General features: G+C 62.5%; 40 protein-coding genes (2 of these 40 cut by a window edge). 13 read left to right on the top strand and 27 right to left on the bottom strand.

Features of this window, described 5'->3' with window-relative positions; translation table 11 throughout:
• A protein-coding gene (locus tag GE027_RS06210; RefSeq protein WP_153556320.1) for a hypothetical protein crosses the window boundary here: on the bottom strand, positions 1–1057 show its 5' portion. Its footprint begins 143 nt before the window's first position; 1057 of the gene's 1200 nt are visible here — the first part of the coding sequence; its start codon is at positions 1055–1057; its stop codon lies beyond the left edge, outside the window.
• Between the two features lie 128 nt (positions 1058–1185).
• Entirely contained in the window at positions 1186–2784 is a 1599-nt protein-coding gene (locus GE027_RS06205; RefSeq protein WP_153556319.1) for an outer membrane protein assembly factor BamB family protein, read from the bottom strand.
• A 407-nt stretch (positions 2785–3191) separates the two neighbouring features.
• Here GE027_RS06205 and GE027_RS06200 point away from each other — a divergent pair, with 407 nt between their 5' ends.
• Positions 3192–4088 (top strand): AAA family ATPase, encoded by an 897-nt coding sequence (locus GE027_RS06200; protein WP_153556359.1) that lies wholly within the window; start codon positions 3192–3194, stop codon positions 4086–4088.
• A gap of 30 nt (positions 4089–4118) precedes the next feature.
• Here GE027_RS06200 and GE027_RS06195 read toward each other — a convergent pair whose 3' ends face one another.
• Positions 4119–6170, bottom strand: coding sequence for a YjhG/YagF family D-xylonate dehydratase (locus tag GE027_RS06195; RefSeq protein WP_153556318.1), 2052 nt, complete (start codon positions 6168–6170; stop codon positions 4119–4121).
• Positions 6170–7672: a S41 family peptidase gene (locus tag GE027_RS06190; protein ID WP_153556317.1), complete on the bottom strand. Its 1503-nt coding sequence runs from the start codon at positions 7670–7672 to the stop codon at positions 6170–6172. The genes GE027_RS06195 and GE027_RS06190 overlap by 1 nt, the downstream gene beginning before the upstream one ends.
• A gap of 143 nt (positions 7673–7815) precedes the next feature.
• Between GE027_RS06190 and GE027_RS06185 the strand changes: the two genes are divergently transcribed.
• The 4 genes from GE027_RS06185 (at position 7816) to GE027_RS06170 (ending at position 11902) form a co-directional block, all read left to right on the top strand.
• Entirely contained in the window at positions 7816–8394 is a 579-nt protein-coding gene (locus tag GE027_RS06185) for a DJ-1/PfpI family protein (RefSeq protein ID WP_153556316.1), read from the top strand.
• A 41-nt stretch (positions 8395–8435) separates the two neighbouring features.
• Positions 8436–10190, top strand: coding sequence for a BCCT family transporter (locus tag GE027_RS06180; RefSeq protein WP_153556315.1), 1755 nt, complete (start codon positions 8436–8438; stop codon positions 10188–10190).
• A 185-nt stretch (positions 10191–10375) separates the two neighbouring features.
• Positions 10376–10957, top strand: a complete 582-nt coding sequence (locus GE027_RS06175; RefSeq protein ID WP_153556314.1) for a hypothetical protein — start codon at positions 10376–10378, stop codon at positions 10955–10957.
• Between the two features lie 129 nt (positions 10958–11086).
• Positions 11087–11902, top strand: a complete 816-nt coding sequence (locus GE027_RS06170; protein ID WP_153556313.1) for an MBL fold metallo-hydrolase — start codon at positions 11087–11089, stop codon at positions 11900–11902.
• Here the strand turns inward: GE027_RS06170 and GE027_RS06165 are convergent.
• The 18 genes from GE027_RS06165 to GE027_RS06080 form a co-directional block, all read right to left on the bottom strand.
• Positions 11869–12369 carry a nucleoside deaminase gene (locus GE027_RS06165; RefSeq protein ID WP_153556312.1) on the bottom strand — a complete coding sequence of 167 codons (501 nt, stop codon included), beginning with the start codon at positions 12367–12369 and terminating at the stop codon, positions 11869–11871. The two genes, GE027_RS06170 and GE027_RS06165, sit on opposite strands and share 34 nt — an antisense overlap.
• Positions 12370–12427: 58 nt before the next feature.
• A complete protein-coding gene (locus GE027_RS06160) occupies positions 12428–12802 on the bottom strand; it encodes an ATP synthase F0 subunit B (protein ID WP_153556311.1) in 375 nt (124 codons plus the stop codon).
• A gap of 39 nt (positions 12803–12841) precedes the next feature.
• Positions 12842–13795: an alpha/beta hydrolase gene (locus tag GE027_RS06155; RefSeq protein ID WP_153556310.1), complete on the bottom strand. Its 954-nt coding sequence runs from the start codon at positions 13793–13795 to the stop codon at positions 12842–12844.
• Positions 13796–14303: 508 nt separating this feature from the next.
• On the bottom strand, positions 14304–17498 hold the full coding sequence (locus tag GE027_RS06150; protein ID WP_153556309.1) for an efflux RND transporter permease subunit: 3195 nt from the start codon (positions 17496–17498) through the stop codon (positions 14304–14306).
• Between the two features lie 70 nt (positions 17499–17568).
• Positions 17569–19155, bottom strand: a complete 1587-nt coding sequence (locus GE027_RS06145; RefSeq protein WP_237607327.1) for an efflux RND transporter periplasmic adaptor subunit — start codon at positions 19153–19155, stop codon at positions 17569–17571.
• Positions 19156–20087: 932 nt separating this feature from the next.
• Positions 20088–21770, bottom strand: a complete 1683-nt coding sequence (locus tag GE027_RS06140) for a TolC family protein (RefSeq protein ID WP_153556308.1) — start codon at positions 21768–21770, stop codon at positions 20088–20090.
• 287 nt (positions 21771–22057) lie between these two features.
• Complete coding sequence (locus tag GE027_RS06135) at positions 22058–23191, bottom strand: ABC transporter permease (RefSeq protein WP_153556307.1); 1134 nt, start codon at positions 23189–23191, stop codon at positions 22058–22060.
• Between the two features lie 36 nt (positions 23192–23227).
• Positions 23228–23935 (bottom strand): ABC transporter ATP-binding protein, encoded by a 708-nt coding sequence (locus tag GE027_RS06130; protein ID WP_153556306.1) that lies wholly within the window; start codon positions 23933–23935, stop codon positions 23228–23230.
• A 2-nt stretch (positions 23936–23937) separates the two neighbouring features.
• Positions 23938–25497: an efflux RND transporter periplasmic adaptor subunit gene (locus GE027_RS06125; RefSeq protein WP_153556305.1), complete on the bottom strand. Its 1560-nt coding sequence runs from the start codon at positions 25495–25497 to the stop codon at positions 23938–23940.
• Positions 25498–25504: 7 nt separating this feature from the next.
• A complete protein-coding gene (locus GE027_RS06120; RefSeq protein ID WP_153556304.1) occupies positions 25505–26026 on the bottom strand; it encodes a hypothetical protein in 522 nt (173 codons plus the stop codon).
• Positions 26027–26036: 10 nt separating this feature from the next.
• Positions 26037–27191 (bottom strand): ABC transporter permease, encoded by a 1155-nt coding sequence (locus GE027_RS06115; protein WP_153556303.1) that lies wholly within the window; start codon positions 27189–27191, stop codon positions 26037–26039.
• A gap of 867 nt (positions 27192–28058) precedes the next feature.
• Positions 28059–32417, bottom strand: coding sequence for a PVC-type heme-binding CxxCH protein (locus GE027_RS06110; RefSeq protein WP_153556302.1), 4359 nt, complete (start codon positions 32415–32417; stop codon positions 28059–28061).
• Between the two features lie 73 nt (positions 32418–32490).
• Complete coding sequence (locus GE027_RS06105) at positions 32491–33765, bottom strand: GspE/PulE family protein (RefSeq protein ID WP_153556301.1); 1275 nt, start codon at positions 33763–33765, stop codon at positions 32491–32493.
• A gap of 365 nt (positions 33766–34130) precedes the next feature.
• Positions 34131–35150: an ABC transporter substrate-binding protein gene (locus GE027_RS06100; RefSeq protein ID WP_153556300.1), complete on the bottom strand. Its 1020-nt coding sequence runs from the start codon at positions 35148–35150 to the stop codon at positions 34131–34133.
• Complete coding sequence (locus GE027_RS06095; protein ID WP_153556299.1) at positions 35150–36154, bottom strand: acyl-CoA desaturase; 1005 nt, start codon at positions 36152–36154, stop codon at positions 35150–35152. Before GE027_RS06095 ends, GE027_RS06100 begins: the two co-directional genes overlap by 1 nt.
• A 372-nt stretch (positions 36155–36526) precedes the next feature.
• On the bottom strand, positions 36527–36736 hold the full coding sequence (locus GE027_RS06090) for a small basic protein (protein WP_153556298.1): 210 nt from the start codon (positions 36734–36736) through the stop codon (positions 36527–36529).
• Positions 36737–36987: 251 nt separating this feature from the next.
• On the bottom strand, positions 36988–38064 hold the full coding sequence (locus GE027_RS06085; RefSeq protein WP_153556297.1) for a mannose-1-phosphate guanylyltransferase: 1077 nt from the start codon (positions 38062–38064) through the stop codon (positions 36988–36990).
• A gap of 339 nt (positions 38065–38403) precedes the next feature.
• Positions 38404–39612: an alpha/beta hydrolase family protein gene (locus GE027_RS06080; RefSeq protein ID WP_162006596.1), complete on the bottom strand. Its 1209-nt coding sequence runs from the start codon at positions 39610–39612 to the stop codon at positions 38404–38406.
• Between the two features lie 243 nt (positions 39613–39855).
• On the opposite strand from GE027_RS06080, the gene GE027_RS06075 reads away from it, so the two are divergent.
• The 3 genes from GE027_RS06075 to GE027_RS06065 all read left to right on the top strand — a co-directional run bounded on the left by GE027_RS06075 (position 39856) and on the right by GE027_RS06065 (position 43557).
• Positions 39856–42213, top strand: a complete 2358-nt coding sequence (locus tag GE027_RS06075; RefSeq protein ID WP_162006595.1) for a S9 family peptidase — start codon at positions 39856–39858, stop codon at positions 42211–42213.
• A 108-nt stretch (positions 42214–42321) separates the two neighbouring features.
• Positions 42322–42669, top strand: a complete 348-nt coding sequence (gene arsC / locus GE027_RS06070; RefSeq protein ID WP_153556294.1) for an arsenate reductase (glutaredoxin) — start codon at positions 42322–42324, stop codon at positions 42667–42669.
• A 123-nt stretch (positions 42670–42792) separates the two neighbouring features.
• Positions 42793–43557: a class I SAM-dependent methyltransferase gene (locus GE027_RS06065; RefSeq protein ID WP_153556293.1), complete on the top strand. Its 765-nt coding sequence runs from the start codon at positions 42793–42795 to the stop codon at positions 43555–43557.
• Positions 43558–43563: 6 nt separating this feature from the next.
• On the opposite strand, the gene GE027_RS06060 is transcribed toward GE027_RS06065, so the two are convergent.
• Both GE027_RS06060 and GE027_RS06055 read right to left on the bottom strand, forming a co-directional pair.
• Positions 43564–45429: a potassium/proton antiporter gene (locus tag GE027_RS06060; protein ID WP_153556292.1), complete on the bottom strand. Its 1866-nt coding sequence runs from the start codon at positions 45427–45429 to the stop codon at positions 43564–43566.
• Between the two features lie 16 nt (positions 45430–45445).
• Complete coding sequence (locus GE027_RS06055) at positions 45446–45862, bottom strand: CoA-binding protein (protein WP_153556291.1); 417 nt, start codon at positions 45860–45862, stop codon at positions 45446–45448.
• Positions 45863–46043: 181 nt separating this feature from the next.
• Here GE027_RS06055 and GE027_RS06050 point away from each other — a divergent pair, with 181 nt between their 5' ends.
• From GE027_RS06050 to GE027_RS06040, 3 genes are all read left to right on the top strand, one after another.
• Complete coding sequence (locus tag GE027_RS06050; RefSeq protein WP_153556290.1) at positions 46044–47540, top strand: sulfatase; 1497 nt, start codon at positions 46044–46046, stop codon at positions 47538–47540.
• Between the two features lie 1028 nt (positions 47541–48568).
• Positions 48569–49666, top strand: coding sequence for a mechanosensitive ion channel family protein (locus tag GE027_RS06045; protein WP_153556289.1), 1098 nt, complete (start codon positions 48569–48571; stop codon positions 49664–49666).
• A gap of 449 nt (positions 49667–50115) precedes the next feature.
• Positions 50116–51177 carry a potassium channel family protein gene (locus GE027_RS06040; RefSeq protein WP_237607326.1) on the top strand — a complete coding sequence of 354 codons (1062 nt, stop codon included), beginning with the start codon at positions 50116–50118 and terminating at the stop codon, positions 51175–51177.
• Positions 51178–51373: 196 nt separating this feature from the next.
• Here the strand turns inward: GE027_RS06040 and GE027_RS06035 are convergent, their stop codons facing one another.
• Together GE027_RS06035 and GE027_RS06030 are read right to left on the bottom strand one after the other, a co-directional pair.
• Positions 51374–53041 (bottom strand): vitamin K epoxide reductase family protein, encoded by a 1668-nt coding sequence (locus tag GE027_RS06035; RefSeq protein ID WP_153556287.1) that lies wholly within the window; start codon positions 53039–53041, stop codon positions 51374–51376.
• A gap of 442 nt (positions 53042–53483) precedes the next feature.
• Positions 53484–54083, bottom strand: a complete 600-nt coding sequence (locus GE027_RS06030; protein ID WP_202617338.1) for a DUF421 domain-containing protein — start codon at positions 54081–54083, stop codon at positions 53484–53486.
• A 319-nt stretch (positions 54084–54402) separates the two neighbouring features.
• Between GE027_RS06030 and GE027_RS06025 the strand changes: the two genes are divergently transcribed.
• Both GE027_RS06025 and GE027_RS06020 read left to right on the top strand, forming a co-directional pair.
• Entirely contained in the window at positions 54403–54939 is a 537-nt protein-coding gene (locus tag GE027_RS06025; RefSeq protein ID WP_153556286.1) for a hypothetical protein, read from the top strand.
• Between the two features lie 43 nt (positions 54940–54982).
• On the top strand, positions 54983–56458 hold the full coding sequence (locus GE027_RS06020) for a TolC family protein (protein WP_153556285.1): 1476 nt from the start codon (positions 54983–54985) through the stop codon (positions 56456–56458).
• 225 nt (positions 56459–56683) lie between these two features.
• Here the strand turns inward: GE027_RS06020 and GE027_RS06015 are convergent, their stop codons facing one another.
• Positions 56684–57671, bottom strand: the 3' portion of a protein-coding gene (locus GE027_RS06015; protein ID WP_202617337.1) for a copper oxidase. It continues 515 nt past the right edge of the window; the window shows 988 of its 1503 coding nt (coding positions 516–1503); its start codon lies beyond the right edge, outside the window; its stop codon occupies positions 56684–56686.

The raw sequence follows: 57671 nt of genomic DNA, 5'->3' as shown, positions 1-57671 counted from the left end.
CCAGTTCCAACAGCAGCGGTGTCAGGCGAGCGGCGGGAACCTCCTCCGGAACCAACTCGATCGCCATCCGCAACGCTTCTTCGGAGCGACCGATACGGTCCAGCAGATCCACGTAGATCTCGATCGGCTCGGTGCCCTGTTCGGCCACATCCACCGCCCGTGCTTTGCGCTGGAAGATCGTCAGCGAACTGTCCACGCTCTTGCCCAACAGGATGCCAAAGAAACTGGCATGAGCCGGATAGAAATCGACGAACGGTTCTTCGCCAGGATACTGCAACTGGTGATTCAGCCGACGCCCGTACTGCGTCAGCTCCCAGGCCTTCTGCAGTTGTTCGGGCTGGTCCAACACGCGGGCAAAACGCACGGTGCTGGCCAGGTGGCTGGTGTCCAGATGATAAGCGCCGCCCTCGAACAGGTGATCGCGGTCCTGAATCATCTCCAGCAAGCTATCCCCGTCGCCGGCCGGGGCTTCGCGACGGGCGATGTCGCCCCGAACCGCTTCACACAGTTCGCCGTAGACGTGGTCCAGCAGGATCCCCGCAGCTTGGCGACGCGCGGTTTTGGGAAGACCGCCGATGATCTGGTCCAGCGTCGTGATGCTGTTACAGGTTCCTTGGCGATCCAAGATAATGCGAAAACCGCGGGCCACATCCACGCCCTCGTGCAACAACACTTCGACGATCTCGTCGGCGTTGTCGTCGTCGATGTCCAGCGCCCCGATCAGCCGAGCCGCTTTCTCGGTGTTGCCCGTGGGCCGCAGATACATCCATCCTTCTCGGACGCGGCCATCCTGCAGCAGCATCGTGCCCACTTCGTCGCAAGCGGCCACCAGGCCCTGCTCCAGTTGGCGGTCGACATCTTCGGCGCTCAGCGTTTCGGTTTCGGGCTGGAGGATGGGCAGCCCCAAGCGATGCCGCATCTGCATCTTCAAGGCTTCGAACAATTCCATGGGTTTGCGCTGGCGCCGGAAGTGCTCGACCAAGGCCTCGAGCATCGCGGCCGGGCCGTTTTGCTGCTGGTCCAGTTGCGCAAAGATGTCTTCGGATGGGCTTGTCATCAGGACTCGGTAGGTTGATTGGGGCGGCACGGCCGAGGCGGGCGACCGAACCGCGGCGGGGGGCGGGCGGCGCTTTGCCGCACCGCCACAGCGTCTGAACCTACATAGGGTACAAGACCACGCGTCGGCTAGAAACCGCCGCCGGGCGCAAACGGATCGTCTTGTCCATCGGCCGGCGCAAACGGATCGGCCGCATCGTCGGCCGGCGCGAAGGGATCGACCGCATCGTCGGCCGGTGCGAACGGATCCATGCCACCGCCCGCCGGAGCGAACGGATCCGGTGCGTCTCCGCCGGCCTCGAAGGGATCCTGGTCCGGCCGCTGCGCAGGCTGCTCCTCGGGAGTGTCCGTGGCTGCTGCGGGCGGTTCCGCGGTCACCTTCAGCAACGGCAGCGGCGAATCCACCGGTCGCAAACACTGCAACATGCCGCCGTTACCCACCAGGTACAGACGATCGGTCAAACGATTCACCACATAGCGCTCGACGTCCACCCCGGCGATGTCCGCGATCCGGCCGCCGCTCTGCGCGTCCAGGATGGCCAGCCGATTGGAACTGGTGCGAGCGTAGATGCGGTCCGAAGAGGATCCCAGGACGGCATCGATCCCCGTCGCTGGACTCTTCCACATCGCCGCACCGGTGGCGACTTCCAAACAATACAAATTCTTGTAAACCGTCGGCACGAACAGCTGCTTGTCCGAAACGAAGGTGCCGGCGTACACCGGTTCGCCCAAGCTGTGTCGCCACAGCACGGTGCCGGAGCGGGTGGCGCGAATCCCATACACGTGACCGTTCTCGGAGCCAAAGAAGAATCGCTCTCCCTCGCCGGCGGACAGTGGCGAGGAAACGACACCGTCGGTGTTGAAACGAAAGATCACCGAGGGCGTGCCTTCGGCTTCCATGACGTACACGAATCCGGCATCGGTCGGCCAAGCGGCGCGAGCCGTTCCGGGGGCCTGGGTTGGCGTGGCCGTGGCCCGCCCGGCAACCATCTCCATAAAGGGATACTCATTGGAGTCATACAGCGGGAATCCCTCGACGCCGCCGCGGACCGTTGGCATCAAGGCATAGTCGCCGGCGATCAACGTCCCCAGCGTGGGCGTCCCCGTGGTCCGAGTTTCGCGGACCACTTTGCCGGTTTCGGTGGAAATCTGATAAAGGGTCGAGCCGTTGACGTAGCAGAGGTATTGGTCGCTGACGCCCAGGCCAATGCTCAGCTGCGTCGGGTCGCCTTGGCGTGTCAACCAGTACAGTTCGCCGGTCTCGGCGTCACGGGCTTCGATCGTGCCGTCGCTGCCCAGGGTATAAAGCCGAATCTGCGGCACCTGGTTCTCACTGATCGTCGCTTCGATACCGCGTCGCTTCCAGCGAAACACTTGCAACTTGGCTCGGCGACGGGCCTCCTGCAGACCGATCGGCGTGCCAAAGCGATCGCGTTGCTCGACATCGATGCGGTCCAAGACTTCCGTTTCGCCGTCCTTCTCGTGACGCACTTCGACGAACCGACGCATCCGCGAGGTGTCGACGTGCAGCTTTATATCGACGGCTGAACGCGACCCCCCGACCAAACTTAATTGCCTCCGCCAGCTCTCGGTCATGCCCAGCCGATCGGCATCGGCGGGTGAGAGCAGACCGTCGGCGCGAACGGTGGAAACGGGCGCGAGCCCAGCGGCCCAGCACAGCAGCAAGCCGGCGGCCAGTCGAGAAGAAAAGCGAAGGAGACGAATCATCGTGATCCTCAGAGAAGACGAAGTGCAGATTCAGCCCCCATCTTACACCAAAGGTTTGCAAGAGCGAAAAAACCGCGGGGAAATGACTGAAAAGCCCCCGCACGATCGGGGATGGGACCCGCCGAGCCCGCCCACTTGTCACAGTCGGAAGATCCGTTCCCTTCCGTACCCAAAACCCAGCGGAGACGCTCGCGAAGGCTCCGCCGATACGGAGGTTTCCGCGGTCGACCGACTGGCCCGGCGGGGTGGCGGAGGATAGCATGGCGGGCCTATGGCTGTGTCCACCGGCTTCGCCGCATCGAGGTTTCGGGCACCGCCGCGAGTCCTTTTCAGAAAGCAACGAAACCGTGTCGCAGTCAGCCGTATCCCAACCAGCTTACCAAACCGCCCAGCGTTTGACCGAAAATATCCAGCGGGTGGTGTTGGGAAAACCCGAAGTGGTGCGTTCTTTGGTGGTGGCCTTGTTGGCTGCCGAACACGTCCTGCTGGAAGACGTGCCCGGGGTGGGCAAGACCTTGGCCGCCAAAGCGCTGGCCCGCAGCATCGAAGGAAAATTCACTCGCCTGCAGTTCACGCCCGACCTGCTGCCCACCGACATCACCGGCAGCATGATCTACCGCACCGACACGCGGCAGTTTGAATTTGCGCCCGGTCCGGTGTTCGCCAACGTCTTACTGGCCGACGAAATTAATCGGGCTCCACCGCGAACCCAAAGCGCCCTGCTGGAAGCGATGAGCGAGGGGCAGGTGTCGGTCGATGGGACTACCTACACCCTGCCGCGTCCGTTTATCGTGGTCGCCACGCAGAACCCGTACGAGTTTGAAGGCACGTATTCACTGCCGGAAAGCCAGATGGACCGCTTTGCAATGCGGACCAGCATCGGTTATCCGGTGCGCGAAATCGAACGCGACGTGCTGCGAACGCACCGCATGGGCGAGCCGGTGGACAACCTGGAGAGCGTCGTCAGTCTGGAAGAGATCGGCCAGGCTCAGGAAGTTGTTCGCACGGTGCGGTTCGACGAGAAACTGGTCGAGTACCTGTTGGATGTGGTCGACGGGACACGGTCGACCGAGTTTTTTCGGGCCGGGGTCAGCACCCGTGGCGCGCTCAGCTTCTATCGTAGCTGTCAGGCTCGGGCCGTCGTGGACGGTCGCGACCACGTGATTCCCGACGATGTGAAACAGCTGGCCGTGCCCGCGCTGTCGCATCGCGTGATCCCGGCTGGAATCTTTCAGGGCGCCAGCCGCGAGGGCGTCGAAGAAAAGATGGATCAATTGGTCCAGTCGATCCCCGTGCCGATGTAAGCGGGGCCGATGGAAGCGGGGCCGATGGGATCAGCGTGCCGATGGCGAGGCGTCCTGATCGGGCGTGGCGGGTTCGGCGCCCGGATCCTGCTGGGCCGCCAGAGCCCGCTGGCCGGCCTGCAGGGTTTCGATGATTTTGTCGACGTCGTACACGCATCCGCCCCAGGTGCCGCCGCCCACCTGCTGTAGCGCCGCCCACAGCCGCGTATCGTCCGGCAGCGCCGGGTCGGGTTGCAGATCGGGGTGCGTCGGTCGCCGGTTCAGTGCTTCCGCCGCTTCGTCGGCAGTTAAGGTTTCTTCGGCCGATCCCAACCAGTCCACTCGGCCGCTCAGGCCCACGGTATCGATTTCAATCTCGATCGTGTCGCCTTCGCGCACCTTGCCCAGCGGTCCGCCGGCCAAGGCTTCCGGACCGACGTGCCCGATGCACGCGCCCGTGCTGACACCCGAGAAACGCGCGTCGGTCACCAGGGCGACGTGTTTGCCGTGTGGCAGGTATTTCAGGGCGGAGGTGATCTGATAGGTTTCTTCCATGCCAGTGCCCAGCGGGCCGCGGCCGATCAGGACGATGATTTCGCCGGCGGCGATCGGCCGGGCGTGTTGGCCTTTGACTGCAGCGATCGCTTCGCGTTCGCTGAGGAACACCCTTGCCGGGCCGCGTTTGCGGTACACGCCATCGTCGTCCACGACCGAAGGATCGATCGACGTGGCCTTGATGACGGAGCCTTCCGGGCAGAGGTTGCCGTGGGGAAAACACACCGTACTGGTCAGGCCGCGCTGTTTGGCGATGGCCGGCGGAAGGATCACGTCATCGGGATCGACGCCGTCCTGGCGTTGCAATACCTCGCGGAAATACTGTCGCCGCGGGCTGTCCTGCCAACGGTCCAGCAACTCGTCCCAAGTCATGCCCGAGACCGTGCGAGCGTCCGCTTTCAGCAGCCCGGCGGCGCGCAGATGCCAGGCGACTTCCGGGACGCCGCCGGCCAGGTACAAGCGGATCGTGGGATGGCCCACCGGGCCGTTGGGCAGCACGTCGACAAACCGTCGCACCTGAGCATTGATCGCGGCAAAGTCCGCGGCGGTCGGCCGCGGCAGACCGGCCGCGGCGGCTACGGCTGGAATGTGCAACAGCAGGTTGGTCGACCCGCCGACTGCGGCGTGAACCAACATCGCGTTGGTCAGCGAGTCGGGCGTGAGAATGGAGTTCAGCCCCAGGCCTTCACGATGCAATCGCTGTAGCGCTCGGGCGCTGTGCCGAGCGAGATCCAGCCACAGCGGTTGACCACTGGGGGCCAGAGCGGCATGGGGGACGGTCAGGCCCAGGGCTTCGGCGACCACTTGGGCGGTGGCGGCGGTGCCCAGAAACTGACAGCCGCCGCCGGGCGAGCCGCACGCACGGCAGCCTTCCAGGGCCGCTTCCTCAAGGGTCATCTCGCCCTGGCTGTAGCGAGCTCCGATCGTTTGCACCTTGCCGGCGTCCTCGCCGACGGTCGGCGGCAAGGTGACGCCCCCGGGCATCAGCACCGACGGCAGGTGGCCGCTGCCGCACAGGGCCAACATCATCGCCGGCAGACCCTTGTCGCAGGTGGCGATGCCCATCACGCCCTTGGCCTGGGGCAGCGAACGGATCAGCCGCCGCATCACGATGGCCGCGTCGTTGCGGTACGGTAGGCTGTCGAACATGCCGCGGGTGCCCTGGGTGCGACCGTCGCACGGGTCGCTGACGTAGGCGGCGAAGGGCACTCCGCCGGCACCGCTGATCACTTCCGCCGCGGCCCGTGTCAACAGACCCACTTCCCAGTGACCGGTGTGATAGCCCAGAGCCACCGGCGTGCCGTCGTCGGCTCGCATCCCGCCCTGCGTGCTGAGCAGCAGGTACTGCTCGCCCAAGGCACGGCGCGGGTCCCAGCCCATGCCGGCGTTCTGCGTCAATCCGAACAGATCGCCGCTGCTCCAGTGCCGCAACATCTGGTCGGTCAGCGGCAGCCGGCCCTGCGGACCGGCGGCCCGCGTCTGCACCGCTCGCACGTCGGCCGGCGGATCAAACAGTTGGTCAAGCGAGGCGTGGGGCTGGTCAGTCATCAAGCGGCTCGGGCAGGTTGGGCGCGGGGAACGACGGAGTCATGCAGGTAATCCAGAACACGGCGCAGTAACGGGTCGACCCGCGGGTCGTCCGGATCCAGCGACGAAGCGGCGTCATCGCTGTCGTCGGCGGCTGCTGCGCCACCGTCGTCGGCGGCGGCATCATCCTGGGGATCGTCGCTCCGGGATTCATCTTCGGGGGAATGTTCGGGAAGATCCTGCGAACGGTCGGGAAGCTCGACCGGGGGTTCGGCGGCGGCGTCCGGAGCGTCTTCGGGGCCCCTGGATAGCCAAGTGATTTCGCGATCCTCCCAGACGGGAAACGTCGCCCGCCGCCAGCGTCGCCGCACCGCTTGACGCTGTTGGTCATCCAGACGGACGCGCAGCGAAGGGTCGGGCCGAACCCCCCAGACGTCTTCCTCGCTGGCGTCGGAGGTGCGATGGATGTTCTGGCCACTGGGCCGATAGTAGCGGGCGGTAGTCAATTTAAACGCGCTGCGGCCGTATTCCATGATCAAGACGTTTTGCACGGTGCCTTTGCCGTAGGACCGTGTGCCGGCGATGGTTGCGCGGCCGTGGTCCTGCAGACACGCCGCCACGATCTCGCTGGCGCTAGCGGAGTTTTGATCGATCAGCACGACCATCGGCTTCTCGGGGTCCACCAACGTGCCCGGTGTGGCCAGCTCCGAAGTGGCTTTCTTGCTGGCGTCGCGGCCGCGCGTCGAGACGATCTCGCCGGATTCAATAAACATGTCGCAGATCTCGACCGCGGCGTTCAGCAGGCCGCCGGAGTTTTCCCGCAGGTCCAGGATCAGGGCATCGAAATCGTTGTCCAGGGAATTCAAGACCCGCCGCATCTCCGAGACCGTCTTCTCGCCGAAACTGGTGCAGCGAATCATCGCGATCCGCGGATGGTTGCGGACGCGGTACACCCAGTCGCTGTTTTCGTCGCGATAGTCGCCCAGCACCGAATCCAGGGGGATCTGTTCACGCGTCACGCTCAACGTTACCCGTTCGTCTTCGTCGCGGCGGACGTCGATCTCGACACGGCTGCCGATCGGCCCGCCCAGCCGCTCACTGACCTCCGCCAGCGACAGCCCCGATGCGTCCTCGCCGTCGATTCCTACGATGCGGTCGCCCGGCAGGACACCCGCGCGATAGGCGGGCGATCCGACCAGCGGCGTGATGACCCGCACCGGTTCGTCCGTCTCGGGTTGTTCTACCAACACGCCGATCCCGGCGAACTCCTGCGCCAGACTCTGTTCGAACTCTTCGAATTTGTCGGGCGGAATAAATTGACTGTGCTCGTCCAGCTGGGTTTGCAGACCGCGCAGCGCCGCTTCGACCAAGGTGCGATGTTCGACCGGATCCACGTAGTGTTTTTCGATCTTGTCGATCGCATCGCCCACGACCAGCGCGCTGTGGGTCCGCCGGGCGGTCACATGACACAGGATGGAGACGACGGCAACGACCATCAGGATGTGATAATTTCGTAAAGGCATTGAGTCGGTCCTGGCGTGCCGCGTTCCCCTGTTCGGCCGTGACGCGTAGGATTGATGGCGAACCAAAAGTAAAAGCTGTAAAGAGCCGCTCGGAGGGACCGAGTCGGCCGGGCACGATTGTCTCTAGATGAGGAAAGCGTCGGATGGGTAGCGAGGAAGGTAAACGTATTCTAATGATCGTCGGCGACTTCGTGGAGGACTACGAAGCGATGGTGCCGCTGCAGATCCTGCAGTGTGCCGGGCACACGGTCGCAACGGTCTGTCCGGAGAAGTCCGCCGGTGACTCGGTCGCCACCGCCATCCACGACTTCGAAGGCCAACAGACCTACAGCGAAAAACCCGGGCATCGCTTCGCCATCAATACCGATTTTGATGCGGTCGAAGAGGCCTCCTACGACGCCTTGGTCATCCCCGGCGGTCGGGCTCCGGAATACCTCCGCTTGAACCAACGGGTACTGGAAATCGTCCGGCACTTCTTCACGGCCGATAAACCGGTGGCGGCGATCTGTCATGGCGCCCAATTGTTGGCCGCCGCCGGCGTGCTGCGCGATCGACAGTGCAGCGCCTACCCGGCCTGTGCGCCGGAGGTTGCGGCGGCCGGTGGCACCTACGTCGAACCGGCCGAGACCATGGACTCCGCGCACACCGAGGGAAACCTGGTCAGTGCGCCGGCTTGGCCCGCCCATCCGGCCTGGATGCGACAGTTCCTGCGGCTGCTGTAAGAGACCATTGATTTAAGGCGAGAGTGATAAAGCGATAAACTGTGTCGAAAAACCATCCAGACGCTGAAGCGGCCATCGATCTACCGCAGCTTCACTTCGGCAAGCATTTTCAGATGCATCCGGTCGTGTTTCCTGCGGCCGCCGCGATCGTGGGGGTGTTGGTGCTGGTCTGCGCGGTGTTTGCCGGGCCGGAATTGTTGGCGGCGTTTACGGGCCTGCGAGACTGGATCGGCGACCGCTTTGGTTGGTTGTACGTGACGGCGATGTCGGGACTGTTGGCGTTCGCGCTGTGGTTGGCGACGGGACGTTTCGCTCGGGTGCGGCTGGGCCGCGATGACGAGCGGCCGGAGTTCAGCAATTTGTCGTGGTTCGCGATGTTGTTCAGCGCCGGCATGGGAATCGGATTGTTGTTCTTTAGCGTCGCCGAACCGATCTCCCATTTCCAATCGCCCCCGCCCGGCTTCGCCGACGGATTGCCTGAGGCACGGTTGTCGATGACCGCGACGATCTCTCACTGGGGGCTTCATCCCTGGGCGCTGTATGCGATCGTCGGACTTGCCCTGGCCTATTCGGGATTTCGGCTGAACATGCCGCTGAGTTTTCGTTCGCTGCTGCATCCGTTGCTGGGTGAACGCGTCTGGGGCCGGACCGGTGACGCCATCGATACGTTGGCCATCATCGCCACGTTGACCGGTGTCGCCACCTCGCTGGGTATCGGCGCCAAGCAGGTCAATGCGGGCCTGACATTTCTGTTTGGAATCGCCAACGGCACCGGCGTCCAACTGGCGTTGATCGTCGGGATCACCGCGGTCGCGACCATCTCGGTGGTTCTGGGGTTGGATGCCGGAATCCGGCGGTTGAGCGAACTGAATATCGGGCTTGCGGCCGGATTGATGTTGATGCTTGTCCTCGGCGGTGGTGTGGTCGCGTTCCTGGGGGCATCGGTAGAGAACCTGGGCGCCTACCTTCAGGTTCTGCCGTTCAGTTCCTTTCGCACCGGAGCGTTCAGTGCGGAGAGTCGCGCGTGGCTGAACGACTGGACGGTGTTCTACTGGGCTTGGTGGATCAGTTGGTCGCCCTTCGTCGGGATGTTTATCGCGCGGGTTTCACGAGGCCGAACGATTCGCGAATTTATTGCGGGCGTTGTGTTGGTTCCCACCACCGTCGCAATCCTATGGCTGACGGCCTTCGGCACCACGACGCTGCGGCAGCACACCGAGCACCACGAGCAACTGGCGGCCCAACGCGCCTCTGGCGACACGCCCGCCGGCGACTTGCCGCGGTACTGGGTCGGAACCCGCGACGCCGAGGGCGAATTGGTTCGGCGAGCCGACGGCTCGCTCGAGCGGCGTGAACAATCGCTGACGGCGGTGGAGTACCTGACGGCCCCCATTGTTTCCGCTGACGGCCAGCGCGCGACCGACACGCTTCCCACCGTGCTGTTCGTTTTGATCGCCACGACCTTTCAGTCGACGGCCATGGTCAACCTTGCCGCCGGGGTGGCGACGCTGTGCATCGTTTTGTTCTTTGTCACCTCGTCCGATTCCGCGTCGATGGTGATCGACATCATCGCGTCGGGAGGAAACCCTAATCCGCCGGTGGGGACACGCTTGTTTTGGGCTCTGACCGAAGGCGCCGTGGCCGCCGCGCTGCTGTTTGCCGGTGGACTACGGGCTCTGCAAGCTGCTTCGATTACCGCTGCCCTGCCCTTCGTGGTCATTCTGATTCTGACCTGCTGGGGGCTGGTCGTGGCCCTGCAAAAGAACGAGCGGCAACGGGTGTCAGATCGAGCCTAGTTGCGATGTGGGGGCCCACCCCCGCACGCCAAGCCGACAGCAAAAGCTTTTCGGATTTAATCTCTCCGATTGTGGCGGACAGGGGCAGTGACCATCCATTACCACGGTCATGCGTGAACCAGCCGTCGTTGTGTTGGTTCACGTTTGCGTCTTTCCCCCCAAAGTATGGAAAACACTGAATGCTTTTGAATGTTTGCTCGAAACGCTTTCTGTCCCGCTCGCTGGCCACGGCGTTTGCCGTCGTTTGCGGAGTCTCCCTGTCGTCGGTCGCTCAGGCGCAAATGCCTGTAGGCAGCGGCTGTACCAATTGCGGGGGAAGCAGTGCTCCGGCCACGACCTATAGCCAGCCGGCCACGACCTACACTTCGCCGGCCACGACCTACACTTCGCCGGCCACGACCTACAGCCAGCCGGCCAGCTACAGCAGTCGGCCGGCCGGTACGGTGGTTCGATACGCCCAGCCCTGTGGCAGCTCGACCGGCTGCGGTAGTGCGCGGCGATCCTACTCGTCGGCTCGTCCCACCGTGGGCCACTTCCGCCACGGCGGCAACCGCTGCGGAACCGCGTATAGGCAGGCACCTGTTTATTCGCAGGCGACCAGCTATTCACAGCCCGTTCAGACGGTCGGTGGCTGTGGCGCCGGCGGATGTTCCGGGGCGGTCCAGCCGGCTTCGGCAATCCGTCACTACCCGGCCGGCGGTACGTACCAGGTGGCTCGTCCGGTGATGCAAACCGGTGCGGGCTGCGGCAGCGGTAATTGCCGCTAAAATGGCGTGGTGAACGTCTTGCGTTGATCTCGCCTGCAGCAATTCGGTCGTCGATTCGGGACGTGAGCAAACTCTAAACTCATGTCCCGAAGCGGCCCAAGTGGCTGCGAGAATGATGGCGAGGCAATCATGACGCATTTCTTGTGCACGGCCTGTGGAACCTCGTATCCGCAGGCCGACGATCCGCCCGCGTGTTGCCCCATCTGTGAAGACGAGCGACAGTACGTTCCCGAGGGCGGCCAGAGCTGGACGACGCTGGACCAACTGGTTCGTCGGCACGCCAACCAGTGGCGCGTGCACGAGCCGGGTCTATGGGAGGTCCGCAGCGTGCCCAAAGTTGCGATCGGCCAGCGAGCTTTTTTGTTGCGGACACCCGCCGGCAATATCCTCTGGGACTGTATCGCTCTGTTGGACGAGGCGACCAAACAGATCGTCCATGCCTTGGGCGGCATCAAAGCGATCGCGATATCCCACCCGCATTACTACACCACGATGCAGGACTGGGCGGCGGAGTTCGATGCGGCGGTCTACCTGCACGCTCGTGATCGTCAGTGGGTGATGCGTCCCGACCGGCGATTGCAATTCTGGGACAGCGATCAGAAAAGCCTCGGCGAAGGTCTGACGTTGATCCGCCTGGGCGGGCATTTTCCCGGTGGCACCGTGTTGCACTGGGACTCCGGCGCCGAGGGCCAGGGCTTGCTACTAAGCGGGGATATTGTTCAAGTCGCTGCGGACCGCAACCAGGTGTCGTTCCTGTGGAGCTATCCGAATATGTTGCCGCTGGCCGCTGGCACGGTTCGGCGGATGGCCGCAACGCTTCAGCCTTGGACGTTTGAGCGGCTGTATGGGGCGTTCGCCGGCAAGACGATCCCGCAACATGCCAAACGCATCGTCATGCGCTCGGCAGCTCGCTACGGTGAATTGCTCGATGCCAACCAGGATTGATACCGTTTGTGCAGCTCGCGGATCTCCGCGGCGAACTCCGCAACCGGTCCTTCGACGACGGTGCCGGGAATCAGATCCTGGATCGGCAGCGCCGCGACCGGACCGGCGGGAACGCCCAGTTCGGATTGCCAGCTGCGCAGTTGTTGCGACGAGCTGCAGTAGACGATGCGGCCCAGTCCGACCCAGCCGTGGGCCGCGGCGCACATCGGGCAATGTTCCCCGGAGGTAAACACGGTCGCCGCGGCACGTTCATCCGCGGTCAGGTTGGTGGCGGCCCAGCGAGCGATTTCGAACTCTGGATGCCGGGTGGGATCGCCCGTATCGGCCGCGCGGTTGCGGTCTTCGAACAAGACGCGATCGTCGGAGGAAACGAGAACCGAACCGAAAGGTGGGTTACCCGCCTCGAAAGCCTCGCGGGCCAACTGGACGCAGCGGCGAAGATGCGTGGATGGTGAATTCGCATTCATGGGATACTGCCCTAGGAATCGGTTGTCCATTCACAGGCGCGAAGCCTATGCCGGTGGGTTACTCGGCGGGCGCCGGTTCCGGCGTTTCGATTTCCACCTCGACCGTCTCGGATTGTCGCTCCGGTGGGTCGGCTGTCGCCCGAGGCGGCTGACTTAATTCGTTCAGTTTTTCTTCCAGCTCCTGTTCGGCTTCGGCGACCATCTGTTCGGCTTCACGCTCGGCGGATTGGACTTCCTGTTCGGCTTCGCGCCGCGCGTCGGCCACGATCTCCACCGCTTCCTCTTCGGATTCAGCGATCAACTCGGACGCCTGCTCGCGGGCCTCTTCGAGGTTTTCCTGCGCCTGTTCGGCTTCTTCACGCAGGGTCGTCGGTTCGTTGTTGCAGCCGGTCAATAACAGCAGGGCGGTTGCCGTAGTAACGATGAATCGCATTGGATGGCCCTCGTTGGGGCTCGAACGTGTCGAGCGTGATTAATGTTGGTGGAAGGCTTCGGAGACGAAGTGCAGGACATCCGGCAGGGCGCTTCGCCAGTAACTCCAGCGATGGCCGCCGTCGCGGACGCGGTACTCGTGATCGATGCCTCGCTTTCGGAATTCAATATGCACCAGAGCATTGCCCTCGTACAGGAAGTCGTCGTCGCCACAGTCGATATACCAGCGGACGCTTGCCAGATCATCTTTGGGCAAACTGCGTGCCAGCTCGACCGCGCTATGCCGCTTAAAATAGGATTCCATCTGCTCGTCGCTCGGCTGCGGCCGTGGATCCGCTTGCGGTTTGTCTTCGTCGGCTTTGGCGTCTGCGTCAGCTTTCTTATCGGTTTCGCTGCGCTGTCGCTCGAAACGACGCCGAGCGTCCTCGAGGGTCAGCGGCCCGGTGTAGGCGCTCAGCGGGCAGGCCGAGGAGAACATGTCGGGCCGGTGCATCGCGTACATAAAGGATCCCCCGCCGCCCATCGACAGGCCGCCGATCGCTCGGTACCGCTTGTCGGTCCGCACCCGGTAGTTCTTCTCGATGTGCGGAATCAGTTCCTCGAAAAAGAAGTCCTCGTAGTCCCAGTCGCCGCGGATGTCGTTGAAGTAACCGCGTCGACCGGTGTTGGCATCCGGCATAACGATCACCATCGGCGTGGCCTTGCCGGCCGCGATCTGGCGGTCGGCGATATGCTGGACTTCGCCGAACTGGACCCAGCCCGTGTGGTCGTCGCCGGCACCGTGCAGCAGGTACAGCACGGGGTAGCTGCGCGTGGAGGTGTGGTAGCCGGGCGGCAAGTAGATCGCGTACTTGCGATCCTGGTCCAGAATCTCGCTGGACAGCGAGCCGCTCTCGTCGACGACGCTGGTCGCGACAGGCGTTTGGGCATATCCGGTCAGGGTTGCAAGGCCGCAGTGAAGGGCGAAGCAAAGAAGGGGCAACGAACGGTACATAGTCGGTGGCTCTACGCAGAAGAGATTGATCGCAACAAAGCCTCCAGTGTAAACGCAACCACGACCGTTTGGGGCGCTCGGCTACAGTCGTTTCGCGGGACCCAGTCGTGTCGCCGGACGCGGCACGGCCAGCTCGACAGGCACGATACCGAAAGTGTGCACCTGTATCGCCCTTCGGGCTGGCTATTCCTTTTAGGCAAGTCCCGGGGACTCACCGGCCTGTCGAATTATTGCGCCGTTTAGGCGATAGCCTCGGTTGCGTCACCGCAGAACCGGGGCTATCGCCCAAACGGCTCACATCAGCAATGCGTTCTCAATCAAGTGGACAGGCCGGTCAACCGCTGGTCTGCCTACGCCCAGACAAATGAATGCCCCGGAGGGGCGATGTGCTATTGTTCACAGGCTGGAAGCCTATGCCACTGGTTTCATAGGCTGGAAGCCTATGCCACTGGTTTCACAGGCTGGAAGCCTATGCCACTGTTCACAGGCTGGAAGCCTATGCCACTGGTTACTGGCTGGATGCCTGGACTACGGTTTGTTCGGGTTCCAGGGCGACGTCGGTTTCTGTTTGCTCCACGACGCGGCGAGCGGCTCCGATGCCGATCAACCAAAACAAAGCCGGGTGGACGAAGAAGTCCAGCAGGGTCGAGCTGACCAGGCCGCCCAGAATGACCGTCGCTACCGGATACAGAATCTCCTTGCCCGGTTCGCCGGCGGCCAGCACCAGCGGGACCAGCCCAATTCCCGACGTCAGAGCGGTCATTAAAACCGGCGCCAAACGCTCCAGGCCGGCTCGCACGATCATCCCCTTGTCAAAACCTTCGCCCTCATGCCGTACCAGATGCAGGTAGTGGTTCAGCAACAAGATGCCGTTTCGCGAAGCGATCCCCGCCAGCGAAATAAATCCGACCATGGCCGCGACGGTTAGGGTCTGGCCGGTGATGACCAGGGCGATCACCGAACCGATGAAGGCCATCGGCAGAGCCATCATGACCTGCAGGGAAAGGTTGACCGAACGGAACATGGTGAATAGGACCAGAAACACGCCGATCAGGGAGAGCACGAACAGCAACCCGATCACTCGTGTGGCCGACTGCTGGCTTTCGAACTGGCCGCTGTACTCGACGTGGTAGCCGGGCGGCAGGGACTCGACCACGGGCCGGACCTCGCGCTGGATGTCCTGGACGACATCGACCACTCCGCGGTCGGTCACGTTACACTGCAGCACGATCCGCCGCTGGACATTCTCGCGATTCACCGTGTTGGGGCCGCCCGATTCATAGATCTTTGCGACCGCTTCCAGCGGCACTTTGCCGCCGTCTTCCAGGTCGATGGTCAGCCGTCTTAACGCTTGCAGGTTCTCGCGGTAGTCTTCGTCCAGCCGGATCAGCAGGTCGAAGGTGCGTTGGCCGATCAAGACCTCCGACACCACTTGGCCGTTCATCGCAGTTTCGATGAACGTGTTGACCTCGGCCGGCGTCAGGCCGTACTGCAGCAGTTGATCGCGATCCAGTTCGATCCGCAGTTGCGGAATGATCACCTGCGGTTCGACCAATAGGTCCGTCACTCCGGGAACCGTCGCCATGGCCGCCTTCATCGCTTCGGCCTTGCGACGCAAGACATCAAGATCGTCGCCGTAGATCTTGATTCCGATCTGGGCTTTGACGCCCGAGAGCATGTGAGAGATCAGATGGGCGATCGGCTGTTCGACGGCGGTCACGATCCCCGGGATGTCGGCCATCGCCTCGCGGATCTCTTCCAGTTGTTCCTCGCGCGACCGCGGCGATTCCGGATCCAGCTCCAGAATCAACTCGCTCATGTTCACCCCCTCGGCATGTTCGTCCAACTCCGCGCGGCCGGTCCGCCGAACGAACTTGACGATGTCGTCGATCTGCATCAGGCGTTGCTCGACCCGCTGGCCGATCTCGTTAGAGGTGCTCAGCGAGGTGCCCGGCGGCAGCACCACGTTCAGCTGTACCGATCCTTCGTTAAACGGCGGCAAGAAGTCGCGTTCCAAACGGGAGACAAACAACGCGGCCAGCGCCACCAACAGCGCGGTGACGGTGAGATTCAAACGGGGAAACGTAAGGCTGAATCGGATCACGTGATTGCCAACCCACTTGATCATCCGCAGGACGAAGCCATCGCGCGAGTGCTTTTCGGAGGAAGACTGTTTTCCCAGCAGCCAGTAGGACAAGACCGGCGTAACAGTCAACGAAACCAACAGCGACGAAAGGATCGAAACGATGTAGGCAACACCCAGCGGGACGAATAGACGGCCTTCCATCCCCGACAGAGCAAACAGCGGGATGAAGACCAGGATCACGATCATCGTGCCGAAGACGATCGAGTTACGGACTTCGACGCTGGCTTGAAAGACCACCAACAACGGTGGTTTGGGATTTTCCCGGCGGCGGTTCTCCTTCAGGCGGCGAAAGATATTCTCGACATCCACGATGGCATCATCGACCAGTTCGCCAATTGCGACGGCCAACCCGCCCAGGGTCATCGTGTTGATCGATAGTCCGAAGAACGCGAATACGATGGCCGTCATCAACAGCGACAGCGGGATCGCGGTCAGGGTGATGAACGTGGTACGCAGGTTCATCAAGAACAGAAACAGGATGATGACCACCAGAATGGCACCGTCGCGAAGCGCTTCGGCGACGTTCTCGACGGCTCGGTCGATGAACGACTTCTGCATGTACAGCGGCTCGATCCGCAGATCGTCCGGCAGCGAACGGCGAAGATCTTCGATGGCGGCGAGCACGTCATCGGTTACCTGCCGGGTGTCGGCGCCGGGTTGCTTGTTGATCGTCAGCACGACGGCCGGTCCGCCGGAGAACTCGCCGGAGTCCGTCCGTACAAAAGCCGCGCTATCGCCCCGTTTGACCTGCGGGCCAGCGACCACGCGGGCGATCTGGGCCAGAACGATGGGACGTCCATCTCGCATCGTGACGACTACTTTCTGCAAGTCCTCGATCGATTGCACTCGCCCCAATGCCCGGACCAGCAATTCGTTGGGTCCTTGTTCGTCCAAGTATCCTCCGGTCGCGTTTTCATTGCTGTTCTGCACCGCGCGCTTGACCTCGGGCAGGGTCACGCCAAACCGCAGCATCGCGTCGGGATCCACCAACACCTGAAACTGCTTGCGGCCGCCGCCCATGGTGAAGACCTGCGACACGCCGGAGATGGTCAGCAGCCGCTGCCGCACGACCCAGTCGCCGATCGTACGCAGTTCCAACGTGTCGGTCCGGCCATCCTCGCTCCACATCCCCAACATCAGGATTTGGCCCATGATCGAAGAGATCGGCGCCAGCGTCGGCTTGATGCCCTCGGGCAGGCGATCCTGGACCAACTGCAGCCGTTCGTTGACGATTTGCCGGTCGTTGTAGATGTTCGTGCCCCAGGCGAATTCGACGTAGATCACCGACATGCCCACGCCGGAGGAACTGCGGACGGCTTCTACGCCGTTGGCTCCATTCATCGCCGTTTCGATCGGAAACGTGATCAGGGTCTCGACCTCCTCGGGAGCCAGTCCCGGGGCTTCGGTCATGATCACCACACGGGGCCGGTTCAGATCCGGAAATACGTCGATCTGGGCGGTCGTGGCCGTCCAGGTTCCGTAACCGACCAGAAACAGCGCGACGGCAATCACCAGCAGCCGCTGCCGAAGAGCAAAACGAATGATCGAATTCAACATGGTGTCAGCGGATCCGTGCGGAGACGACGAAGCGGTTGGAGACGAAACGAGAGCGTGGCAGGAACGAGGGTCAGTGGTTGTGTCCGGCGTGCGGGTCGACGCCCCCACCAGCTTTGTTCTTCAGCGCCATCTGCATCTGATGAGCTCCTCGCAGGGCGATGACGTCACCGACCCTCAGCAAACCCTCGCTGGCGATCACCGCCGAGTACTGGTCGCGGTACTCGACGTGTACCGGAACACGGTCAAAGTGATCGCCGTTCCGCTGGAACACAAACGACTCGGCACCTTCCCGAGCGAGCGCTTCGACCGGCACGACGATCTTGTCGGGCCACTGTTCCACCGGCACACGTAATTGCAAACGTTGCCCCGGCAGGTAGTTCCATTCGATGTATCGCACCCCGGCCACCCGACGATCCTTGCGGATTTCGTTAGGCAGATGTACATAGAAGGACAGGGTTCGCGAATCGGGATCGACGTTGTTTGCCAGATACGCGATCTGCAATCCCGAGACAACTTCGGTCTGGCCGCCGGGTCTCGAGAAGATTGCGTCCACCGTCCACTGCTGTTCCGAGGCTCGCCGCAGCTCGCTGACATCCTGCTCGAAAGCCATGCCTTCGATAAACAGCGCGTCGTAGTCGCTCAGGATGCACAGGGTTTCTCCGGCACTGACGGATTGCCCCTTGTGAACGTTCAACGCCTGCATGATCATCGGCCCGGTATGGGGGGCATTGGCGTCGACCGGGGGCGCGGGCGACTCGGATGCGTCGGGATCTTGGAAGCGACCGGTCAGCTGCATTTCGTCCTCGGGGTGACCGTCCGGCGAGGGGGCGAAAATCTGCAACTCGCGGAGCAAGCGTCGTTCGCTGGCGATCTTTTCGACCTGGGCTTCGGACAATCCGTGCAGTCGCAGTGCTTCACGCTGGGCCTGCAACAACGCGCTCAGTTTGTCTCGAGCGTATTGCCGATCCAGCAGCAGTTTTCCGGCCACCGCACCGCTCTGGGTGACACCTCGAAGTCGCTCGATCTCACGCTCCTCGACGTCCAGCTCGCCCAAAGTCCTAACGAACTCCGTCTGAGCGTTGACCAAGTCTTCGTGGGTCAAGCGAATTTGAAACAGCAGCGACCCGGGCTCGACCGCTTCGCCCTGAACGGCATGCACGTGGGTGACCACGCCGGTCATCGGCGTCGCGACCTGCACCCGAGTTCGTCCGGGACGTTCGACGACGACGGCCGGTACGGTGATCGAGCGACGAAACGTGGACAGGCGGACCGGTTGGATCGTCTCCTTCGAAAGACCAATGTTGCGCATCGCCTGGGCCGACAGATCCAGCGATGTTTCTTCGTTATGCCCTTCGTGATCGTGGCCATCGTGATCGTGGCCATCGTGATCGTGGCCATCGTGATCGTGGCCATCGTGATCATGGTCGTCGTGGTCGTGGCCGTCGTGGTCGTGGCCGTCGTGATCGTGGCGGTCGTGCGCGTCGTCTTCGTCGACCGGGGCCGATGGAACGCCGCGGAAAGCATTCACGGTGCGGTCGACCAAGGCGGTCGCCGCCGGATACCAACGACCCCGGGACGCGACCGCGACGACCAGGACGATTACCAGCCCGGCGATCCAGATCCATTTCACGGTTTTATCGAATGCGGGAACTCTCATGACCATCACCAATCGCAGGAGAATAGGGTTTCCGTTTCAGCCAAGACCGCGCGGACCGGTTCGGACGCGGCAACGCGGGCCATACGGGATGCACAAGAAACTGCAGATCGTCCGCCGAAGCGCAGCCGCGACCGTACAGTTATTATGAAGGATCGAGGGCGTTTAGAGACGCCAGATCTGAAAGCGGGAACGTATCGCTGCCGATGTCGCCAGAGGATCCGGCGGAGCCGTGGTTGCCAAGGCGGCGTGCACCGAAGAAGCGCCGGCTCGTGGGGCCATAAACGCAGCGTCAAGAGCGAGGCCTTCGGGCCTCGGTTTCGCCTGAGCATCGGGCGAGACCGACGGGAAATGGCAGTCGTGCTGGTGGCAGTCGTCGTGCGGTGAATGCTGCGACTGGCCGTGCGATGCTTCGTCGTGTCTCTCGGCGGCAGCGCAAGGACCTCGTTCGGCATGCGAACACGAACCGGCAATCGCAATCGCCGGACCCGCTACCGACGAAACGTCCGTCGCACAATCGGCGTGATGTGCACAGCACCCCAAGATGGCATGCAGTGCCACCGCGACGCTTGTCAGGAGGGGGATGAGGCTGTGAATCATGATCCAGATTTATTCGTGCGGTGCACCCAAGCGGGCACGACGTGTTACGGCCGGTATTCGTCTACCATTGGTTGTATCGGGTATTAGTGCGGAAGTCTCCACTGGTAACGATTACAGCGGTCGTTCGGTGACGCTTCCCTGTGGACGGTTTCGACGATCGCTTCGCCTACCGCGTGGGTAACCGCGAATGGCGCGCCGTTGTCGCAGCATGGGAGAATCTGATGCAATCCCAGCGTTTTAAGAGCTTTCTCGGAGGTTTGCCCTGGGCCGAGCCACCGCAACGTGTGGTCAGGCTGACCACACGTGTCGTCCGAGTGATGTCGAGGCGGGCTGGATTACTGGCCGCTGAGGGCCTGTCCACGCAGCTCGTCCTGTCCCTCGTAGGTCACCGCTTGCGACAGACCGCCGGACAGAAGCAGGCCCTCTAGACGGGCGTCCGCTTGAGCCAATTCGCCCAGGGCGGTCACGTACCGCAAATTGGCGTCAAAGTAGGCCCGTCGTGCGGTCAGGACCCGCAGGAAATCAAACTCACCGGCCGCTTGCGCCTGTTGGATCAATTCCAGCGTCTCCTCGGCTTTGGGCATGATGGATTGCTTGTACTGGTTCACGGTTGCTTCGGCGATCTTGTATTCCCGCAGCGTTTCGGCCAATTGCTGCTGGATACTCAATCGGATGCGTTCCACATTCTTGATGGCGTTGCAGTACTCGGCATGCGCGGCTTGAATGTTTCCCTGGTTGCGATTGTGGATCGGCAGCGGCAGGCTCAACTGGACGTTGGCAAACGCGTCGCCGGTACCATCGTCATGCCCGGCGCCCAGCTGGGCTGTGACGTTGGGGACCGGTTGCAGGCGTTGCCGCTGGACATTGGCCCGAGCGCGGTCGACGCGAGCTTCGGCGGCAGCCAGCAGGGGGTTGGCCGCGACGATGTGGGCGTACAGGCTGTCGGCGTCTTGGGCCGCGTAGGTTTGGTCCAGTTCGCCGACCAAGGGGTCGTCGCCCAGCTGGATCCCGCCGCACAGGGCCTGCAGCTGGTTCCGTGCCGCCTCCAGTTGATACTGGGTCTGTTGGATCGTCAGATCGATCTCGCCCAGTTGGATCTCGGACTGCAGAACGTCCGGACGCGTGCCCACCTTGGCATCGACGCGCTGCTGCGAGACGTCGACACCTTGGGCTGCGATCTCGCGAAAGTCACGAGCCAGCTGCAGCCGTTTCTGGGCGGCCAACGCTTCGTAAAACGCCAGCCGAACGTCGGTCAGGATCCGCTGACGCTGGGTCTCGATCATCCGGTTCATGGCTCGAACGTCGTTGTTGATGACCGCCCGGTTCCACTCCAGTTTGTCGCCGCGGACGAAGGTTTGCGAAATGAACCCACCCTGCAATCCGGCCGACCCGCCGTCGTTGCCAATCTCTTCGCCAAAGTAACCGATGGTGGGATTGGGTTTGAGACCGACCTGGGTGCGAATGCCACCGGCGCGGGAGGAAGCCGCAGCGGCTTGTTGGATTGCCGGGTTGTGGGCCAACGCCCACTGCTCAACCGCGTCCAGGGTCACCCGACCGGCGTCAAGCGGCATCGGTGTACCGGGCGCGAGAACCGTTTCGCCGGCGCTTCGGTGCGGTTCAGCTTGCAGGCCCTCCGGCTGCATCGCCAGGGGAGTGGCCAGTTCGACCGCTCCGCCAGCAGGGTGGCCGGTTTCGCCCGCCCGGAACGATGCGGGTTGGGGCGATGCGGGTTGGGAGCTTCCAGCATCGTCGAAGGTTACCGGGCGGACCTCCGGCAGTGGTGCCGCCGGGTCGTGTTGATCCAGACTCGGGACCTGCACGGCAACGACCGGCGGCTCGGCCGCCCGAGCGGCTGCGGTGGTCGTCGGCGACGGCGCTTCGGCGACTTCGACCTCCTCTCGCTGCTCCATCGGCCAACCCTTCAGACCAAACTGCGGCAACGAGTGCGTGGCGCAGCCGGTTGCCAGGGCGGGGGCGGCGGAAAGGGTCAGGAGCAGTAGACGGTTCTTTTTAAGCATGGCGGATTGTCCGATTCCGGTGTTCGAGCACGGATTGGTATTGCGTTACCGGATACCACCCGAGTGCTCGTCGACGCGAAGGCGTGCGGGTCCTGCTGGACCGGTAGTGTTGGTTCTTCCGGTTTATCGACCGTTGCCGGGAACGCCGCTTGTTTGCCATCCTCCGGCAGCGCGAGCCGCACAGCCGTCAAAGTTTCCCATGCGAATAGTCCGCCGCTTGGGCGTTGCCGGCGGTTTTCGAGTGCAGCTCGGTGGCAAGCATCGCGGTGGATTTCGGTCGGCCGCTTCTACGCCTGTCGCAGCGCCTTGACGATCGGTACGCTGGCGGCCTGGATGGCCGGCGCGAATCCGGCCGCGACCCCCACGACCAGCGAGACCAACGCGCCGCTGAAAAGCAGCCCAAACGAGGGCCGGAACGCGATCGTCGCGCCTTCGGCACCGATGGCGAACCCGCCCAGAGCCAACGCGCCACAGGCCAGTATCGTTCCGGCAAGCCCGCCCAAGACGCACAAGATGACGCTTTCGGCCAACACCAAACGCATCGTCCGCAAGGGCCGTACGCCGATGGTTTGCAAAACGGCGTATTCCTTTAAACGGTCCTGAACGCTCATCACGGTCGTCGTCGCGACCAACGATAGAACCAGGGCCACGCAAGCATAACCCAGCCAGTGCGCAAAACCGATCAAGTCGACCAAGTCGGATAGGGTGCTGGCCTGGAACGCGCCCTTTCGCCGCGTGGTCGTCGCCACCGGTCCGGACCGCAGCGTGGCGTCGATCTGCGATGCCACCACCTCGGGGTCGGCGTCGTCCTCGAGCAGGACCTCGTGCTGGGTGACCAGGCCGGCGGCATCCAGGCCACGCGTGTACTGCAGAAACGCCAAGCTGGTGTAGATCAGGTTGTCCTCCGAGGGCACTTCCGAAGCGAACACGCCGGCGACCTTGACCGACAGGTCACCGATCGAAAACTGGTCGCCCACAGCCAGGCCGCGTCGCTGGGCGACGTTCCGACCGACGATCGCCGCATCCCGCTGCGAACGAAACGATTCCCAAGATCCTTTGACCAGCTCCAAGGGGCGGGTCTGTTGGATCTGTTCGGGATCGGCGCCGTTGAAAACCACGATATCCAAACTGGCTCGACAATTATTCGTCCAGACCTGGATGGGCATCACCTCTTTCACGCCGGCGACCGATCGGATCTTGCGAGAATAATCCTCCGGCAAACGGCTGCTGGTAGGACAGAACCGGTTCTCTTGGAACACGATCAAACTGCGGTCGGCGTCGTCGCCGGTCGTCAAGCGTGTTAAGCCTTCCTGGACCGAACCGACAAAGCAGAACACGAACATCGCCACGGCGGCTCCGGTGACCGTCAGGAGCGTCCGAGTGCGATGGCGCCAGAGGGTTTTCAGGACATAGGTCAGCATCGATCAATCCTTCTTCAGCGTGCGTGGTGGCCTGCTTCAGCTTGCGTGACGGCCTGCTTCGGTTTGTGCGGTGGCATCCAAGAACTTGCCCCGATCCAGCAGCAATTGCCGCGAGGCGATTGCCGCGACGTCGCTATCGTGGGTGACCATCAACATCGTCATGTTCAGCTCGCGGTTCAGACGCTTCAGCAGCGCCTGGATCTGTTCGCTGGTTTCGGTGTCGAGACTACCGGTCGGTTCGTCGGCGACCACGACTTTAGGGTGTGCGACGATGGCTCGCGCGATCCCGACACGTTGTTCCTGGCCGCCGGACAATTGTCTTGGATAATGCCCGGCGCGGTCGGACAGTCCGACCGCATCCAGGGCCAGTTCGACCCGTTCTCGGCGCTGCGCCGAGGACAGTTTCAGCAGCAGCGTCGGCAGTTCGACGTTTTCATAAGCCGACAAGACGGGGATCAGGTTGTGGGTTTGAAAGATGTAACCCAGGTTGGCCGCGCGCCAATCGGCCAGTTGTCCTCGTGACAAAGCGGTCACTTCGGTGCCGTCGACGACAATCGAACCGGCGTCCGGAGCATCGATTCCGCTGACCAAGTTCAAAAGGGTGCTTTTGCCCGTGCCGCTGGGGCCCATCAGGGAAACGAATTCCCCTTCCTCGATTTGCAGGCTGACCTCGTCCAGCGGGGTAATCGTTTCGTCGCCTTTGCGAAACTGTTTGCTGACGTTGTGTAATTCGACCAGTGCCATATTTATTGCTCCATTCCAATAACCGTATCTTCACCGCCAATCGCCACCGTTTCGCCCGCGGTCAGTTCGGTCGTACCGCTGGCGATCAACTTGTCTGTCACGTCCAGGCCATCGAGCACTTCGACCAGGCCATCGGCCGCGGTCGAACCCAGCTGGATGGTTTTTCGTTGAGCTCGATTCTCCGCATCCACGATCCACAGAGCGGCCTGCCCGTCTTCCTGGACGACCAGTCTCTGGGGAACGAACAGCCGCTCGGTTTCCTGTTCTTGGTCGCCAGCGGTTTCGGTGGGCGGAGCCAAGAACGTGGCGGTCACCAGCATCTCGGGGCTGACCGCCGGCGGCGGGTCGATCAATTCGACCTTCACCTCCAGGGTGTTCTTTTGGATGCTGGCCGAACTGGTCGACTGCAGGACCCGGCCCTTCAGCGGAGTAGCGATCGAAGCGGTTTCGATTTCGACCGGGGCGCCGGGCGTCACCATCGGCACGTCCTCCAAACGCACATCGGCGCGGACCTGCAAACGCTGGGGATCATACATCTCGACGACCGTGCTGGAGCCCTGTCCGCCGCTGCGCGCCATGCCCATCACACGGGTTCCCGGCAGGGCGACCAGCCGCAGGATCCGGCCGTCCATCGGGGCACGGATCACCGTCCGTTCGAGCGCCAGTTCGGCTTGACGCACCTGGAGTTTCGCTTCGTGGAGAAGCCCCTTGGCCGCCGCGACTTTGGCTTTGGCTTCGTCCATCTGCCGGCGCTCCTCGACCAACAACTCCAACTGCGTCGTCAGCGCGTCGACTTTTTCCGACAGGGCTTTGATTTCTTTTTCCAGATTGGGAGCCCGCTGCTGGAGTTCTTCCAGTTCGGCAACCGCGGCGGCGTATTCGTTGGCCGCTTGTTCGACCAATACGCCGGCGATGGCGTTTTGGGCGGAGCGTTTGCCCTCCAGACTGCTGCGGGTGAACGCGACGTTGGCCTCGGCGGCTTTTTGCAGGAAGGGCAATTTATCTCGCTCGGTGGTGGCTTTGGCCAGCAGGCTTTGCGCATCGGCCAGTTTCGCCCGCAGGTGGACGGGCTTCTCCAGCCGCGTGCGTGCGGCGGCCAATTCGGCCTCCGCACGCTGCAGTTCGCCTTCGCGGATTTCCAGAGACGCCGTCGCCTGCTCCAGTTCCAACTGAGCGTCCACCTGAATTAATTTGGCGATCGGCTGGCCGCGCTGGACCTGTTGCCCCTCGACCACCGACAGTTCTTCGACCACGCCGGGGGCGAGGGCCGCGACGCTGACCGAAGTGGGGCGGGGTTCGATCCAGCCAGCGGCCTGGAACAACGTGGTGCCGGCGCGCTGGACCTGGCCCCGTTTGACGATCACCGGAACAACGGTGACCTCGGCGCGCGGTAACAATTGCCGACCGGCTGCGGCACCCAACAGGGCGACAAAGCCCAGCAGAATGCCCAGTGGCAACACATACCGCGTCAGCCAACGGCTCGACCGCCGTCGTCCTCCGGGGGAGGGCGCATCGGATCGATCCAAGGCCAATTTGCTCAGGTCCAGCTGCGACTCACTCATCTCTCACTCACTCGCTCGGGCGTACGTAAACTTGGGTGGCTGCGACCGTCAGGTTGCCCTGCTCGTCGCGTTCCGCTTTGCCATCGACCACGACGGTCGACAGTTCCTTGACCCCCAGCAACTCGCGTGCACCGCTGGCCACAGGGTTGCCGCTGTCGTCAACGATCTTGACGGTTGCGATGTTGTCTTTGACCTGATCTTGCGTACAGCAATAGTCCCAGGGCGTCGGACAACCTTCCTCTTCGGCACAGTAGGGGACCTTGGGGTCGACAATGGTGAAGGCGGCTAGGCCATCGACGAAGGGTTCGGCCGAACCGCCGATCGTTCCGACCAGGGTCACGGCCTGTTCGTCTTCGACTGCCTCGCGAGCTTCACCAACCGGGATCGCACCGGCCGGCTCGCTGTCGACGACGTAGCTCGTGGCAGGATCGGTCGTGGCATCGGAGGTCGTGGTCTGGGCCACGTCTTGATCACTGCATCCGGCCAAAACACCGACGGCGGCCAGGCACATGAACTGAAGCATTCTCATTTTTCGTTCCTCAAACTGCTTTCAAACTGATTGCCACCGATTGACGAAGGGCTTTGAGGGCCGGTGGCATGGCCCCCAAAACGCCTAGTAAGATTCCGACGCCGCAGCCCACCAGGATGGCCACACTGTCGATCCGCAGTGTGAACGCGCCCATGGTGAATCGCACCGCGACACCGTTAAGTGTGGTCAGGGCGATGGCACCGGCCAGCAGCGAAGCCGCTGCGGCCAGTAACATGCCCTCTTGAATTAAGCTGATCAAAATCGCGCGGCGACGGTAACCGATCGCCTGCAACGTGGCCAGTTCGCGGATCCGACCCGCGACCGCCCCGTACATCATGTTCAAACCTGCAAATACGCCGGCCGCCGAAACCAGCACGACGACGAACCAGGCCAACACGCGAACCGGTTTGTAGTGCTGCTGCAGCGTGGCGTAGTAGGCGGTTTCGGATATCGCTCGCAGTTCCAAGTCGGTGCGTTGTTTGCAAAATAACGACACTTCGCTGGCGGCCGCGCCCGGTGCCAACAGCAACGCAACCAGGCTGAGGTCCTGTCGCTGGGTTGCGGTCTGGAAGTCGGCAAGGTTGCACCAAATCTCCGACTCGTAAGCACCGCCCCCGGCCGAAAATCGACCGCTGACCCGCCAGCTTTCTCCTTCGAAATGCACCGTCTGGCCAATCGCCAGCGCCTCGTCAGTGGCGCCCAGTTTTGCCGAGGCCAGCTTGCCCACCATGACTTCCCCGCTCTGGGGCCAGCGGCCTTCGACGATGCGCACGTCCCGCCGGACCAACGGCGCGACCCGCGTCACGCCGCGTACCAGCCCCAAGCCGCCGCCGTCGTCGCCGGTACGGACGCGAGTCCCCAAGTACAACTCGGGCGACAAGTGCGTGACGCCGAATCGCTTCCAAGTGCCCTGCAAACTGGCCGACAACAACGCGGCGGTACGTGCCGCGATCGATGAGTTCTCGATGTTCTCTTCGGAGTTCACGCTGTAGACCAAGACCACGTCCTCGTCGCCGCTGATCGCGAGCGATCGTTCCAGACCGCGAATGAATCCCACGACGACGAACACCAAGATCACAACCGTCGCGAGCGCCGAGAGCGTCAGCGTGGTTCGCAGCGGACGCCGCATCAGGTTGCGGACCCCATATTCCCAGGGCAGTAACATATTTCCCAAGCCAATCAATGAACGAGAACGCAAGCCCGTCGACCACAGAGCGCGCGCTACAATCCGAACGCACCATCCTGCATCAAATGCGCAGCGTCAAAGCGCATCCAGGGGCCTCAACGCCCGCTACAACGACAGGTCAAACAGCCAGCGGCAAGCAAGCCGCAGAAGAGGGCTGTCAATTCAGCCAACAGCGATACGCGATCAGCGCAACACGCCCGGCCGGAGCCGCCGGTGGACTGTCCGAACTTTCTGGCGAAGCCGAAATCAACGCGACCCGCGGCGCAGTTACCGCAGCGGCGTCGACCGGCCAGGATTCCAGTGCGATCAGCGCGTCGGCAGGGGGAACCTCAGGAGCATCCTGCAGGGTGGCCCCCTCACAGATACAGCTGGGACACGCGCACTGATGCTGCTCAGGCGACTTTTCCGGCGACCCAGGGACACCGACCGTCGCGTCTGCACAGCAGCCGCACGTGGATTCGATCACACACCCCTCGCCAATGCTTCCCGTCTGACACGAGAAACAGCGAAGCGGACACACCAACAAATTGGTGATCAACAGTGCGGCAAAAAGGAATCGACCCATGACTTTATGTTAGCCCACGGACGCCAGCCGAGCAATTGCAAAACAATCGACTTCGGCGGCCGGGCGGCCGCGCCAGGACAGCACGCCCGGCGGCTCGCGGGCGGGAGGGCCGTCCTGTTTGCGAGTTTCTTCCGAGTTGCAGCTGAAATCCCACGTCGCAAGATATCCTCACGTACTTTGCTCAGCTTTGAATGGGTCTTCCAAGAAGCTCGCTGGCTCTCAGCCCGAAGGGCGGCACAGCTCCTGCCGGGGACGTGAGTCCCCGGGTACGCGTCCGGACATTACTCCACCGCAAACGTTCCCGCCGAGGTGCCCAGCGAGAAGGCTTCGGGGAGGTCGCGGGCATCGATCCGCAGCAGCACCGTGTGCTCGCCCGGTGCAAGCGAGTTGATCACGAATTCGTTGCCATCCTCTTGTGGGCGATAACGGCGCCCGTCGACCCACAGGGTAACCGGCTTGTCGTTGTCGACGACCAACCGAAGCGGCTGGGCGTTGGTCGTCCTCAACCGTGTCCGCAGGTACAGATTGACCAACGTCCCCAAGCCGTACTGTTGGGTTCGTTCCTCTAGCATCCTTTTGGTGACGTCACCGTTGACGCGGGTGGGCAGCGGTTCCCAGCCCGCGGTTCGCTGGCCGCTGACGATCCGGTCGAGACCTTCTTGTTCAATGCGGTGCGTGCCGGCCAGCATCTCAAAACGTCTCGCCACGCCGCTGCGGCTGGCATCGAACGGGCCGGGTTTGCCCAACCGGCTGAGGAATGCGATCAGGTCCACTTGTTCGCCATCGCTCAAGCTATCGACCGCCCCGACGGGCATCAGCGACGGTCCGTTCTTCTGTAGGACGACGTCAATTTGCGGGATCTGCACCAGTTCGTTCGATGCGTTTCGCAGCACGAGCTGTTCGTCATCGGATTCCACCAGGATCCCCGTTACGACCTGGCCGTCTTCGGTTGCCACAACGACGGAATGAAAACCTTCTTTGATCTTGGCGTCGGGGATGAACAGGGATTCGGCGATGTAGTCGACCGGAGCGCTGGCACCCAGGCTGGTCAGATCGGGGCCGACCTGACCGCCGACGCCGCCGATGGCGTGGCAGGAGACACACTGCAGTTTCTCGCGTCGATAAATAAATTCTCCGCGATGCGGGTCGCCCTGCGGTTCGACTCGAGCGACGAGTCCCGCTATCCGTTCCGGCGTCCACTGCTGAGCCTGCATCGCTTGGCCCGCGTGCGGCTGCAGCGCCGCCAACAAGGGCGAATCCTCACGACCGCCGCGCCGCAGCACTTCGACTCCGGCCTTGGCGACCGTTTCCGATATGTCTCCGCCGCCGATCGCCCCGGCGATGACCGCGTCGGCCTTCTGGATGCGGCTGATGCCCTCCCATAGACGACGCGCCTGGGCAGCGGTCCATTCACCGGCGAGCGTCGTGGGCAGGACTTCGGCGGTGGCTTGGGCATCGACCGCGGTCAACGCCACCAACGCTTCGACTCGCAGCTCCGCGTCCTCGACTTCGGCGACCACCTCTCGCAGGACTTTGGCCGCAGGCGGTTTGCCGATAGCCCCGAGCGAACCGATCGCGGTTCGCCGCATCGCCGTGTCCGTTTCGGTATCGAGGGCGAGGTTCGCCAACGCGGCAGCCTGTCCGCCCAGTTTCCACGTGGCGACCAACTGCAGCGCTCGCCGGCGAACCTCCGGTGCAGGGGATTGTATCAGGCGAGCAATCTCGGCCAGGGAGCCGCTGGGCCGCTGTTTGCGCAGTCGCTGGGCGTCGATCAGGGCGTCCAACGCCATCAGCGTCGAGGGTTTGTCGAATCCGTCGGAGCTGGCTTGCTGCCACAATTGTCGCAGTTGGTCGGGGCCGCCGGTCTGCCCGATCAATCGGATCCACGAAGCGGCCGAGGTGCGATCGAGTTGATTTTGGGCCAAGTAGTCCTGCAGGAATTGTTGTGCTTGTCGCGGAGCCACCGATGCCAGGACAAATTCCAGCTTCTGGGCGTGCTGGGGGTCGGTCAGTGTCCACTGGCCACTTTGAATCGCGTGCATGACCGGTTCGGACGCATCGTCGACCAGTTGGGCGAGAGCGAACTGCAGGAAGCGATCGGTGGGCTGGTCCAGGGCCTGCAAAGCCATCTGGATGGCCGGGACGTCGCCGTAGACGTCCAACGCTCGAATCGCCTCCAAGCGGACTCGGGGATGTTCGTCGCCGATCGCCTGCCGCAGCCGCTCGTCGGCAGCGTCGCGAGCGATGACCCGATCGGCATCGCCCGCCGGATCGGCCCAATCCGCCAACACCCGCACTGCGGCCGCTCGCACCGGAGCCGACTCGGCAGCCAGCACCGAGTCCAACAGATCGGTGTTTACCCGACGCAGGGCTTGATACAGCCACAGAGCCTGCAGGCGGGCCGACGGGTCGGTCTGGGCCGACGTCCAAGCGGCCAGCGGCTGTAGGACGTCGCCCCGTTCGATCAAGACGCGTCGCGATTTATCCCGCAGGTAGCGGTCTTGAGACCCGAGATTCTCCAGCAGCGCCGCAGTGGACTGTTCGCGCAGGTTCACGATCGGCTGGGGGTCGCCGCCCTTCCAAACCATTCGCCAAATGCGCCCGTGCCAGCGATCGCGACGAGGGTCGCGGAAATCGACTTCGCCGTGGTTGATGATCGGGTTGGACCAGTCGGCAATATACAACGCTCCGTCGGGACCCTGTTTGACATCGATCGGTCGGAAGGTGCTGGTGGCGGTTCGCAGCAGGTCGTCTTCCTGCGTGGTCACGAAGCCAGCGTCCTGGGAATCGACCGAGAACCGGGTCACGCGGTTGGCCCGAAAGTCACAGGTCACGATCGACCCTTGCCAGGACTGCGGAAAGCTCGGTCCGGACAACACTTCCAGCGAAGCGAATTTGGGATAGCGGCCGGGGCTGATCAAATCCAGCGTTCGCCGCGACTGCGGGGTAGGAAAGAACACCGCGCCGGGGAACGCCCACGCCAATCCATCAAAGCCGGCTCCGTCGGATAGGAAGGATTGACCATGTGCATCGAACTGGTGCCCCCACGGGTTCCACAGACCGCGAAAGAAGATCTGCATTCGCATGCTGCGGGTGTCGTAGCGGAATCCGCCGCCGGCGCGCAGCCGCACCACACCGCGCGGGGTTTCGGTATCGGTGCGTGTGTAGACCGACTGGTTCATGTACAGCCGGCCGTCGGGACCCCACTGCAAACTGTGCAGGTTGTGGTGCGTGTCTTCGGTACCGAACCCGCTCAGCACCCGCTGGCGAGAATCGGCTTTGCCGTCGCCATCGGTGTCTTTCAAGAACAACAGGTCGGTGCTTTGAGCGACGTACACGCCGCCATCTCCCGGCGCGATCCCGGTGGGAATCAACAAATTATCGGCGAACACCGTGGACTGATCGGCTCGGCCGTCCCCGTCGGTGTCTTCCAGCACGATAACTTTGTCCGGTGCCGCTTGGCCGACTTCGATCATCGGATAGGCTTCGCTGCTGGCGATCCACAACCGGCCCTCGGGGTCGAAGTTCATGTGGATCGGCTTGTTCAGCTGGGGGTTCTCGGCCCACAGACTGACCTCCCAGCCGTCCGCGACGGTGAACTCCGGCGTCGCTTGCGGGGTGAATTCTGCGTATTTGGATTCAACCGTTGCCGGCGGGGCTGCGACCGGTTCATCTTCGAGGGAACGCAGTTTCGCGATGCGCGCTTCGTCGGCGGCGATCAAGCCGTCGTACTGCGGGATCTCCACAGCGTTCTGGCCCTGTTCGCGTTTTCGGAAGCCAAACACGTAAGCCATATTGGCCGGACGCGAGCGGTGGAACCACCACACGTTCTTGCGGAGGATCGCGCTGCGCAGTGCCGCGGTGCGCGGGCTGGTCTGCCACGCGTCGTTTTCCAGACCAAACGCTTCACACAGCTTCTTGGCCAATTCTCGATAGCCGTCGCCGTTCAGATGGATCGGATCCTTGCGAAGCCGCGGATCGGTCGCCACGTCGCTCAGGTCTACAAAGCCGGCATCGTTCGCGTCAGCCAGTTCGGCGATCGCGCCGGAATACTCGCGCAGCACCCGGGCATGGGATTCGTTTTGGTCACTGCGCTCCAGTGGCGCGAGCAGGACGAAGCGCACCTCGGGCGAGACCTCGCGGGCCATGTCCAGCAGTTGTTGGTAGTCCTGGCGAAAATTCTCCAGCCCCTCGAGGCCGCCTTCCAGCGAGCTGGCCATGCCATAGCCGATGATCAGCAGCGTCGGCTGGGTCAGTTCCAGTTGTTCGCGAAGCAAACGCAGGCTCTCGCCCTCGGGTTCGCGTCCGGCCTGCAGCAGGCTCAGCCCCAGACGCGAGGCGCCGCTGGGCGTGTCGGCGTTCCAGCCCAGGTTGCGGAAGGTCAGGTCCGACTTGTCCGAGGCAGCGGTAAGGGCGGTTTCCACCCAGCCGAAATACTGTTCCTGTTCGATCAAGCCATCGCCCAGCAGAACCACTCGATCGGCGTTCTGCAGCCGGACGTTGCCGGGTTGGTCGGTGCCGGTTTGTTGACCGGGCTCCTGCGCGCCGGGCGGTGTATCGGCCAGCAAAGGACTGGGCAGGAGAAGGCTGGGCAGCAGGCAGGCGAAGCCGAGCCAGAGGCAGGACGCAATGCGTTTCATCGTCGTTTGGGGAAAAGCGGTGTGGGTTGGGAGCGAGGCAGGTGGGATTATTGTAGTCGATGCGGGCCGCGCGTCAGGCGACCTCGGCGGAGTCGGCGTCGTCTTGGCGGCGGGCGTCCATCGCGTAGGTGGCGATCGCCCGGACCTGCGGATCGCTGATCACGTAGGCGGCATCTTCGGGGGTGACGACGCCGGAGGTGATGCGGGCCATCGCACCACGAGCCATGCTCAACAAACCTTCCTGAGCCGCGATGTCGCTCAACTCGTCGGCCGAGACGCCGCGCACGATGGCTTGGGTCAGCGGTTTATTGATCTCCAGGATCTCCGGGATGCACGTCATCCGTTCGTATCCTTCTTCTTTGCACGCATCGCAGCCGACCGCGTCGTAATACGTCTGGTCTTCCTGAGCGCCTTGAGGCATTGCGCCCAAGCGGCGACACGCGGTGCACAACTGCCGCACGAGCCGTTGGTTCAGGACACCAACGAGAGCATCGGCGAGGAAATGCCGATTCACTTGGAAAGCCAGCATGTTTTGAACGGCCGTGGGCGCGGTTTGGGCGTGCACCGTAGCCAGTACCAATTGTCCGCCGGTGCCGGCACGGATCGCCGTTTCGGCCGTCCGCCGGTCACGGATTTCGCCCACCATGATCACATCCGGACTCTGCCGCATGCAGCCGTACAGCAGGTCGGCAAAGTCCAGACCGCCTCGCACGTTCACCTGGGACTGATTGATTCCCGGCAGCAGATACTCGATGGGTTCCTCGAGCGTATGGATTTTTCGCTGGCCGTTGTTCAAATGATTCAAGAACGCGTACAGCGAATTGGTTTTGCCGCAGCCGGCCGGGCCGGCCACCAGGATCAACCCGCTGGGAGCCGACAACAGCCGCTCGACCATTGCGCGTTCCTCTTCCAGGAACCCGATATCGTCCAGGCCGATCAGGCCGCGGCTGTGGTCGAACAATCGCATCGCCATGTCTTGGCCGGTCACGGTGGGCAGGACGGCAAAACGCACGTCCAGTTCACGCCTGTCCTCCAAGCGAAACCGAGCTCGACCATCGGCCGGTCGGGATAGGTCGGCGATGTCGATCCCGGCCAGGGCACGAAAATGGTTCAGCAACCGGCGGCCGTAGGGCAAGGGCAGCCTGCGGACCTCCCGCAAGCGTCCCATGCGGCGCATCCGAATGACCGTCGCATCGGGCTGGTCCGAGATGAACAGGTCGCTGACGTGCTGTTCCGCAGCGATCTCCATCAGAGCGTGGGCGAAGGTTTCCGGTGGATTCAATTCCGGTTCGACCGCCGGTGTGTCGACTTCTTGAAAATCGCTTTCGGTAGGGTCTTGCTCGGCCACAGCACTGCCTTCGAGAAAAGAGTTTGCCCGCTCAATGCGACGATCCTAACGCGCGGAGAACGCAAATGCGAGCAAACACGATCCAATCTCCGCCAGCAGGGGGGGCGGGGTAAGTTTTAAATTTCCTGACTGCGGCGGAAGCTATGTAGGGCTCGGGTGCAGTGGAAAGATTGTTTGTGTACGCCTTTCCGATTCCCGCACGGCATTGAGATACGGAAATGGCGGTGCTGCTTCTCTGGTCCCCCTCACCCCCAACCCCTCTCCCCCGAAGCCTGACTCGCTTAGGCTCGCCAGGCTTCGGGGGAGAGGGGAGAAAACGATTTTTCTCGTTCGCAGATTTCGCCGGCGTCAGCAAATCTGAACTCTTAAATCTCCCCGGGGTCCGCAGCATCGATGAAGCTGGCATCGAAACATTCCTCGGCTCGGACGACGTCCGGATCGACCAGCCCCAGTTCGGCCAACTGGGCGACCAGCGTTTCCCAGCGCTGCACGCTCATCCGGCCCAGCGAATCCGGCTCGGCGCCGGCGGGCAGGGCCAACTGCCGCATCTGCAGCGCGCCGTACTGCAGCGCTTCGGCCGTCATGCCTTGATGGTTGGCGGCCAGGATCAATCGGTTCGCCGGTTCGGGCGATTCCAAATACTCACGCCATCCTTCGCGAGTCGCTTGGACGACATCGCGCACCAGTTCGGGCTGTTCGTCGATCAGCGACTCGGTGGTGACCAGCACGCTGCTGTACGGATTCCAGCCCAACTGGCTGACCATCAGCGGCGTGACTTCCACGCCCTGCTGCTCGGCCAACAGCGGTTCGGCGAACGAGTAGGCTTGGATGGCGACGTTCTCGGAGGTGACCAGGGCGGCGACCGAGCCGGTGTAGGGAACTTCCTGGACTCCTTCGAGCAAGCCGCGGCGACGCATGAACTCCAGGAAAGGCCGTCCGGGCTGGCGCTGCAGGATCAGGCCGTCCAGATGGTCCAGGTCGGTGATGCCGGAATCGGTTCGAACCAAGATGCAGCGTGGATGGTTCTGCATGGCGGCCAACACGGCGACGACCGCGACGCCCTGTTGGCGGTACAGAGCGACATCATCGGCATTGGCGAACGCGAACTGACAGCGGCCGCTGGCCAGGTCGGCCGCGACCGGGGTCGCCGGTCCGCCCGGACGAATCTCGACGTCCAGCCCGCGTCGTTGGTAGGCCCGGCTGGCCAACGCGGCGTAGGCGCCGCCGTGTTCGGTTTCGGCGTGCCAGTTCAACTGGATGACAACCGGCCGCGCCGCTGCGCCGTCGGCTTCCGCCGAACCGTTGATTGCCTCCGGCGCACAACCGGAGATGCAAACCAACAAACCAGTGGCCAGCCAAGCGGCGGGGTGAAAGCAGGAGGGCATCAGCGATCCGGATCGGCAACGGGTTTGGGGCGAACGACATTCTTGGCCAGGCCCATCCATTCCCAAATTTGGATGATTCGCCACGACATATCGAATTCCCACCAACGATGGCCGTGGGCGGCGGCACGTGGCTGGGCGTGGTGGTTGTTGTGCCAACCTTCGCCGTGACTGGCCAAGGCAACCAACCAGTTGTTACGGCTGTCGTCGCGGGTTTCGTAGTTGCGATAACCAAACACGTGGGTGATCGAATTGACGGCCCAGGTGCCGTGCAGGACGAACACGGTGCGAACGGCTACCGCCCAGACGGCCCAGCTGGCCGCATAACGGATGGCCGTGGCGGCGTCACCGCCGACCGCAAACCCCACGACCGCGCCGACCGCGACGATCGCCAAGGCGTGCGAGAGGTACACCAGGAACCACATGTTCTGCCGCTCCAGACGCAGATAGAACGGGTCTCGCAACAGGTCTCGCACGTAGCGTTCGTAGCGACTGGTCCGATCCAGATCGCGGTGGCGATAAACCACCCAGCCGACGTGGGCCCACAAAAAACTGGCCAGCGGCGTATGCGGGTCCGGTTGGTGGTCACTGTGCTGGTGATGCAGGCGATGGATGGCGACCCACCGCGCGGGGCTGTCCTGAAGATTGCACATCCCGAAAATCGCCAGCGTGTGTTCCAGCCATTTCGGACAGGTGAACCCGCGGTGAGTCAACAAGCGGTGGTAGCCAATCGTGATGCCCAGCATGCCAAAGACAAAGTGGCCGGCGATCGCCAAGACGAGGCCCGACCAGGTGAACAACCACGGCACCACACTCAGCAGCGCCAACACGTGCAAGCCGGCCAACACGACGACATAGGACCACATCAACTGCAGCGGCTGCGTCGCCTCGGGCAGCGGCAGACGCTGGGGATCGACGACGGTCGCCTCGCATACCTCACTCGCCGGCAACGGTTCCAGCCGAACGGGATCGGCGGCAGAGTTCTGGTTCGATTCGATGGTGCTCATGAGATCCCGAACAAAGAGATGCGAGTCCGACACAATCAGGTGGGCGCGATTCTGAATGAAGTGGGTGTCAGAATCCAGAGCATTTTACCGCTGCGGCCACGGAGCCGCGAACGATGCAGCAAACCGCTGGCCGGGGTTGTCGCGGCCGACAACCGGGGGCGTTTTCGAAGGAAGGGCTCGCGTTGTGGAGCAGAGAAAACGCCTGCAAAAGCAAGCTTGGACGATGTCCCGTGGCCGGTCATCGCCCCCGCTGAACAGATCGCCCCAGCTGGGCAGATCGTCCCAACTGGGCAGATCGTCCCAACTGGGCAGATCGTCCCAACTGGGCGGGGGAACGTCACGCCAAAAATTGCGCGTTCCCGCAAGCGACGACTACTTCTTCTTGTCGTCTTCTTCCTTCTTGACCTTCTTCTTCTTCTTCAAGGAGACTTTCACGACGCGGACCTTGGGCATCCCCACCACGTCGTTGTCTTCGCTCCACTTGTCCAATTCTTGCAGGCGAGCGATGCGTTCGGCACGCTTGAGCACGTTGCGAGTTTTGATCGCACCGGCTTTCACCTTGAGGCTGCTGTCCATCGTCATAGCTTATGGCTCCTGTGTATTCGCTGACTCTCGCTCCCGGATTCCTGCCGGGTGCGATCACGTAACAAACATGCATGTAACAAACATGCTCAATGCGTGGGTGACACGCATGAATGCGGCTTGGATCGGCCCTGGAAAGATAGGGGCTCGCACGGTTTCTAGCAACCGCCGAGCGGGGTAATGGTAGCAAAAAGAGCCGAATTCACCAGGGCTAATTCGCCGCAAAATCCGTTCTCTCGGGCGGCGGGGCCCTAAAGAAACGCGTCCAAATCCTGGCTTTCCAGGTGCCGGACGGCTTCACGAACCCGCTCTTCGGCGGATTTCGGAGCCACCAGCGTCGCTTGGGGCGTGTGAACGACCATTAAATCGTCCACTTCGATGGTCACAATTAAATGATCTTGGTTGCCGTAAACGATTGTATTGCGGGTATCGATGCCCAGGTGACGGCCCAGGACGGTATTGCCCGCCTGGTCGGCCGGATTCATCCGCGACAGCGCTTGCCAACTGCCCACGTCGTCCCAGCGAAACGGCGCCTCGACGACGACGATGTTGTCGTGGTGTTCCATCACGGCGTAATCGATCGATTTGCCGATGATGGCGGCGAAACGTTCGGCCAATACGTCGGAGAACTGGTCCCCGCCGGCGGCCTGGCCAATGGCTCGCAAGTGCTCGAGCATCGCCGGTTCGTGCTCGGCCAAGGCGTCCAGAATCGTGCTGGCACGCCATAGAAAGATCCCGCTGTTCCAGTAGAAACTGCCGGCATCGACGTACTGCCGAGCCGTGGCGGCATCGGGTTTCTCGCGGAATCGCTGGACTTCGAAAGCCGCCGGGGCCTCGTCGTCCACCGCATCGCCGCGTTCGATGTACCCGAACGATTCGGCGGCATAGCTGGGTTTGATCCCAAACGTGACGATCCGGCTGGGATCCTCATCCAACAGTTTCACGCCGCGACGGATCGCTTGCTGGAACTCTTCGTCGGGAGAAATCACGTGGTCGGCGGGCATCACCAACATCGTGGCTTCGGGATCGTCGGCGGAAACCAAGACGGCGGCCAAGCCCACGCAGGGCGCGGTGTCGCGTTTGCAGGGTTCGCCTACGATCGCTTGCGGCGGCAAGCCCGGCAGTTGCTCGCGAACCTGCGATACCAAGGCGGCGTTGGTGACGACCATCCTGCGCTCGTCCGGGACGAGATCGCCCAGGCGGTCGGCCGTGGCCTGGATCATCGTGCGCTCCCCCGCAAGCCGCAGCAGTTGCTTGGGGCGGTCGCGGCGACTGGCTGGCCAGAATCGCGTCCCGCTTCCTCCGGCCATGATGATTGCGTGCAGCATCCCGATTGCCTTCCCACTAGTAATTCAAAAAAGGTCGAACACGGCGCCGGCGAACCGGACGCCCGAAACGAACAGAAACTTGCGAACAAGCCGCACGCCCGAACTAAGCACGTCGGCATAAATCTTTCGGTGAAACCCCGCGACAACACCCTCCCGCGCAGCGGGAGGGTCGGGCTCTTAGGCCCGGGGAGGGTCCTACCAAAACCCTCTCCGGGCCTAAGAGCCCGACTCTCCCAGAGGGAGAGTCAAAGCCGAATTAAATGTTGCGCCGTGCTTCGCCGCCGCGAAACGGCCACAAGATAATCCCGTGCGCCGGCGCCCGGAAGCACGCCAGAGCGCTTAATCTTCCAGCGTCTTCATGAAGTCCATGAAGTGCTGCCAGTCGGTCGGCGTCAGGTTGTGGATGCCGCTGCGGATGTGGTAGCCGGTTTGGCCGGAGGTACGGGGTTGATCGGCGGCCGGCATTTGCGGGTTCGAAACGGCCGATTTGCCCAGCCGTTCGAAAACGGGTGCGGCGTTGATCAGACTCAGGTACTCGCCGCGCGGATCCGCCCAGAGATCTTCGGTGGCGCTCGTGACGTAGACGCTGCGGGGGGCGATCAAGGCGATCAACTGGTGCTGGTCCACGGGCAATTCCGCCACGCGGTCGCCATAGGAGGCAAAGTGTTTGCAGAACCAGTACGGAAACGCGGTGGTGATTCGCTTGACCGTCTCGCCGTACTCTCGCCGCGAGAGGGCGGCGCCCCCGCAGCCGGAATTGTTGCTGTAGGCGACGGCGATCCGCGGATCTTCGGCGGCGGCCCACAACGCGGCTTTCCCGCCTCGCGAATGCCCCACCACGGCGATCCGGTCCGGGTCGACCTCCGGCATCGTCAACAGATAGTCGACCACTCGACTGAGGCCCCAGCCCCAGGCCGACAGGGCTCCCCAGGAGTGTTCGTCGGGGCCGGTTCCGGAAACCCGCGCAAAGAATCCGCGGAGGCCTTCGTCGAATTTGCCCTTGGCGTCGGGGTCAATCTGCTTGGTAGACACCGATGCCGCGACGAAGCCTCGCTCGCAGATCTGACGTACCGGCCAAAAATCATTCGGCTCCTCGATGGCTTGTTTGAGCGTCGGGAAATCGCGGTTGTTCAAAAACACGATGGCCGGACGCTTGGATTCGTCGCCGGCGACCTTGCCGGTGGGTGTGAACAATAGCAGCGTGAATGCATAGGATTCCCCGCCCGAGGTGATCTCCAGTTTCAACTCGCGGGCGTCCGCCGCGCCCTCGAACACGCCTTCGTGCCGCGCGACGTTGATGGCGTTCAAACGATACGGCACCGAAGGCCGCCGGCCGTAGACGTGCTCGCGGAACAACTCCATCAATTCCTCTCGCCGCTGCGGCCAGGACTCGGCCGTAACCGCTTCGCCTGCGGAATCGACCAGCGGATCCGGCAGGTCGTAACTGGGCACCTTGGATTCGTGATAATTAATCTCGCTGCCCGGCCGCGATTTCTTCTCGACCAATTCCGGGTCAGCCTGCCACGGTTTGTCTGCGCCGTTTGCCACAGAGGTCCTGTTCAAAACCGCCATGCAAAACAGTAAGCAGCAGTACACACAACAGATCGGACGCATGGTTTATCCTTCTAGGAAACAGAGAACGGCAAAACAACCGACGGGCTTCGCATCGGTTCGGCCGCGGGAAGCAGGCGTGCCTATGATCCCGGAGCCGGCGACACGTTGCAAGATCGCAGCGCCGCGATGAAGCTAGACATTCCGACCCACAATCCTTTCCACGACTCGAAACCCGCTATGTCTACTGGTTTTTCTTCTTCGCTGCGAAACGCGTTGTATGTCTGGATGTTGACCGCCGTCTTGCCCGCAACGGCTGCGGATGTTGCGTCTGCAGCGGAAACTGCCGAAGCGAAGGCTGCGGAAACGCCGCCGCTGTCGGTGCGGTCGCTGTTTCATCCCGAGAAACGGCACGACTTCGATGGCCCCGATCTACCTGAAACGTTTTGGATGGGCGACGCGGATCGCAGCCGGTTGGTGATGAAGCGGGGCGAGCGTTGGATCGAGTTTGATTTGCAGGCCGAAACCCAGCGGCCCTGGACGCAGCGCCGTCCCGACCGCCAAGGCCTGCAGCGTCGCGATGATGGCTTGGTGCTGTACCACGAGGATGGCGACATGCACTGGATCACCCGCGACGCACGGTCCTGGCACAACCCCACGCTCAGTCCCGATGGAAACCGGCTGGCCTATGTCGAAGCCGGCGATTTATACATCCTGGACGTGGCCAGCGGACGCCGCGTTCGCGTGACTTCGGACGGCTCGGAGACACAGCTGAATGGGATCCTGGATTGGTCGTATCAGGAGGAACTTTACGGGCGAGGCAATTTTAAAGCCTTCTGGTGGAGCCCCGGCAGCGACCATCTGGCATTCTTGCGGCTGGATATCTCTCGCGTGTATCCCTATACCTTGGCCGACAGCCGCACGCCGCGCGGCGATACGCTGGTGACGCGTTACCCCAAGGTGGGCGACCCGATTCCCGTCGCGGAACTTTGGATCGCCGATACCCAGGGACACATCAAACCCATCTACCAACCCGCCGCGGAGGAGCGTGAGCAGTTGGTGGTTCGCGTCGGCTGGCACCCCGGCGGCGACCGCGTCGTGTACCAGGTGATGAACCGCATTCAAAGTTGGTTGGAGCTGCGGCTGAGCGAACCGGTGGCGGGCGAAGTGCACACGGCGTCTCCGCTGGTGGGGCAAACCCTGCTCCGCGAGGAGAGCACGACGTGGGTGGAAGTCCTGGGCGAACCGCATTGGTTGCCCGGCGGCGGTTTCTACTGGCTCAGCGACCAACCCCTGGGCCGCCGCCGGGTGTGGTATGTATCGCCCGATGCGCGGTTGCGAGTCGCGGTGACCCCCGGCGATATGGACGTCCGCGAAATTGTCCAGGTCAACGCCGATGGCAGGACGCTGTACGTAACGGGCGACCGCCAGCGGGGCTCGGTTGGCCAACAGGTCTACCGCGTGGACGTTCGCGGGAGGTCCGAGGATGCGGAGTCGTTTGAAACCAGCATCGTCCCCGTCACGCACCAACGCGGTTGGCACGAGCCGGAGTTCTCGCCCGACGGACGCTGGATGCTGGACCGCTTTAGCACTCTGCAGACGCCACCGGCCCTCCGCGTGTTTCCACTGGGCGATTCCGCCCGCGGGAAGGAGCAAGCAAACGAGACCCACGAGAGCGACGAGACCCATCAGGGCGACGAGACCCATCAGGTCGACCGGGGCAATTCCAGCGATCGGGAGGGATCTTTTCCGAGCAGGCGGATTCGGCCTCGAGTGCTGATCGGCCCCGCGGAAGTGACCGCGGCGACGCTGCCCGTCCGCTGGTTAACGATTCCCACCGAGGACGGCTTCGACCTGCCCGCTTACCTGATTCGCCCCCCGCAAGAACGCGGTCGCGACGACGCGCTGACGCCGGTTTTAATCGAAACCTACGGCGGTCCCCAGGCGCCCTCGGCCGTCGATCGCTACGCGGGCACGCGGTACCTGTATCGCCAGATGCTTGCCCAGCAGGGCATTGCGGTGTTGGTCACCGACAACCGTTCCAGTGCCGGGCGGGGCATCGCGGATACCTGGGCGATCCACCGCCGCGTCGGCGAGGTCGAACTGGCCGACACGCTGGCGGCGGTGGAGTGGCTGCGGGAACGGCCTTGGGTCGATCCCGATGCGATCGCGCTGCGGGGCTGGTCCTTCGGCGGATTCTTGACCGCCTATGCCATGACGCACAGCACCGCGTTCGCGGCCGGTGTTGCCGGCGGCGCGCCGACCGACTGGCGCAATTACGACGCCATCTACACCGAGCGGTACATGGGGTTGCCCGAGGACAACGCCGAGGGCTACGAGCGAACTTCGGTCAGCAAGGCGGCCAAGGACCTGCACGGGGCGCTGCTGTTGATTCACGGCGAACTGGACGACAACGTGCATCCGGCCAATACTCTGCAGTTGGTCCGAGCCCTGCAGGACGCGGGCAAACCGTTCGAAATGATGCTCTATCCCGGCGCCCAACACGGCGTCCGCGATCCGGCCCAAGTCTACCACATGATGCAAATGGTCACCCGGTTTCTGCGTCGGCATTTAATCTCTGGTCCTGGCCGTGGCTGAAGCCGGTCGACGTTGGACCTTGTCGCCGTCTCGATCCAATCTGTGGCGAGATCGGCGACTCCGAAAGAATCAAACCCATTCTCCTCCTTTGACTCGCAACGACAACGAATGACCAAGATTTATCACAATCCTCGCTGTACCAAGTCGCGACAGACGCTGGCCCTGCTGGAAGAACACGGCATCGACGCGGACGTGGTGCGGTATTTGGATCAGCCGCCCAGCGAAGCGGAGCTGACCGAGATCATCCGGCTGCTGGGAATCGAACCCAAACAATTGGTGCGAACCAAGGAGAAACTGTTTGCCGAGCTGGGCCTGAAAGGTGCCGAGCTGTCCGAGGCACAGTGGATCAAAACGCTGGCCGATCATCCCAAACTGATCGAACGGCCGATCGTCGTGCACGGCAACCGGGCGGCCATCGGACGCCCGCCCGAGAATGTCCTGGAGATCCTGCGCTAGGGCCCCGTTCGGTCGGCGGCCTTCGTAACGGCCGATCGTTTGGGCGTTAAGATAGTCCACGTCTAATCGCCGGCGTTCGAAATGCCGCGAACGGTCCACCAACTCTGTTTCAGTGAGGACGTAATGCGTCAGCTCGGATGGGTTCTGTCTCTGTTACTGCTGCCCGCCGGCCTTGTTGCCCAGCCGCCGGTTGCACCCCCGCGTACGGTCGACCCGCCCGCGGCCGACCAGCGGCCGGCGAACCTGCCAGAGGGGATCAACCGCAACTTTGTCGATCCCGACATGGACATCGCGGAGTGGCTGGGGCGGTTCGAGATTGAAAGCCGTGAAGTTTTCGCCGCTCGCCAACAAGTGCTCGAGGCCTGCGAGATCCGGCCGGGCGATCGCATCGCAGACGTGGGGGCGGGGACCGGCTTCTACAGCCGCTTGTTCGCCGAACACAGTTTGCCCGGCGGCTGGGTGTACGCCGTCGACATCTCGCCGGTCTTCCTGCAGCATATTACTGAGCAAGCGCTCGACGACGGCGTGACCAACCTGACGGCGGTGCTGGGCACCAGTTTGTCGGTCACTCTGCCGCCCGAATCGGTCGACCTGGTGTTCATCTGCGACACCTACCACCACTTTGAATACCCGCCGCGCACGCTGGCCTCGATCCGCCGCGCGCTCAAACCCGGCGGACGCCTGGTGCTGATCGATTTTGAACGCATTCCCGGCGTGACTCGAGAATTTCTGATGAACCATGTGCGGGCGGGCAAGGAGACGTTTCGCCGCGAAGTCTTACAGGCCGGTTTCGAGTTTCGCGATGAAGTTTCGATCGACGGGTTCGAAGAAAACTATCTGCTGCGGTTTCGCAAACCCCAAGCGGCGGAAGCATCCGCCGCGCAGTAGGCCTGCTCACCGCTCAGAGTCCGGTCGTTCTGGAGAATCGGAAGCGGCGTCTGGAGCCTTCGAGGACTTGGTCGACGCCGCCGGGCCGGACTCCGCTTTGGTCTTTTCCGTTGGCTTGGTCTTTTCCGCCGCCTCCGTCTGGGCGGCTGGATCCGGTGCGGCTGAGAACGTCATTCCCACGTACTCGATCGTGCCGCGGGCAGCGATTTCTCGCACGCGGAATCGGAGGCCGTTGTGGTGGACGAGCGCCCCGGGGTGGACCTCCTGGCTGGGCAGCTGCGAACGCATAAAGTCCTCCAGCGTGCAATCGGGCGCCGCATTCATTCTCAGACCATAGAACTGTTCCAGATCGCGAACACGGATCGACCCCCGCAGCGGAAACTCGACCGCCGCGGGCAGCTGGATAGCGTCGGCCGGACGCGGCGTGAACACGCGATCCACCAAAGCTCGGACCGCAGGTCGCAGGACCACGATCACGTTATCGCCGACCAACACGCGAGTGCGTCCCTGCGGCGGAATAATTTCGGTGCCGCGGACCAGCAGTGCGACGACGACGCCATCGGGCAGCGCCAATTCCTTGATCTGCCGGCCGGCCGCTGGACAGGAGGCGTCGACAGTGTAATCGACGATATCGCCGTCGACGTTGTGCAGCGAACTGATCTCGAGGCTGACCGGCGGACGGAACCGGGCCGGCTCTTCGGCCTTCAGCAGCCTCGCCACCAGCGGCAGCGGCCAGCCCTGGATCAACGCCGAAACCAGGACCACAAAGAAGACCGTGTCGAATACCTGGTCGGCACCGGACAATCCGGCCAGCATCGGAAACGTCGCCAGCGTGATGGGTACCGCTCCCTTCAACCCGACCAACGACAAAAAGGACATCTCGCGCAGCGAAAAACGAAACATCCCGCCGCAGAGGAACACGGCGATCGGGCGAGCCACAAAGATCAACACCGCCGAGATCAAGAGGGCCACGCCCGAAGCCTCCAGCAGTCGGCTGGGAAAGCTCAACAGGCCCAGGGTCATAAACATCAGGATCTGACAAATCCACGCCGCCGCGTCGTGAAACAACAGAATGCCGCGGTGAAAGATCGGTCGTTGGTTGCCGATCACGATGCCCGTCAGGTAGACCGCCAGAAAGCCGCTGCCACCCAGAATGGCCGCCAATCCAAAGGCCAACAGGGCCAGGGCGGTCGCCAACACCGGGTACAGTCCGGCCGCGCCCAGTTGGACGTTCCGCAAAACCCAAACGCCACCGTAGCCTACCGCGCACCCGGCCACGCATCCGATGACCAGTTGGTTGACAAACAACATCGCCAATCCAACACCCAGTGGCATGCTGTTGGTCAGCACCTGGATCAGTCCAACGGTCATGAAAATGGCCATCGGGTCGTTCGAGCCGCTCTCCAGTTCCAGGATGTCCGCTAGCTTGCGACGGATGTTCACTCCCCCGGATCCCAGCACCGAGAACACGGCCGACGCATCGGTGGAACCGACAATACTGCCCAACAGCAAGCCTTCGAGTAAGCTGATCTGCAGGATCCAGGAAGCTGCCAGGCCGGTGATCACCGCCGTAATTACGACGCCCAGCGTGGCCAGCACGGCCGCCGGTTTCCAGACGCTCCGCACCGTATGCAGCGGCGTCCGCAGGCCGCCATCAAACAGGATGATGCTGAGCGCAACGGTGCCGATGGCGTAGGCCAGCGAATAATCTTCGAATTCGATCCCGCCGACGCCTTCGGATCCGGCCAGCATCCCCACGACCAGGAACAAAAACAGAACCGGCACGCCCATCCGCGTCGAAAACGTGTTCGACGCAATGCCCAGCAGCAACAGCACGCCGGTAAAAAGGATCAACGACTCCACACTCAGCATGACCGTGGATCACCGCTCATTCGGGACGTTGATCAAGTCTCGACCGCAGGCCGGTCAACACGACCAGAATGCAGCTGCCGTCGTCGATGACGTTGACTCCGGCATCGCGCGCCAGTTGCGACGCCTGGTCGTCTTCGGCGCCGGGCTGCATCCAGATATGCTTGACGCCCGCGGCCACCGCATCGGCGACGACTCGCCGGGTAACCTCCGGCGGTGTGATGATCGACAACGCCTCAGGGACCTCAGGTAAATCGTCGATTTTCGGATAGGCACGGTGTCCTTCGACTTCCTCCTGCGCGGGGTTCAGCGGATACACCTTGCGGTCGGCGGCCAGCAGCGCACGAAAGACTTTGTTGCCGTATTTGTGCTGTCGCGTGGAAGCTCCGGCAACGGCGTAGGAGCGGGCGGTGAGAAAGCGTTCGATTTTATCCATCGGTTCATTGTACCGAGTCGCCGGCGGCTCGGGCCAGGGTGGAATCCGGGCCGACGCGATGACTTCCGGCCGCCGGCGCGTTGGGGGGCGGGGCATTTGCTGGGGACGGAACCGTCAGTTATCGTCTGCACAGGTGGTTTTCCCTTTAATCAGATCCACTTTTGTCCTGCAAAGAACTCCTATGCCTCTCCGCATCCCGCTGCTACCGCTTGTCGTCATTCTATTGATCGCCGTCAGTTTTTCGCCGTGCACGAGAAACGCTCAAGCCGAAGACGCAGGACGCCCGCTGAATTTCGTGGTCTTTCTGGTCGACGACCTGGGCTATATGGACATTGGCGCCAACAACCCAGACTGTTTCTACGACACGCCCAACATCGATCGGTTGGCGGCCCAGGGGATGCGGTTTACCGACGGTTACGCCGCCAATCCGGTGTGTTCGCCCACACGGTACAGCTTGATGACCGGCAAGTATCCGACGCGCGTCCAAGCGACGAACTTCTTTTCCGGCAAGCGTTCGGGGCGATTTCATCCGGCTCCACTGAACAGCAACATGCCGCTGTCGGAAACGACGATCGCCGAGCTGCTCAAGCAAAAGGACTATGCGACCTTCTTCGCCGGCAAATGGCACCTGGGCGAGAGCGAGTCGCATTATCCGCAGGCTCAGGGCTTTGACGTCAACATCGGCGGACATCACCGCGGCGGACCCTACACGGGAAAGCGGTATTTCGCTCCGTTTGAGAACCCCGAGATGCAGCGGGAAAGCCCTCCCGGCGACCATCTGCCGGACCGCTTGGCTCGGGACACCGCGGCGTTCATCGCCGAACACCGCGACGAACCCTTTCTCGCCTACTTGGCGTTCTATTCGGTGCACACGCCGCTGATGGGTCGACCGGATCTGGTAGAGAAATATAAAAAGCGAGCCGCCGAGATCGAGGGCGAAGCGTTTGCCGAAGAGGAGCAGGTGTTCGGCAACCGCCCGCGACGCGTTCGCATCCTGCAGGATCACGCGGTGTACGCCGCGATGGTCGAAGCGATGGATCAAGCAGTGGGAAAAGTCATGACGCAGATCGAAGCGTCGGGCCTCGCCGATTCGACGGTCATCGTATTCACGTCCGACAACGGCGGGTTGTCGACCAGCGAAGGGTCGCCGACCAGCAATCTGCCGCTTCGCGGCGGCAAGGGCTGGGTGTACGAGGGCGGGATCCGCGAACCCTGGATCATCCGCTACCCCGGCGTCACCGAATCGGGCTCGGTATCGCACGAACCGATCTGCTCGATCGACCTATTGCCGACGATCGCCGCGGCGGCCGATCTGGACGTCCCCGCTGGCGTGGACGGCGTCGACCTTCGACCGGCTCTGGAAGGCAAGCAGCTCGATCGTGAAGCCCTGTACTGGCACTACCCGCACTACAGCAACCAGGGCGGCATCCCCGGCGGAGCCATCCGGATGGGGCAGTACAAATTATTCGAACGCTACGAAGACGGCCGAGTCCATCTGTACGACCTCGAAGCCGACATCGGCGAACGACACGACCTAGCCGACGAGATGCCCGAGCGGGTTCGCGACATGCGGCGGCGTCTACACAAGTGGTACAAAGACGTCGACGCCAAGTTCCTGCAGGAGAAAGACGGCCGCCAACCCTGGCGCCCGGCAAACTATCAGCCGCTGACGCGCTAGCGTACGGTTCCTTGTCTCTATCAGCCGCTGACGCGCTAGCGTACGGTTCCTTTTCCTGCCGCTTCACCACGAAACGTCGCGCAACCGAACCGTGGGCTAGCGCCCTGCGGCTGATGCGGTTACTGCCGCCACGCGGGCCATCAGCCGCGACGCGCTAGCGTACGGTTCCTGGTCCTGCCGCTTCACCACGAAACGTTGCGCAACCGAACCGTGGGCTAGCGCCCTGCGGCTGATGATGGGGTGGCCGGGGGCCCATCAGCCGCGACGCGCTAGCGTACGGTTCCTTGTCTTGCCGATTCACCACGATGCATCGCGCAACCGAACCGTGGGCTAGCGCCCTGCGGCTGATAGTACTGTAGAAACAAAATTATTCTCACCCCTCTCCCCCGAATCCTGGCGAGCCTAAGCGAGTCAGGATTCGGGGGAGAGGGGAGTAAAAATTGGAATAGAATGGATTCCGCGAGACCCGGAAGTGCGATCCGGTGTTTGAAGAGTCTCAGGAGAGAGAGTAATGCCCAACTACAATTTTGCGACGCGCTTAGCGCCCTGCGGCTGATAACGATACGGCCGCGCCTCTATCAGCCGCTGACGCGCTAGCGTACGGTTCCTTGTCGCGCCGATTCACCGCGATGCATCGCGCAACCGAACCGGGGCCTAGCGCCCTGCGGCTAATGTGGTTACTGCTACCGCGCGCCCATCAGCCGCTGACGCGCTAGCGTACGGTTCCTGGTCCTGCCGCTTCAGCGCGAAACGTCGCGCAACCGAACCGTGGGCTAGCGCCCTGCGGCTGATGGTTCGGCCACCGTTGGGCACGCGAAAAGCCCTCTGCCTGCACATCAGTCTGCAACGGGTCGGCGTGCAGACAGCGCAGGGACGGTGTGCACCGGTAAAACGTATGCTCTGCTATCCCATAGCACCGAGGCACCTCGCCTTCGAACGAGCTCATCGGTTAGGCTTTGCAAAAACATTGGCAATCCAGCCAGGTTCCTTTTCAACGCGTCGGGAATGTCGAAGCCGTGTATTTGCAAATGCGAGAGAAGCTGAACGAGTATCTGTCGGCCTATGGGGTAGGTGATGTCGAGGGGCAGTGGATCGCGGCCGTGATCGTCTTTTTCGCGACCCTTGTCATCGTCTATCTGATTCGCAGCATCGTGGTTTGGCGAGTTGCCAAGTTTGCCGAGCGAAGCACGACCGTGTGGGACGACGCCGCGGTGGAATCGCTGCGACAAACGCGCTGGTGGTTCGTGCTCGCGTTCGCCGTCTTTTGCGGCAGTTACATGATCGAGCTACCGGGAGAACGCACTCGCGATGTGCTCGAAGCGGTCATGGTGTTGATCCTTCTGTTGCAAATGGCCATCTGGGGGCACACCCTGATCACGGCCGGCGCCGCGGGCTACGTCGAGCGGCGTCGCCCCGATGATCCGGCGGCAGCCATGACGGTCTCGGCGCTCGCGATGATCGGGAAACTGGTCCTATTCACGATCCTGTTCCTGCTGGCCCTGGACAACCTGGGTGTCGACGTCACCGCCTTGATCGCCGGACTGGGGGTGGGCGGGATCGCCGTCGCTCTCGCGGTGCAGAACATCCTCGGCGATCTGCTGGCGTCCCTCTCGATCGTGTTTGACAAACCCTTTGTGCCGGGTGATTTCATCGTGGTCGGCGACAAGTCCGGCACGGTGCGAAACATCGGCCTGAAAACCACTCGCCTTCAGAGCCTATCGGGCGAGCAGTTGGTGTTTTCGAACAACGACCTGCTGCAAAGCCGGATTCAGAATTTCAAGCTCATGTCCGAGCGTCGCGTCGTTTTCAGCGTCGGCTTGACCTACGACACCCCGCGTTCGGTCCTGCAGCAGGTACCGGATCTCTTGCGAGCCAGCGTCGAAGAGCAGGAGAACGTCCGCTTTGATCGAGCTCACTTCAAATCGTTCGGCGATTTCTCGCTGAACTTCGAGACCGTCTACTACGTTTTGACTCCCGACTACGCGGCCTACATGGACATCCAGCAAGCGATCAATCTATCGCTGCACGAAAGAATCGAGCAGGTCGGCGCCGAGTTCGCGTTCCCAACGCAAACTCTCTACGTCGAAGACATGAGACCCGACGCGAAGACGAACTCTACGCGTTAACGCCCCGTGCCATGTCGAGCCGTTTGGGCGAAAGGCCCCGGTCTCCACGAGCTCTTGGCCTATCACTCAATCCAGCAATGAAGTCAGTACCTTGCTAGACGACTTTTTTTCATTCGGCGATGTAAGCGGGTCCAATAATTCCATTGGCTGTGGAGGGCTAATGCTCATCTTCGCCATCGCTGCATTACTGTTCATGGTTATGGTTTGGATGTCGTGAGAGCGGGACATCGCCCGATTGGGCGGCGGGTCTGGTCACGTTTCCCGGTGGGAGCGGAGGTGGTAGGCTTGGAGCCTTGTCTGGTTGGAGCCGGTTTTCAGTCAGGGCCGAGCCCCGAACAGAACTATTGGGTGGGGTCGGTTGCCCGGCGTGAGGTGGTGGAAACATCGACGTCTTGGAACGATGTGCTGGGATGGCGGTTGTCTGTGGGACTGTTGGGAGCTCGTGCGTTGTGACTGATTGGATTTGTATCGCCGGGGGAACGTTGTTGGTCCTGCTGGGGATCTTCGAAACGTTTCTGGCTGTCCTGCATCCCCGCGCGGTCGTGGGACCGCTGACGGGCGTCGTCGTTCGTGTGCATCATGTGGTTTGCCGGGTGGTGCTCGGCCACGAAGGGCGGCTGACGTTCTGCTGTGGGCCGCTGTTGATCGTCTTTCAGATCCTCTGCTGGGCGACCACTCTGCTGCTGGGCGTGGCCCTGATCGCTTGGCCGCATCTGGGCAACGGGATCATGACGTCCGCCCACGAGATGCCGGACACCAACTTTCTGAATGCGGTCTACTACGCGGGCTTCAATCTGACCACGCTCGGCATGGGCGACCTCGTTCCCAAAACGGACTCGATGCGGATCGTGACGATCACCGTGTCCGGATTGGGGTTCAGCTTCTTTACGCTCGTGCTGGCTTACGTGATCTCGATCTATTCGACGCTGGCCGGCCGGAACCAGTTTGCCGACGAGATCGCGTATCGCACGGCGCGAACCGGCGACACGTCCGCTTATCTGCAGTCGTATTTCCGATCGCAGAACTGGGAATTGCTGTATCAGGACCTGTTTACCTTGGCTTCTAAAATGGCCGAGATGCTGGAGTCGCATCACTTCTATCCGGCCCTGCACTACTTTCGCTTTAACGAGTCGCGGTATGCGATGACGCGCATGCTGGGGTTCTGCCTGGAAGCGGCAACGCTGCTGCGGGCGATGGAGCAGCACGGCGTGCTGCCGGCAAATATCCCCGCCGAGCCGGCCGATCGCTTGTGGTTCGCCAGCATGCAAATGTTGAAGGACACCAAAACGCATTTCCTGCGCGACACGGCCGGGACGGATAAGGAACGCCATCGACTGGCAGATCATCTCGCGGGGCTGTTGCAACCCTTGTGCGATGAAGCGGCCGTCCGGCGGGTCGAAGCCGGGTATCGCGAACTGGCCAAACAGTGGGATGACGATCTGAAGCAGTTAACCGAGGGTGGCGGCAAGGTCCAAAGTCTCACGAGTTCAGCCGGGGACGCTGGAGTCTAGCCTTTAGGCGATTCGGGCTGGTCTCGGGGCGGCTGAAGCCTGGACTTTAGCGCCCGAGGTTGGTGGGGTCGGCTGGGGGTCTGGGTTCACAGGCTGGAAGCCTATGCCACTGGGTTCACAGGCTGGAAGCCTATGCCACTGGGTTCACAGGCTGGTTGCCTATGCCACTGGGTTCACAGGCTGGTTGCCTATGCCACTAGCGGATCCAGCTGTCCCAGGCTCCGTAGGTTTGGGTGATCTTGCCGCGGGGAATCGAGAGAGCGGCGACGGCGATGCCGAGCACTGTTGCCGCCAGGGCGAAGCCGCTTGGAGCTTGGTCCGCCATCCAGGGACCGATCACCACGGCCGCCGCCAACGGCAGGTTCAACAATCGCCCCGTGCGGATCACTTCACCCATCGAGATCACCGAAAACGTCACGATCAACGCCCCGCCCAGATGCGCAATATCCGCAGCCGTGGTTTCGATGTCGACGCCGAAAGCCGTAGGGAGGAACATGATCACGATGCCGAGCATCATCGTGGCGACCAGCGTCCAAGGGAAACTCATCCCCCAAAACGAGGCTCGCACCACAGCGACCGGGTGATCGGCAAACTCCATCATCGCCGGCGAGCGCTCGTCCGGCGTGCAACCGTCGGGCTTGCCGCCCTTCCAAAAAACGGTCCACACCGATCCATCGCGGTCTCCGCGGCGTTTGGCCTGACGCATGTGCTGGAACATGGCGACGACCTCGTCGACCTCCAGCGGAATCATCGGCAACATGATCAACGCGGCCAGCAGACACATCGTGCACCAGGCGTGCACCAGGACGGGCTGGGAGATCACCAGGAAGATATGCGTCAGCCCCAGCGGGATGACCAGCACGCCGAAGAAGGCCACCATCCAGGGCATCGTACGCCAGCGCGTCGACGCGCCCATGTAGCCCATCAGGAATTCGAAGGTGTACGAGATCGTGCCCAAGCCGCCGTCGGAAATCGGCCACATGTGCGACATCTTCGAATCCAGCACCTTCTTGCTGCCGGACTGGAAACTAAAGAACGGATCCCAGACGTAATCGATGTAGCCCAGCTGGTACATGGCCAGGTACCGCGAGACGAAGAAGCCCGCGACGCCCGTGACGATCATGATCCATCGCTGCGGCCAGCTGGACGGGTTGTAGCTCCAGCCCGGCGGCTGGTCGGGACCATGCTGCATGTACATGATCATATTGGGCATTCCGGGGATCAGGATCGTCAGCGCCATGACCAGAATGCCGACGAAGGAGTCGTTGGCGTAGGCGGCAGCCGTGGGCGCCCAGAACAGGACGGGAGCAAGCGTCAGCCAGACGCCCACCGCACAACAGGCCCACAAGCTGTACGGACGATTCGGCTTCAGCGACCGCATCCCCAGCACCACCAGCAGTGCGCCGCAGACCACATCGCTGACCGTCATCAACCACGCTCGCAACTGCCGCAGCTCGGCCGTCGAATCCTCCGCGAACCAGGGACCACGGTTGCCGCTGGGATCCACCCACAGCTGCTCGTTCAAGTACCCGAAGCTAAAGGGCGCGAGCAGCAACCAGATGCCCAGCAAGGGCAGCGTCCAGTAGATCCACAGCGTTTGCTTGTGGTGCATGTGCAACATCTGCAGCCGATCATCGTGGCTCATGTGATGACCGCCCCCGCCCTGCTCGTCGCCGCCCTCCTGCTTGTCGTCTTTGCCGTGATTATGTTGGTCGTCGTGCTGCTCGTGCGAGCCGTGCTCGCCCTGCTGGAATTGCATTTCGGCCATGGGCCGCGTCACGCCGCGCGACCCCATCCCCAGCTCGTGCTGCTTTTCGTCGCCCTCCGGTTTCGATTCGTCGTCCGGTCGCTCGTGGTCGTTCATGGTCCTGATTGACTGATCGAGAGGCGAATCACGGCGGGCTTTCCGCGGCCACGCCAACCGTGGAGAATGTTTGCAAATACCGTTCCAGGGTATGGAATGGGGCGGCGGAAAGGGTGCAATCGATTTGTGCGAACGTTTACTCCCCTCTCCCCCGAATCCTGGCGAGCCTAAGCGAGTCAGGATTCGGGGGAGAGGGGTCGGGGGTGAGGGGGATTGCCACGTGCCGCCTTCGTCCTTATGTGCTGTGTAGTGCTACGGCATGCGTCAAATCTACATGGAGTCAAGTTACAGGCAGTTGCGCCGGAGGCCCCTCACCCCCAACCCCTCTCCCCGCCGGCCTGGGCAAGCACCACTTGCCCAGCCCGGCGGGGAGAGGGGAGCAAACGTTCGTAGGGATAAGCTCCGTCAGCATCGGGGAATATTAATACAGGTTGCAACCTACTCAACCTTCGGCGCGAACGGCCGAGGTGTGGTCGTTCGACAGCTGCTCGAGCGACGCCACTTTCTCGGAACTGACGTCCACTCCCAGATCCTTCAATCCGTCGGCAGTGGTGAGCCCGTCCTGGATGATGGACAGCGACCCTTCGGTTTCGATGATGACCGCAGCGACCTCGTCTGGTTCGGCGATGCCCTGCTTGCGCATCGCAGCCAGTACCTCCTCCTGCGTCAAACGCTGCGCACGCATCGCATCGTCCAGATAGTGCCCCTGATAGAAAACCAAGGTCGGCGTCGCCTTGATCAAGCCACTGTACCACTTCCAGCGAACCGCAATGAACGTATTGATGAACTGCAGGACGACCAACAACGCCAGCGCCACGACGCCCTGAGCCAGAGAGACGTCCTTCGAGATCAACACCGTGGCCAGGGTCGAACCAAAGGCCACCGTCACGACGAAGTCGAAAGCGTTCATTTTCGACAGCGTCCGCTTGCCGCTGACGCGCAGCAGGACGACGAGCGCCGCGTAGGCAAACGTACCGATGGACAGGGTGCGGAGGACCGATGTCCAGCCGTCGAACACCATATTCCAGCTGAGTTCATTCATCGTCTGAGTCTGTTCATCGTGGTTTTCGACTTCGCGTTATCGATTGGAATGCAGCAAGATCCATGCCTAGTGAGCAAAAGCGACGGAGTCCCGGTTCGGGCACGTCGACATAATCGCTCCCATCGCTGCAGCTCCCGATCCTTACCCGATAGATCCCGCTGAACAAACTGGCTTTCCTTGGATACCCCCCTGACGTACTTCCGATATATCCAGCTAGGCATGATGGCGGCTGAAGCAAGGCCGTTGGTGGGCGACGACCTGCCTGCGACGGCTGTGCATTACGACTGGTCGCCGAATAATCTTTATAGGAATTCTGCTGATGCGACACCTCGTCCTTTCACTGTCCTTCGTCGTTAGCGTCTCGATGTTCTGCCCCCTGTCCCAACCGGCGATGGCAGAAGAATCCGGACGCGTGGGGCTGGCGAAGCCGGTCACGATCGCAACGACGGGGCCGGATACCCGACAGGTTTCGCACGCCGGTGGCTCCAATGCCAACCGGCACGCTGCCGACCGATCGGCCGCCGAAGCATCGTATCCGTCCACCGCGCCGGCGGACCTGCCGACCAGCGTCACGCGTCCCAGCGGAGTACTGTCGTTGGCGACCGGAGGCCCGGCCGTGCTTCCCGAGCTGCCTTTGGCCAGGGGCGGTTGCCAACCGCGTCCGGCCGTGCGGTGCACCGGACCGTGCTACCGCGGGTGCACACCCCCGATCTACTACGGCACCGATCCCACGGACGACGATCCCGTACTGTCGATGTCGCCGACCGTGTGCGACGCCTGCACCACGCACTGGTACGAGCACGCCTTGCGGATGATCCTTCGCAAGAAGGCGATCACCGAAGCGTATCGAAATTAAAACTCCGCCCAATCGCTGCTTCCTCGCCATGGATGGTTCGAGCATGAAACGCACTTCCTTGTTCTCGTTGGGGCGACGTTGCTTCGCCGTCGGTCTGACCGCGATGCTTGCCGCTTCGGCGCACGCCCAGTCGCCGACCACGCAGTCCCAGTCGGCGGATCCCGGCGCCCGTGGGCTTGGCAATCCCGCCCCGCCCACGTCGCAGGCGGACCTGCGGCCACGGGTCGGAGAAGCGTTCACCGAACCACCGCCGGTGCCGCCCTCGCCCCGGCGGCTGACCGAAACGATGTTCGCGACCGGCGAAGCACCGCTGACGCTCGACGCGATCGAAGCGATGGCCTGCCGCCACAATCCGACACTGGCCCAGGCCCAAGCCCAGATCCAAGGCGAACTGGGCAAAGCCATCCAGGCGGGTTTGGTTCCCAACCCCCTGGTTCGCTACGTCGGGGAACAGTGGGGCGTGGGCGGTACCAACGGCGAGTGGCAAGGTGTCGAGTTTTCGCAGCGCATCGTTACGGGGCGAAAGCTGCAACTGAGCCGAGCGAAGTTCCTGCAAACGACGCGGGCCGCACAGTGGCGAGCCCTCGAGCAAGAGTTCCAGGTGCTGAACGACATTCGAATGCACTACTGGCGAACACTGGGCGAGCAACAACTGGTCGAGATCCACAACGAGATCCTCAAGAACGCCGAGGACAGCGTCATAACCGCGCGCGAGTTGTACAATCTGGGCCAGGCCACCAGGGCGGACCTGCACGATGCGAACATCGTGCTGCAACAAGCTCGCTTGGACCTGTTGCTGGTCCGCAACCAGTTCAACGCGGCTTGGTGGGAATTAATTTCGCTGGCCGGAATGCGGATGCAGCCGGCGCCGCTGGTCGGCGCATTGGACGGGCCGGTCGAGCCGATTGATTTCGAGCAAGCTCTGGATCGGCTGGTCAGCGACAGTCCCCAGATTCTGGCCGCCCGAGCCAAACTGGCCGCCGATGAGTTGAAGGTTCGCCGAGAAACGGTCGAACCCATTCCCGACCTCGTCGTCACCTACGGCTACGGACACAACTTCGAAGCCAAGCAGAACACCCACAACACGGCCTTGCAGATGGAGATCCCGCTGTACGACTGGAACCAGGGGACGATCCGGCAAGCGGAATCGGATGTGGTGCGGCAGCGAGCCGAGATCGCTCGCATCGAGTTCGATCTGCAGCGGCGACTGGCCGGAGTGTACCAGCAATACCTGACGGCCATGCAAAAGGTCCGCAGTTACCAGGCAGTGATCGTCCCCGAATCCAAACGAGCCTACGAAGTGCTGTTGGATGCCTACAAGGAAGATCGCGTTGCATGGCCGCAGGTCTTGGACGCACAGATCAAGTATTACCAATTGCGTGCGGAGTACGTTCGGCAACTGGTCACGTGGCGCAGCAACGAAACGTTGATTACCGGTTATCTGCTGCACGGCGGGTTAACTGCGCCCACCGGCCCCGAACCGCCCGGGCATATCTCGGCCGTGCCTAAACCGCGGTAGTCGTGCAGCGGCGTTGTCTTTTTGTTCTGCATAGGGCGGCGGAAGCGTCAACTCTACACCAAGCTAAGTTGCAGTAAGTTGCACCTGAGCCCCCTCACCCCCAGCCCCTCTCCCACCACCGCTTCACTCGCTGACGCTCGCGGCGCCGCGGGGGAGAGGGGAGTAAAGTTTTTTAAGAATTCATTCCGCTAGCTTTCGAGACCGCGTTGTCGCGCCCGTTGCCGCTCACATCGGCGGCGCGTCCTGATACCGCTCGGGGTCGCCGAATCGCCGCACGATCTCGGCGAACACGGCGCCCTTCTCGACCGGTTGGTCGCTTTCCATCACCAAGCGATACAGGTCGTCGGGCAGGACCCGCATGACGGTCATCAGGCCTTTGACCGCCATCGGGTAATTGGCTCGCATGCCTCGGGTTTCGCGGCGTTGCCACAGCCGCTGCATCTGCGCCATGGTCCGTTCCATGCCCTGCATTTTCTGTGGATAACCGGGCGTGTCCCAGGCCGGACCTTGCCGAGTGAAGTCGACGGCCGGCCGCGTTGTCGTATCGGCGCGGTAGCGATCGACGTTAACGTTCTCCCGAATCCGCGGTCCTACCTGACGGACCATGTGGTTCATCATGTGGTGAATCATGTGGCAGTGGAAAATCCAGTCGCCCGGGTTGTTGGCAATGAACTCGAAATCGGTGGCCTGAGCGACGCCCACCAAAGAGTTGTTGCGGGGAATCCAGGCGGTGCTGGGCGCTCGCGCCCCCTCGTGGCCGGTAACCCAGAACGTGTGCCCGTGCAGATGGATCGGATGGTGTTGCATGGGGGCGAAGTTCAGCAGCCGCACGCGGACGCGTTCGCCGTGTTTGCAGACCATCGGAGTTGTCAGTGGACCGCTGCGACCGTTGATCGTATGCCAGCTCCAGTCCATCGCCCAGGAATCGCTGACGGTCTGAGTCGGGTCGATATGAAAGTTCTGAAAGATCAGCCCAAAGTCGCGGTCCACAGGCGGGTTGAAAACTTTTCGTGGATGCACGATGAACCAGCCGACCTGCCCAAACGCCTCCTGCATCGCAACGTGTGAGTGGTAAAAGAATGTGCCCTCCTCGTGGACGTCAAACTCATACACCATGGTCCCACCCGGTTTAATCGGGTTTTGCGTCAGCGTCGCCGCTCCGTCGTACTGCACGGGCAGTTCAAACCCGTGCCAATGCACAAAGGTGTCTTCG

Source organism: Roseimaritima sediminicola (assembly GCF_009618275.1).
Lineage (GTDB): Bacteria > Planctomycetota > Planctomycetia > Pirellulales > Pirellulaceae > Roseimaritima > Roseimaritima sediminicola.
Note: the sequence above shows the minus strand (reverse complement) of the source record. Positions and strands in the feature narration are given on the sequence as shown.

Excerpts from the sequence above, each read along its gene's own strand:
- GE027_RS06205 (WP_153556319.1), bottom strand. The coding sequence starts at position 2,784 with ATGATTCGTCTCCTTCGCTTTTCTTCTCGACTGGCCGCCGGCTTGCTG.
- GE027_RS06195 (WP_153556318.1), bottom strand. The coding sequence starts at position 6,170 with ATGACTGACCAGCCCCACGCCTCGCTTGACCAACTGTTTGATCCGCCG.
- GE027_RS06190 (WP_153556317.1), bottom strand. The coding sequence starts at position 7,672 with ATGCCTTTACGAAATTATCACATCCTGATGGTCGTTGCCGTCGTCTCC.
- GE027_RS06185 (WP_153556316.1), top strand. The coding sequence starts at position 7,816 with ATGGGTAGCGAGGAAGGTAAACGTATTCTAATGATCGTCGGCGACTTC.
- GE027_RS06170 (WP_153556313.1), top strand. The coding sequence starts at position 11,087 with ATGACGCATTTCTTGTGCACGGCCTGTGGAACCTCGTATCCGCAGGCC.
- GE027_RS06165 (WP_153556312.1), bottom strand. The coding sequence starts at position 12,369 with ATGAATGCGAATTCACCATCCACGCATCTTCGCCGCTGCGTCCAGTTG.
- GE027_RS06160 (WP_153556311.1), bottom strand. The coding sequence starts at position 12,802 with ATGCGATTCATCGTTACTACGGCAACCGCCCTGCTGTTATTGACCGGC.
- GE027_RS06155 (WP_153556310.1), bottom strand. The coding sequence starts at position 13,795 with ATGTACCGTTCGTTGCCCCTTCTTTGCTTCGCCCTTCACTGCGGCCTT.
- GE027_RS06150 (WP_153556309.1), bottom strand. The coding sequence starts at position 17,498 with ATGTTGAATTCGATCATTCGTTTTGCTCTTCGGCAGCGGCTGCTGGTG.
- GE027_RS06145 (WP_237607327.1), bottom strand. The coding sequence starts at position 19,155 with ATGAGAGTTCCCGCATTCGATAAAACCGTGAAATGGATCTGGATCGCC.
- GE027_RS06140 (WP_153556308.1), bottom strand. The coding sequence starts at position 21,770 with ATGCTTAAAAAGAACCGTCTACTGCTCCTGACCCTTTCCGCCGCCCCC.
- GE027_RS06135 (WP_153556307.1), bottom strand. The coding sequence starts at position 23,191 with ATGCTGACCTATGTCCTGAAAACCCTCTGGCGCCATCGCACTCGGACG.
- GE027_RS06130 (WP_153556306.1), bottom strand. The coding sequence starts at position 23,935 with ATGGCACTGGTCGAATTACACAACGTCAGCAAACAGTTTCGCAAAGGC.
- GE027_RS06125 (WP_153556305.1), bottom strand. The coding sequence starts at position 25,497 with ATGAGTGAGTCGCAGCTGGACCTGAGCAAATTGGCCTTGGATCGATCC.
- GE027_RS06120 (WP_153556304.1), bottom strand. The coding sequence starts at position 26,026 with ATGAGAATGCTTCAGTTCATGTGCCTGGCCGCCGTCGGTGTTTTGGCC.
- GE027_RS06115 (WP_153556303.1), bottom strand. The coding sequence starts at position 27,191 with ATGTTACTGCCCTGGGAATATGGGGTCCGCAACCTGATGCGGCGTCCG.
- GE027_RS06110 (WP_153556302.1), bottom strand. The coding sequence starts at position 32,417 with ATGAAACGCATTGCGTCCTGCCTCTGGCTCGGCTTCGCCTGCCTGCTG.
- GE027_RS06100 (WP_153556300.1), bottom strand. The coding sequence starts at position 35,150 with ATGCCCTCCTGCTTTCACCCCGCCGCTTGGCTGGCCACTGGTTTGTTG.
- GE027_RS06095 (WP_153556299.1), bottom strand. The coding sequence starts at position 36,154 with ATGAGCACCATCGAATCGAACCAGAACTCTGCCGCCGATCCCGTTCGG.
- GE027_RS06090 (WP_153556298.1), bottom strand. The coding sequence starts at position 36,736 with ATGACGATGGACAGCAGCCTCAAGGTGAAAGCCGGTGCGATCAAAACT.
- GE027_RS06085 (WP_153556297.1), bottom strand. The coding sequence starts at position 38,064 with ATGCTGCACGCAATCATCATGGCCGGAGGAAGCGGGACGCGATTCTGG.
- GE027_RS06075 (WP_162006595.1), top strand. The coding sequence starts at position 39,856 with ATGTCTACTGGTTTTTCTTCTTCGCTGCGAAACGCGTTGTATGTCTGG.
- arsC (WP_153556294.1), top strand. The coding sequence starts at position 42,322 with ATGACCAAGATTTATCACAATCCTCGCTGTACCAAGTCGCGACAGACG.
- GE027_RS06065 (WP_153556293.1), top strand. The coding sequence starts at position 42,793 with ATGCGTCAGCTCGGATGGGTTCTGTCTCTGTTACTGCTGCCCGCCGGC.
- GE027_RS06060 (WP_153556292.1), bottom strand. The coding sequence starts at position 45,429 with ATGCTGAGTGTGGAGTCGTTGATCCTTTTTACCGGCGTGCTGTTGCTG.
- GE027_RS06055 (WP_153556291.1), bottom strand. The coding sequence starts at position 45,862 with ATGGATAAAATCGAACGCTTTCTCACCGCCCGCTCCTACGCCGTTGCC.
- GE027_RS06050 (WP_153556290.1), top strand. The coding sequence starts at position 46,044 with ATGCCTCTCCGCATCCCGCTGCTACCGCTTGTCGTCATTCTATTGATC.
- GE027_RS06045 (WP_153556289.1), top strand. The coding sequence starts at position 48,569 with ATGCGAGAGAAGCTGAACGAGTATCTGTCGGCCTATGGGGTAGGTGAT.
- GE027_RS06035 (WP_153556287.1), bottom strand. The coding sequence starts at position 53,041 with ATGAACGACCACGAGCGACCGGACGACGAATCGAAACCGGAGGGCGAC.
- GE027_RS06030 (WP_202617338.1), bottom strand. The coding sequence starts at position 54,083 with ATGAATGAACTCAGCTGGAATATGGTGTTCGACGGCTGGACATCGGTC.
- GE027_RS06025 (WP_153556286.1), top strand. The coding sequence starts at position 54,403 with ATGCGACACCTCGTCCTTTCACTGTCCTTCGTCGTTAGCGTCTCGATG.
- GE027_RS06020 (WP_153556285.1), top strand. The coding sequence starts at position 54,983 with ATGAAACGCACTTCCTTGTTCTCGTTGGGGCGACGTTGCTTCGCCGTC.